Source organism: Ruegeria sp. YKSD179, assembly GCF_059612885.1.
On sequence record NZ_JBXWRL010000004.1, the window covers coordinates 1 to 57,671 of the forward strand.

Sequence of the window (57,671 nt, forward strand, 5' to 3'; positions counted from 1 at the left end):
ATGGGAACGGCCCTGGCGCGCTCCGAGTCTGAGACCGATGTCAGCCGCAAGGCCGCCGCTTATGGGATCGAGGCGCATGTGGTCGATGGCATGGACATTGTCGCAGTCGAAGTGGCCGCAACACAGGCGCTGCAGGAAATCCGCGAAACGGGAAAGCCAGTCTTTCTTGAATGCAGAACTTACCGTTTCCGGGCGCATTCGATGTTTGATGCCCAACTTTACCGACCAAAGGACGAAGTTGAGGAATGGCGTAAAAAGGGGCCAATTCTGCGCTTCCAGTCATGGCTCTTAGAAAATAGGCTGATCCACGAAGAAGACATCCGGGAGTTCGAAAAGCAAGCCGATGCCGAAATCGACGAAGCCGTCGCCTTTTCCGAGGCCGGAACCTGGGAGCCTGTGTCGTCGTTAACTAAGGACGTAATGGCGCCATCCGCAACAACTGTTGAGGCCTCTTCCCCTACCGGTGAGCTGGTCGAGACGACCTATCGCGAAGCCGTTAGGGCCGCGATTTCCGACGCCATGACTCGCGATCCCCGTGTCTTCCTCATGGGCGAGGACGTCGGTGCATATGGCGGATGCTATGCCGTCTCCAAAGGTCTGATGGACAAATTCGGCGCGGACAGGTTGCGTGACACGCCGCTTTCCGAGTCAGGCTTCACCGGGGCTGGGATCGGCGCTGCATGTGCCGGGATGCGCCCCATCGTTGAACTGATGACCGTCAACTTCAGCCTTTTGGCACTCGACCAGATTTTGAACACTGCAGCCACCCTCCGGCACATGTCCGGAGGGCAGTTCGGCGTACCGGTGGTCATCCGTATGGCGACCGGGGCGGGCAAGCAACTCGCGGCCCAGCATTCCCATAGCCTTGAAGGTTGGTACGCTCATATTCCGGGACTTAAGGTCCTCGCGCCTGCGACGCTGGAAGATGCGCGCGGCATGCTTTGGACCGCTCTGCAGGATCCCGATCCAGTCCTGATCTTCGAAAACGTTATGCTCTACAATCTGAGCGGTCAAATCGACTCGGGCGCAGGCCCTGTCGACATTTCCCGCGCAGCTATTCGCAGGCCGGGCAAAGACCTGACGCTGATTACCTATGGCGGGTCGCTCCACAAGACATTAGAGGCGGCAAATTCGCTTTCCTCAGAAGGGATTGGCGCTGAAGTCATCGACCTGCGCTCGCTACGTCCGCTTGACGACGAAACAATCATGGGATCGGTTGCCCGGACGCGCCGCGCCGTCATTGTTGACGAAGGATGGCGCAGCGGCTCGCTGGCAGCTGAAATCTCGGCCCGGATCACCGAACAGGTCTTTTGGACGCTCGATGCCCCAGTTGGAAGGGTGTGTTCGGAAGAAGTTCCGATCCCTTACCCGAAACATCTGGAAGACGCCTCGATACCGCAGGTTCCGGCGATTGTCGCGGCGGCCAAAAGTGTGATGGGGCAAAGCTGACATGAGTATCTTTCGGATGCCCTCGCTCGGTGCGGACATGGAGGCCGGTACGTTGGTCGAGTGGTTGATTCAGCCAGGGGACGAGGTGCACCGGGGGGATGTCGTCGCCGTGGTAGAGACACAGAAAGGCGCCATAGAAATCGAGAGCTTTGAAGCCGGGGGCGTCTCAGAATTACTGGCGCAAGTCGGTCAAACCGTTCCCGTGGGAGAGCCGCTAGCCCGTATAGGAGAGGACGCGCCGGAAGTGCCAGCGGTTTTGCCAGACCCGGCCGACACTGCGCCTCCAGACATTCCATCGCTTGGCCCTGATGTGCAAAAGGTCTCGGCCACGCCGCCCAGACCGACGGCAGTTGTGGCAGCCAGCCCGGCGGCCCGCGTTGCAGCACGACATGCTGGCCTGAAGCTGTCTGAACTCCGAGGCAGCGGCCCGGATGGGGCAGTTGTTTTGGCCGATATCGAGATCTTCGCGAAAAACGCGGCCAGTTCCAAACAAGCCACGGACGGCCTATCCGAAATGCGCAAGGCGGTTGCCGCAGCGATGACGCGCGCAAAACAGGAAATTCCACATTTCTACGTCTCGCACACGATCGAAACTCAGGGCCTGTCTGAATGGCTGGCCGCACGCAACAAGGACCGGCCCCCGGCAGAACGGATATTTCTCGGCGCGGCCATCGTGAAGGCCGCCGCCCTCGCAGCGCAGGCCGTCAAATCGCTGAACGGTCATATTGTGAATGGAGAATTTGTCCCCTCTAGCGAGATCAATACAGGAGTCGCCATCGCACTCCGTGGCGGCGGGCTGGTCGCCCCAGCGCTCTTCAACGCAGACCGTATGTCCCTTGAGGAGGTCATGGAAGGGATGCGTGATCTGGTGACCCGTGCTCGTTCTGGACGATTGCGTAGTTCAGAACTGACCAGCGGAACGCTCACTATTTCCAGCCTTGGTGAGAGTGGTGCCGACAGCATGACGGGAGTGATTTTCCCTCCTCAGGTCGCCCTCTTGGCGGTCGGTGCTCCACAAATCCGCCCTTGGGTGGATGGGGAGAAAGTTGCCCCCCGTGAGGTCACGAACTTTGTGCTCTCTGCAGACCACCGCGTTTGCGACGGCAGGCAGGCCTCAAAATTCCTTACAGTGTTGGCCGATAAGCTTTCGAGACCGGAGGAACTATGAACGACAGTGAGATTAGACAGGCTTTTCTGGAGGAAATCCACAAAATCGCACCGGACATAGAACCGGCGGATGTGTCTGATGATGACCATCTGCAAGATGATCTGGAACTCGACTCGATGGATATTCTGAACCTTGTGACGGCCCTGCACGCGCGCTTAGGCGTGTCGATACCTGAGACCGACTATGCCCAGATCGAAACGCTGACCAAGGCGCTTAAGTACTTCGCTTCTAGACACGGGCCATGATTCAAAAAGCCAATTACGTTGAAGCAAAGCGGCAATCGTCGACACGGCAAATTCTGATGTGGGCTGCGTATTCACTTCTCTCTGAATTTAGTGCTTTTCAAAGGTAAATGTCGAGGCAATGAGCGATGTGATTATTCCTCCCACGTAGCGAAGGGGTCTTGTCAGAAGAACTTGGCTTGAGCGGGGCAGGGCGGTTGCGTAGGTTTTGCCCATGACCAAACCTGCCTCTTTCAAGTATTTCAAAACCAGTCCCGAGATCATCCGCCTGGCGGTGATGCTTTATGTCCGATTTCCGCTTTCGCCTCGAAATGTCGAAGACTTACTTCACGAACGCGGGATCGATGTCAGCCATGAAACTGTCCGCTACTGGTGGAATAGGTTCGGTCCGATGTTTGCTTCTGAGATCCGAAGAAAGTGTGTTCAGCAGCTGCGCGCGTTCTCGAAATGGAAGTGGCACGTCGACGAGGTTTTCGTGAAGGTAAATGGCAAGCGACATAATCTGTGGCGGGCTGTTGATCACGAAGGCGAGGTGCTGGAAGCCGTTGTCACCAAACGCCGAAACAAAGCTGCAGCACTGAAATTCCTCAGGAAATTAATGAAGCGGCACGGCAAAGCTGAAGAAGTAGTCACAGATCGCTTCGCATCCTACAAGGCGGTGCTCAGAGAAATGGGTGCGTTGGAAAAGCAAATGACGGGCAGATGGATCAACAACCGCGTAGAGAATTCGCACCTGCCGTTCCGACGACGCGAGCGTGCCATGCAGCGTTTCAGGCGCATGCGAAGTTTGCAGAAATTCGCCGCCGTCCATTCCTCCATCTACAACCATTTCAACCAGGAAAGATCGCTCACCAGCCGAGACACCTTCAAGCTGACACGCAGCGCCGCTCTTGCCGAGTGGCGCGAACTTGACGCGGGATAAAGGACAGTATCACTGGCCTACCAGAGACTGGTTCGAGTTGTCCGGACGCCACTAGGTTAAGGTCGGATCAAAAGAACTAACTTAATTTGGCGACTTCGTGCCCTTCTAATATAATCGCAAGCGCCCAGTATTTTTTAATTTCTTCTTCTGCGGCTTTTGCAGCTAATTCTTCGTCGGGAATGCGCTCGACCCGGAAACCGAATTGTTCGAACCCGCAATTATCAACCCTGCTCAGGATAATTGGGACCACATTTCTTTCTATCGCGGCGGCGCTGAGACGTCTTGCGATTTCACATACGGCTTCTGGCTTTTTGCGGATTCGGATCCCTATATTTGTATGGTTTTCTGCATCACGTTCCCAAAGGGTAGTGGACGGAAGCAGGTCCATATCAGGGAATAGAAGTTCTCCACGCGTCTTGCTCTCTCGGCTAGGAGCGATCACGTCGTCAAGATCTACTGGCCGCTCTGGCGTAGTGTTGCTCAGAATTTTGTACCAACGGTTCTCTGTCATCATTTCTGTCATGTTGTTGCAAGCAATTCAGCGGCGGTTGAGGCGCCCGGTTCGGGCAGTTCAATATTCATTAGCGCAGACCGAAACGTTTCCGCGATTCCGTGATCCAGGAATTCCAACACTGCGCGCTCGAGTTTCATGAATTCACTTTCAGTAATCGTTGCGCAAAGTGCGCGGTCGGACAATGCCCTTGCGCGGCGTTCCTGATCATCCAAATACGGCGCAGACTGTGGGATCAGAATTGACGGAATCTTGTGGTACAGAAACTCATGGACCGAATTATACCCGGCCGCAGATATGACTAGATCCGCGGCCATACACAGCCTGATAGCCTCTTGGGTATAAACCAATTTGGTGTTCTTCCATCCGAATGCTGATGCCTGAACCGTACTTCCGGGCCACGTTACCACGAGATGCAGGCAATCTTCGCGGTTCTCCAGCATCCCCGAAATCGCTTGCAATTGAGCGGACCGATCCGAGGCGACGCCCCCACCCAACATACTGACGACCATTTGCTTAAAGTCACGCCCGAACCTTTCAGCCAGCCGCGCCCGAAGGAGATCCGAGTCTTTCTTTGTTTGGACTATCTGACGAAAAACCGGTCCGACATAGTGAACCTGGTCGCCATAACTGTAAGCATCGTTGAGCTCATCAAATGCTTCAGAGGGTACAATGACCCGGTCGAAGATATCTTTACGGCGCAGCATCGTGTGTCTTGATCGACCTTGCGGCCACAGGCCGCGCCTTATCCAAACCGCCGACAATCTGTTTTCTTGAATTACGCGATGAACCGAGTCAAATACGTAACCTCCGTCAAAGACCAATTTGTCGCCTTTTTGTAAAACACCGCTCAGACGGCGATAGTTCAGGATGTCATTAGCGTTGGAACTGTCCAAGACGTCAGAACGCGCCACCAACGGGACACAGTCGAAGCCTTCGCGCCGGGCAATCGGAACGCAGCTTGGGAATACCGCAAATACAGGTGAGATGTCTGAGGGTAATGCGTTGGCAATAACCGTACACCGTTGCGCATGTCCTAACCCCACACCGTTCGTTGGCAGGAACAAGGTTCTTTGAGTGGTCCGCGAGGGTTGCTGCGGTTTGGCAACTAGGCCTGCTGCAGATTCCAGCTTGGAAATGTCCATGGAACGCAGCCATTGGGATTTCTGCGCTTGTTCTGCGATGAACGAAGTGTTTGGCAGAACCTTGTCAGTCAGGTATCCACCCAGAGCAAAAAGCGATGTTGGTCCTTGTAGTGTTGGGGCGCCGGACGACATAAGAACTTGGTCTTCCGTACAGTCAATCACCAAGCCGCCTGCAGCGATTAATTCAACTGCAAATTCCGCCATCCTGTCTCCGGCAATACCATTTCCGAACATCGCAAGAATGTCGGTTGTTCCCGCCAGAGCAAGCGGCGAAAGATCAGTGTATAGAGTTCTGGAAAGATCGCTGAATTGCGTTTCCTTAAAAAACTCGTTCTGCGCGCCGCTGACGACAAGCTTCAGATTATAGTCACTCTGATTGCTCATCCTGAAAAGACAGGACAAGATTTCTGGGTTGTCCAACTCCATAGAACCCAGGATTGCTGTTACTTCCGTCACTTCACCAATAGGACGCTTAACTGGCCGGAGTTCAGCGACCAATGGGCTTACAGCCGAGTTCAGCATGGGCCTGGGCTGGGTGTCGGTCAGGTCAATCATTTTGGCTTCGCGCCCTAGCGCAAATGCCAGTCGCGCTTTCGAACCAATATAGCTTTGATGGGTCTGAAACCGGCCGGTTGCGATAACCGGAATATCCGGGTCTAGCGCTTTTTGTCTCAATGATGCGAGCAGTTGATCTTCGACTTCCTCGGCACCGAGTACGAAGACGGAGTCGGGTCTATGATCTCCGGGGTCGACGAGAAGCCTGGCCGCCTCATAAAGCCTGCCGCGGCCCGCATCATCTGGTAGATAGTCAGCATCCACGCAGGCATTGAACCCGCGATTTTTTAGTTTCTGGGCAAATATCAACTGAGCATCAAAGGATCGGATCGAGCGTGTGCCAGCCTCAACAAAAATCAAGTTTGCACCCCTTTTTCAGCAGTCAGAATACTCGCCAGTTGCACCCTGAAACTTTGGGCTGAGTAGCGTTCAAGCGTTGCCTGCGACGCAACAACCTGGGCACGATATTTCTGCGGGGATGAAACAAAGTCAGATATGATCTCATCCACTTGGGCAGGTTGACACGGGATTACAGCTTTACCAAAGGTTTTTCCGGTCTTCGGATCTGTCAGCACCACCTTGCCGGCTGCCAGAGCTTCGACAATCACCCGCCCAAAGCTCTCGCGCCAAGTTGGAGCGGTAAAATAAACAAAAAAATCTATCTTCTCGAAAAAGCTTTCGACGCTAATGGCATCGAACGGCAATAGCGTCCAGTGCGGTCGCGAGATACCATCATCCACCATCGCATTTGCGCCTAAAATTACATTCGATTTGGCGTGTTTCGGAAAACATAGATCAAGGTCGGCGAGTGGCGGAAACTTCTCAAAACCGGGTCGCGAATGCCTTCCGCGACGATCCTCAGGCTGATCGCAGGGTTCGTTAAGATCAGCAGCAAAAATATTGAACCAGTCAGTTTCCAAGACGCGCCAATGGTGTGTATCACGGAAATCCGAAAGCCAATTCGTCACGGTTTCGCGGTTATACTGCGAAATCGGTGCGAGGGTCTTTCTAAGCGCTAGAGTCGACTGGTCTATCTGGTCGAGGCAGTTCGACACGTCGAAACCTTCTTCGCCACCCGGACGCAAGAAATTCTCATGCGTTACGAGGATTAACTCCCGCGCGAAGATTTCTGCATCCAAAGATGTTTGAAACTTCAAAAAAGATGGATTGTGCAGAATTACAAAATCGGCGGCGATCCGAGGAGCGTCCCAAATAACAGGCATGTTCAAGTCATCTATCACCTGTCGCAGGATTGGGGCGATATGCTTATGGTCACCGAACATCTTAGACGTTCTCGCATGCACGACCACGTCTGCGAATTCGGCGGCAATGGGCAGCTCTGCGGCAACAGCTGCTGATGTGCCTCCTGAAAACCGGGGTTCAATTACATAGGCAATCTTGAGTTTGCCCATACATTGAATGACATCAAACACGGGCATACAAATCAGTGCTGAAGCGAACTATCAGTTCGCGTGGCCTCTGTGCCTTCTGAAGCAGCGGGGGTGTAACCGTAATCCTCTACCGCGCCGCGAGTGGCTTCTTCACTAAAATTACGAAGTTCATTGGACAACTCATCATCGCCCTGAAGCAGTTCGGGATTGCTCTGCAAATATTCCAAAAGCCCTTGGGTGTTATTGTTTGACAAGAAGTCATCAAGGGCCAGCAATTGTTCCACCGTTATCTCGGCCCGTACGCCGTGATACGTCATCAAAAACGAAAGAGCGGTCACTATGGCAACTAGCTTACTGTTAGGCATCTAAAAAACCTGGTCGATGATTATATACACTACTTTACTTGTTTCACACTCTTTCAGACAAAAACCTGTGCTCAGTCACTGGTCCGTCGCTGTTCTAAGTTTACTTAGCACCCGTTTTTTGAGCAGATCGACTGGATTTGTTTGAGGAGCTTTGCTGCTTACCTTTTTCTCGGCTGGTTTCGCGGCGCTATCACCGGCTAACCACAACTCGATTATACCATTTGGCGTCTTGGAACCGGAATCTGTGAAATCCCGCAACAAGGCACCGGCATCCTTTGCAAGCGCCGCTGCCTTTGCTGCGTCTTGTGGGTGATAGAAACGAACGTTGGATTTATTGATCTCAAAATCGACGCTGTTTGATGCCCTCAAATCATGGCCTGTTGTTTCCAGATTTGTAACGACAGTTTCTACCATATCCTCGGTCAGGCTGCTGGGCGCAAACAATACAAAGCGCGCGCTCTCTTTGCCTGCGGCCGATCCAACAGGCTCCGGAGCCGCGACTGGCTCTGTAGAAGTTGTTATTGCTTCAGACGGAATTGAACTAGGTTGCAATTGGTTTGGTGCCAAACCTTCCGAATTTGGCGGCAAGTCGTTTGTTTCGGTCTCTGAGGGCGATGAAATCGTGGTTAGCCGGACACTCTTCTTCTCAATTGGATTAGGCACTTTAGGTGGTTTGTCGAAATCCAGAACAGCCAATTTTACTGGCTCTGGGGAATTCGGCATAGCCGGGAAAATATCTGATACATCCGGTTTCGATCGAAATGTCAGTGCCTGAGCCTGTAGCGATTGATAGTCTTCACCAAAAGATAGCGCGACGGGCAGAAACGACTGATCAGGCGGATTAGAGGGGGCAGTAGCAGCGGCGGGAATGTCAATTCCTTGAACTACAGCCGCAATCTGATTCAATAAAACGGGTAATGATCCTTGGGCGGTTTGTGGATCAGTGCTTTTCACAAAGCCTGGAATGGAGTCGGTTTGATATGCTCTGTCAGAGTTCATGGTTAACGCTCGAGGTTGTTCAAGCGCCACAAGGTTTCTTAAAACATCCGGCGCGACCCGTAATTGGCCCGGCGCAATTGGCACTCTGTCCACTGACATTTCCGGCAAGCGGGGCGCAGCCACAATTTTGATGGGCGTGTCCGTTGTCTCGCTAAAAACAGATTCTGGTTCGGGCACGAGGGGCGGTGCTTCGATTGCGTCTGGCGAACTGTAGGCAAGATTCTGAACCTTGGTGGGAAATCCGCTTGTCGGAGTTTCCAATTCCCACTCAATTCTGTCTAATCGTGCCGTAGGTTCAACTAATTCAGCGCTTGGATTTACGGAGCTGGCGTTTTCGGAGGCCGTCGTTGATTTCCACTTGGGCAGGACAAAAAAGGCAAAGGACGTTGCCGTCACTATCGCGGCACATCCAAGAGCAACTGCAACTAGACCACTTTTGATGGATCGTCTTCGCGCGAACGAACTGTCGGGAAGCGTGTCGGAGTTTTTCTCTGCCGGGAATTCGTCAAAGAGGCTTGCAACTCTACTCAACGCAATCTTTTCTTGCAGATCGTTTTTCGCACTTTCCAAGTTGGCCTGAGTGCCACTGGGTGGCGAGGCGATCTCACCGCTAAAGTTTTCTATCGCTGTTTTGCGCTTAGGAACGTGGGACGCTGGAGCAGATGAATTATGGTCCTGCCGTTCGGAATTAGTGTTCCTTTTTATTCGCCTTTGCGCGCCGGAAATTGCGTGCGCTAGTACATCGACACCATCCTTAGTCTTAACACGGCCGAATGATGCCGACTCACTTCGACCGGAGTTATCTATTTCTGCCGCGCGTTGCGAGAGTATTTTTTCCCGCTTCTCGCGTGCCTCGTCGACTCTTTCCAAAAAGCTCTTTGAACTGCTTCTTTGAATCTTTTTAGTTGAATCTTCTCCTTCACTTTGTTCCGGTTCAGAATCTAGATTTCCGTCATTTGTCCGGTTGCGGGATGTTAGATTTACTTCACGTTGTTTCCGTGCGAGTTCAAGCAGTTGCTGCCGTTCTTCGGATTGCGAAAAATCATTCATATGCGGCAGGTCTTGGCCACCTTTGTCGGCAACCTTAGGAGGCGTTATGGCGCCGCTGACCTTTGACAAGAATAACCCCCCGAACCTGTAACCGCACCGCATTCAATGCCCACAAAAAAAGAGCAACGGTACCTAAACTCGTCTCCAATAATCTAGCTAAAACCGAACTAATTATAAAAATTTCCCACTTAAAAACAAGTAAGGAGCACTGACCCTTGCGAATGAGTATTCGATGTGTTCTTGAGTCGATTTTGGGTGTCCCTAATATCAGTTGATCAAAGCACCGCAGCGTCAGGCACATTCGTGGCCACAGGTCCGCAACGTCAAAAAATGTCAAGTTTGCGCCAGCGCAGCGCTTGCCGTATTGGGCTAGTGAATGTGTCAAGTGCCAAAAAAGAACCCGCGTCTTTAAAGATTTGTTTTACTTCAAAGTGATTTGCATCAAGATCGAAGCCGCAGGGGGTATTTTATGGACCGCGGCGTATGACCCGATAAAGTAAGATTATTCAAACTACAGAACGTATCGCGCAAAATTCGGTGTGCTCCAATAGTTTGCGAGATCAGAGAGAAGATGTAGTTTATGCTCCAATTGACTTTGAGAGGGCTGTAACAATTACTGATCACGTGTTCATACGGGTTTTGCTTTGCCTTTGTTTTACGTCGCTAATCTCTGCCTGTTCGCGTCCGCCTGAGTTGGTTGGCATAGAAAATCCGGAAATCGACGCCGTGGCACAAATTGGTGTCAAAAAGCAAAAAATCTTTATAGCAACGACTCGTAAGGCTACAAACGTCACTGGGGTCTTCTATTCCGGTGAGAGAGCGCCGGAAATTGGCCTCGCCTCGGTGGATGTGACAATTCCACCAACACACGAAATCGGTAAACTTGAACGGCCAAAAAAACTGCCGCCTGATCCAAATACAGAATTTTCTATAGTCGACCCGATCGTTTATTCGAGTGATGCAGCATTTGTATCCGCGATAAACAGAGAGTTGAACTCGCGCCCACAGTCGCAACGCACCATTCTGTTCTTTGTACATGGTTACAACAACACCACTACAGATTCACTGTTAAGGCTTGCCCAGTTTGTGGAGGACTCGGAGTTTGACGGCGTGCCCGTATTAATGTCATGGGCGTCCGCCGCAAAGACGACTGGATATGTATATGATTTAAACAGCGCCTTGGTAGCGCGGCAAAAACTTCCAGAGATCGCGGGCATACTTCAAAAAACAAACGCGCGCAGCGTGGATGTTGTCGCGCATTCTATGGGTTCTCTTTTGACAATGGAAGGCATAGTCAATTCAGTTCAGACAGGCCGCGCACGAGGCATTACCAGAGTTGACAATATTATGCTCGCCTCCCCTGACATTGATATCGATCTATTTAGATCTCAAATGGAGATTATCCCCCAATCGATCACAGAAAGAATATTCATTCTAACGTCTGAAGATGACGGTGCTCTCAAAACCTCGCGTCGCGTAGCGGGAGGAATTCCCAGGGTGGGCGCATCGGATGCGCAGGAACTGGAAGAGGAATTCGGAGTTCTCGTCATAGACCTGTCCGAAATTGAAAACTCCGATTCCGGGAGTCACAGCAAATTCACAGGATCTCCGGAGGTCGTTCAATTGATCGGACTTGGATTAAATTCCGCTAGCAGATTTGGGACCAGCGCCGCCCCTCCGATCGAGCGTATTTTGGCGAACTCGCCTATTAGAGTGTTTGATTGAAAACAGGTTGTTGAACCATTGCAAGCGTTCCAGTTCGCTAGCAACGAGTCCAGCGGACTACGTTAAGCCTTTCCGCCGCTATTTCGATGCACAACCGAGATAAAGCTTAGTAGCAAAATCTGGGTTCGCCGAAGTGGCCGATGCATTGCGTCTTGTCAGATGAGCCGAACAATCTGATGTAAGCGCTGAAAAAATAACCACATTTGTTGACTTACGCCTTTTCAACACCTCATCAGAAAACGGGTTACGACCCTTTTTTGTATAGTCGACAATCGCTTCTGATGATGCGAATTCGGAAAACCTGCGGGAAACAAGCAACGAAACGTTCCGGTTTAGCTCAAAAAATTCTGCGGTTACTCTTACGGACTTGCACACAGCAACTCATGATCTGAGAGCGGTGACTTTGTCCAGAAACCTAAAGCAACCGTCCAGAACACAAAGGAACCGACAAGGGCAGTACCCCTAAATTCAGCTTATCCGAAGAAATCGATGAGCTGGCGCCTGACCTGACTTTCCTGACTGCCGCTCCTTGCAATCCAAAGCCAAAGGAAACGGCAATGAACTTTTTCGCAAATTTCGACGCAGAAATTCTGGCACGCATCCAATTTGCCTTTACTGTGTCGTTCCACATCATCTTCCCGGCCTTTTCCATTGGCCTGGCAAGTTACCTGGCCGTTCTCAATGCCCTCTGGCTTTGGCGCAAGGACCAAACTTACCTTAACCTTTTCAACTATTGGAAAAAGATATTTGCCGTCGGTTTTACGATGGGTGTCGTGTCAGGCATCGTGATGTCTTACCAATTCGGCACGAACTGGAGCACATTCTCGGACACTGCAGGCCCTGTAATTGGGCCCTTGATGGCCTACGAGGTCATGACGGCCTTTTTCCTTGAGGCTGGTTTCCTCGGCATAATGCTCTTCGGTCGCGAACGCGTCGGTCCCGGCTTGCACATGATGGCCACAGCGATGGTTGCCCTTGGCACTCTGATATCGGCCACGTGGATCCTGTCGGTCAATTCCTGGATGCAAACCCCGGCCGGGTTCGACATCAACGAACTGGGGCAGTTCGTTCCCGTCGACTGGTGGTCGATTGTTTTCAATCCGTCTTTCCCTTACCGCCTGATACACATGGTTCTTGCTGCCTATCTCACGACCGCCTTCGTGGTGGCTGGGGTTGCAGCCTGGCACTTGCTGTGCCGCAATCGAACGGCCGAGGTAACCCGTATGTTCTCGATGGCGATGTGGATGGCCGTTTTGGTCACTCCTCTGCAGATCGTTGCGGGTGACCTTCATGGTTTGAACACGCTGGAGTATCAACCTCAGAAAGTGATGGCGATGGAGGGTCACTTCGATAGCCACCCCGAAGGAGCGCCACTGATCCTTTTTGGCATTCCAAACGAGGATGAAAAGCGCGTTGACTATGCCGTAGCAATTCCGAAACTATCGTCGCTGATCCTGAAACATGACCTGAACGCGCCGATTGATGGGCTGGACACTATTCCCGACGAGGAAGAACCCCCGATCGCGATCGTCTTTTATAGCTTCCGCGTCATGCTTGCTATTGGTTTTGCTATGCTAGGAGTCGGCTTGTGGTCGCTTGTTCAGCGGGTTCGGGGCCGCCTCAACGAAGATCGCTGGTTGCACCGGGCATCCATCATGTTGGCGCCCAGCGGGTTTGTGGCAGTTCTGGCCGGTTGGATCACTACAGAAGTGGGGCGCCAGCCGTACACGGTGTACGGGCTGATGCGGACATCGGAATCCCTTTCACAAGTGGATGCACCTGCTGTTGCAGCGTCTCTGGTTGCCTTCATCGTCATGTATTTCACCGTGTTTGGAGCAGGCACGTTCTATATGCTGCGTCTCATGGGCAAAGCGCCCAAATCAGGTCTTCAGAAAACCCAAAAATCCCTTGAATTCTCTTCCATGGCGGAGGCGGTGTAATGCTTGAGCTTTCGACAATCTGGGCTGGCATCATTGCCTTTGCCGTTCTGACCTATGTAATCCTGGACGGTTTCGATCTTGGAATTGGGATTCTCTTTCCATTCGCGAAAACCGACAAAGATCGCGATGTCATGATGAACTCGGTCACTCCAGTATGGGACGGAAACGAGACCTGGCTGGTCATGGGAGGCGGAGGCTTGTTCGCTGTTTTCCCGCTGGCCTATTCCGTGGTGATGCCTGCGATCTACATGCCCGTCGTCACCATGCTTCTCGCGCTTGTCTTCCGCGGTGTTGCCTTCGAATACCGATGGAGAACAGTGCGCGGGCGCTGGCTGTGGGATGTCGCGTTTCACGGTGGTTCAACCGTGGCCGCCATGTGCCAAGGCATCGCGCTCGGCGCGTTGGTTCAAGGTATCCCGGTCGCAGATCGAATGTACGCCGGAGGATGGTGGGATTGGCTCACGCCATTCTCTCTACTGACGGGTGTGGCTCTTGTAATCGGGTACGGTTTGCTGGGCGCGACATGGCTCAACATGAAGACTACCGGCGGTATTCAGCGTCTGATGCGTTCATATGTCCGTCCACTGATGTTCATGACTCTGGGATTGATCGGCCTCGTCAGTCTCTTGACCCCCTTTCAAGACCCGATCTATCTGGTCAGATGGTTTTCGTGGCCGGGTGTCTTTTTCTCTGCGTTTGTACCGGCTGTTGTTGTTCTCATTGCGTGGATGCTTGATCGGGGCCTGAAGATGCAGCGCGACTATCAGCCGTTTTTCTGCGCCATTGCCTTGTTCATCGTGTGTTTCATAGGCATAGGGATCAGCTTCTATCCCTATATGCTACCTCCAAGCCTAACGATTGCCGAATCCGCCGCGCCGGACAGCAGCTTGGCTTTCGCTCTGGTCGGAGCCGTCGTTCTGCTGCCTGTGATCTTGGCTTATACCGCTTACACATATTGGGTCTTCCGAGGGAAGATTGATCCAGAGGAGAGTTATCATTGAAAACACTAAATCGAGTTTTATGGTTCGGTGCGATCTGGCTATGCAGCGTTTTGTGCTTAGCTGCTGTAGCTTACACAATCAGGTTGTTTATTATGTGAAAATCTTGGGGCGGAAATGCTTGTTGGTTAATGTGAACAGCCGCTAACGCCAAGCGCTGAGATCGTCTGCATTGAAACCATTGTGCCTAAAGCTAAACCTTGGACAGTCCGAGAATATTTTTCCAAAGTTAGTTTCTTGTGGTTTTAACAAGAACTATTCGTTTTTTCCGACCCCGGGAAATTCTGACCCAGTTGCCTCAAAATTCGCCATGACATACCCCGCGTGTTACCGCGGAAATTTACGATAAATCCCTTTGCAGCAACATCAAGCGGGAGATGGAATGTTTATGACAGCTCAGTCCGAAAAACGGTTGCTCTCGCCGTGTGCAGCGAAAAACAGCAAAGAGCCCAACGTTGACGCCGAGGTGAAGTTGTCGCGCTACGTCGCTACGAACGACAGCTTGGAGCCTAAAAGCTGACACAAAACCAGTGCGTTCTATTCCTCCGACAATACCATCGCAAAGACTGAAGATTTGTTCTGAGCGTCACAGCTCTTTGCGAGTTAAAATATCAGCCAAGCACGAACAATGATCTCTAGTACATCGAATTGCTTCGCTTGGCAGGTGGATTTCTTCACCCAGATTTCCAAGCACACCGCCGACGCCACAGACACCCCGATGGACTATGCCATTCCCTTTAACCCGCAGGGATTCGAGCCCGATGTTGCACTTGTAACCTTTCCAGCGGTTGACACCCCTGAGAATAAATTCATTTGCTCGCAACGTTTCGTTTTTACCCGACCGCGTCGTCGTGCGCATGACGGATCGCGGTGTTTCACCAGTCGGCTTGCGCGTTGTCGGCAATCCTTTCGAGAGCACACGCAACTGGTCATCTGTGTAGTCGTAGAGATCTGACCCGAATTCTTGTCGCAACGGTTTTAGAGAGATGGTTGCCGCCGGCAGTGCTGCGCGCAACGCTCGCGCCGCATCCAGGGTTTCATTAAAACTTTGGGGATGCATCGTGACATTGATCTGGACGCTAATCCGGTCAACCATCATTTTCGCAACGCTGATAAAATGATCTAACTCGGCAAATTCAGAGTGATAAGTGAGAATAATGTTGTTCAAACACCCGTTTATCTTTTCCCAAAATCGAAGTGTTCGCGACGCATTACTGATCAGGCTGACTTTGAAATCGTGCTCTGACGCTCGGCGCAGCAAATCCATGATGCGGGGATGCATGGTGGGTTCTCCACCCGTGAATTGGAGCCAGACAACCTTGCCTCGCTCATCCACATAGTGCCGTTGCAACTGATGATACAAACTCAGAATGTCTTCAGTATTTTGCCACTTGATCGATCCGTCATGCAATGACTTTGGGCAATAGCTGCACGCATAGCTGCAGGAATTACCTAGCATCCAGTCAACAAGAACCACCTTTCCATACGCGGGGTCGGAATGATCGATCAGTGTAAACACGTCGTGTTCTTCTTGAATATCTTCCATTCAAATCCAAACAGTTTGCATTAAGGTTACTCAGACATCCTTGTAAAAGGCGTGGAAAGCATTTATGCGGCACTTACCAACCATTACAACCTACCTTGAAATTGGTTCCCGGACAAAGAGTTTACAGGGTTCGCATTTGAATTCATTGATAGTCGTTTACCATTTGCAAAATCTCGCCCCAATGAGTGCTAAGCGAGCCAGATACGCTGCGATCCGACTAACGTCAGCTCAGTCCGCAAAGCGGTCAGCCAAACGATATTGCTCGCTCTGAGAGCGGTTCGTCTGTTGTCTCTGAGTTGAAGAAATCTTTGCAGGAAAACGGCTTATGCAAGATGTGTAAAACTACGCACCGGCGCCACATATTTCCGGCAAACAAGGCAGTAGTACTGAAATTTCTAAAAAATTGTTGAAACGCCATGGTTGTGCGGATGGGATCGCCCCCAACCATTTAGCATCCTGCATGGCTGCGCTCAGCTAATTCGGTGCTAAAGAAGAGCAAAAGAAGGGCAGGGGGTTCAACAATCGAGTTGAAAATTCGCGCCTCCCTTTTCGACGACGAGAACGGACAATGCAGTGTTTAAGGCGGATGCGAAGTTTGCAGAAGTTCGCGTCCGAGCATTCCTTTGTTTGCAACCACGTCCGCCAGCAAAGATCGCCGACCAGCCGAGACACCTTAAAGCTTTTCCGTTCCGTCGCTCTTTCCTTTTGGCGCAGCACAAAGGATTGCTTCGATCGCCTAGCTGAGACTGGTTCGAATTCGTTGGAAAGCGCGGAAAAAATGTCGAAAATTTCAGGTTCAAAAGGAACGCACGCCAAAATTCTGAATCGTTAACATTCCAATTAAACCGGTCGTAGTTTGAAAAGAGCTTCTTCAATATCTGGGATCGACGGCTGATAACTTCTTTCTTCGGCAAATACTTTCAGTTCCTCAAGAATTTCAGGAAGTTCCGATTTTGAGCTGCCCCTTTCAACTTCTACTAAGGCGCGCGTTCTATCAATGTTAAAATTTGTCCACTCTAAGGGCTCGTTTGCGGTATAATCCTCCAACGCTTCCGCGTAATGCAAAGCTCTGTCCAATTCACCGGCGGCTCGGCATGCGTCCATCGCGTCAATGTAGAACATCAAATAATTGTGGCTAACCGCTCCTGCGGCCAGCACATTTTCCGCCTGAGTTAACGCCCACTTGCGGTCGGTTGCAGATTGCGCGGCTAAAGCGCCTGTGCCCAACGCGACCGCGCCAAAAAACGCGGCCCCAACTTCTTCGCAAATTGCGTGGGCCGTCTTGATCAATTCGAATGCTCCCGCGGAATCGCCTTCGACAAAAAACTTGCAATCTGCGTAGCTTTTTAATGCGAACGGGATGAAGCGTCTGGCTCCGATGGTGTTAGCAAGTTCTTCCAGATTTTTCGCGTGTTGCCGTAGGGCATCGTAGTCACCCCTACGTCGCGAAGTCTCCAAAAGCACGGCGTGGCTGGTTAACTGGGCTCTGAAATCTTTAATCTCAGTGGCTTTGGTAATTGCGTCATGCGCACACATATCAGCACCGTCCGGGTCACCTAAAAAGTGCATGGCAAGGCCGGTCATAGGCAAGTTTGCAACCTCAATGCGGCGAAGGGACTTTGATCTTGCGATTTCAAGGCAGCTCGAGAATTGATTGAAAGCTGACCGTATTCGACCGCCGACGTAATTAGCATCCCCCAGTCCACCCAAAGCTTTTGCCTCGGCCTCCAGTGAATTTGCTTGACGAGCATAACCAAGCGACGCCTCATGCTCGGCCATGCAATCACCGATACGGCCCAGCGGAAAGAAAAGATTCCCTCGTTGATAATGAACTTCGGCCAACACGATTTCCATATTGTTCGCCTGGGCTACTGATTGAGCTTTTTCGAGTTGAATGAATGCGTCATCTGCCCGCTCAATAATCCGCATTGCAGCCGCTAACCCCATATGAACGCGACACCTATCTTTGTCGTTGTCGGCGAAGTCCAGTGCGGTTTCGAATGCCTGAATCGACTCAGCATTTTGTCCAAGATCCTGAAGCAAATCGCCACGTAAACAGTTCAGCTCAAATCGCGGTGATACAGTTGAGTTGATTTCCAAGGCGCGCTCCACGGCGCTCAATGCGGCATTGAGGCGAAGTCTTTCTTGTTGTTTCTTTGCTGCATTTAAATATGCACCGGGAGCTTCTGGATCGCCTGCATAGTCGAGGTGTTGCGCGTGAAGAAATTGGTCCGAATTGCGAAAGTAGTCGGCCGCCTTAGTGTGAAAGTCTTTTCGTTGAGTGCGTAAAAGGGTTTCGTAGATTCCGTCACGGATGAGAGCGTGAGCAAATTTGAACTCTTTCCCGGTTCTGCGAAGTAGAGCCTGACCAATCAACATATCCGGTCGAAACGTGTTGCCGCTTATTGCTTCCACGGCGGCATCCGTGAACTGCTGCCCCAAAACTGATGCAGACTGAAGCATTTGCCTTTCATTGAAGGGCAAAGCGTCAAGACGTGCTTGAACGATTGTCTGGATTGATCCCGGTAACTCCCCATCGCCCACTTCGTCGACGTTATAAAGTAGCTGTTCCAATAAAAGCGGATTGCCGCCGGATTTTTCTACACACGTCATAGCCAATTGGCTGTCTATGTTTGCAAAACACTTCGCAAGCTCTCCAGCTTCGTCCGGATTTATTGGTTCGAGTGTCAGAGACGAGATCTCTGCATCTGAGCATTCTTTGCGCCAATCCGAACGAAAAGGATCACCAGAAAGGCGAGTCGTCAAAACCAGCACAACTTTTTCCTCTGCGGTTAGACGCGCAAGAATGGCGGCGCTGTCTAACAAAATAGGATTGGCCCAATGCAGGTCTTCCACCCTAAGCAACACCGGCTTGTCCTGAGCCGAGGCGCGAACCAATTCGGCTAGCGTTCGTTGCTTTCCCGCATTTCGCAACTTGTTATCCATCGCATCGTAGAAACCCTGAAGATCCGGCGATTGGTCAAGGTCAAGAAGATCATTGAGGAATGCGCGGTGGTGTTCGCCAAGTTTTCCAGATGCGATTGCTTGATTGGCGATCTTTGATCTTTGGAGGTCGCTTGCATCTTGCTCGATGGACAAAAGGCTGCGGGTAAGAGCGCGAACCGTATCCCGGCCGGTCATTGTCCCGAAATCCAGCACAACACCAGTGTGCGTCTCAAAACGCATCTCGCGTGCCAGTCTATCGAATTCGTCCAGCAGTCGGGACTTGCCGATCCCAGCTTCTCCTCTGACGATGCATACAGCACCGTGCTCTTCCTTCAAGCAACGATCCAGAATTCTCTTGAAATTTTCGCATTCAACCTTGCGGCCAACAAACGGAAGCCTGTCGGTTTCAGCTAGATCAGCAATTCTGTCCAGCTGCCAAACTGTGACTGGTTCGGGTAGTCCGTCTATTAGTTTTTCGCCCAGACTTTTGCCAATAAATGATTTACCGAGTGCTCGTTGAATTGACTCGGATACATAAGTTTCTCCGGCTGAGGCAAGATCAGTCAGCCTTGACGCCAGATTCACGCTGTCGCCAGTAACCGTATATTCACTATGTTCCGACCCGCCTGTGGCACTTGCCACGACTTGTCCTGATGCGACACCGATATGAACTTTGAGCGGAGGATCCAATTTCTCAACAACATAATGGATTTCGACAGCGGCGCGGAGCGTGCGTTCGTGATCATTAGTGTGCGCGAATGGGGCGCCAAAAACCGCCATAACTGCGTCGCCTATGTGTTTGTCGACTATCCCTCCATAATCAGCGATGACTTCTCCCACGGCGACAAAAAAACGATTTAGCAGCGCATGTGTCTCTTCCGGATCCATTGTAGCCGACAGGGTGGTGAACCCTGAAAGGTCGGCGAACAAAACCGAGACTTGCCGTCGCGTTGTTTCGGGCAATATCGCAACATTTTTAACTTGATTTGGCTCGTCATGTTGCTGCGGTACGACGTTGGAGATTGCTCCCAGAATTTTGCGTCGATGACCAACGGAACGCACACCAATTTCACGAAGATCCTCGCTGGTTAGGTTGGGTAAAACCAGAAGATCAATATCGTTTTCCTCGAATGCTTCGGCATAGCGTCCAAGTTTTAAGTCTTCGAGCCATTCAGAGACAGAGTCCGACATTAGCCTTCCTCCCAGACTGACATTGCCTTCCGCTAATCATACCAAAAAATGATCGAAATTTCTCCTATGACTAGATATGAGACGAATGTGTACTTACCAATCAGAGCCCTTCATTGCGATCTCAACTGATCATCATTCTGTATGGCAAGGGGCTAACTTAATCGTTTACACAACATTTATTATAATCTTTTTGGTTTCCAGCTTTCGAATTAGAACCTGCAGATGGTGCTTTTGAAGCATGTATTTTTTTCGCAATCAGAACGATTTTATCTGCGGCGCGAACGCTTGTGTTTGAGTTGGCGGATGCTTGCCAAAAGCCCAAATTGTGGATTTTTATTTAATGAACTAGCGTGGACATTGCAGACCCTATCGATCCGGGAAAAACGACATGAATTGTCCTTCGCGCTCCATTTTAGAGGCAATTGGAAATACGCCGCTGGTAAAACTTGACCGACTGACAAAACACTATGGATGCGACGGTACGATCCTTGCAAAACTGGATCATCTTAACCCAGGATTTTCCAAAAAGGACCGCGCAGCCTTTGGTGTGATTGAAGCTGCTGAGCGCGATGGAGCGCTGGCGCCTGGGCAAACCGTTGTAGAGTTAACAAGTGGAAATATGGGAACGGGCCTCGCGATAGTCTGCGGCGTCAAAGGCTATCCATTTGTCGCGGTAATGTCGAAAGGCAATTCACCCGAACGGGCGAAAATGATGGCAGCCCTTGGCGCCGAGGTCGTGTTGGTCGACCAATTACCCGGAAGTCGACTTGGTGAGGTTTCCGGCGCCGATCTTGCCGAGGTAGATCGCGTTGCGACCGAGCTGACCTTAGAACGCAACGCGTTTCGGGCTGATCAGTTCCGCCGTGAAGGAAATCCTAGCTCACATGAGCATACGACTGGCCCCGAGCTTTGGAAGCAGTCGGGAGGTAGCATTGATGCGTTTTGTGATTTCGTCGGTTCAGGTGGAACTCTGGCAGGTGCTTCAAAATATCTGCGTGGACAAAACCCAAAGATCCGTTGCTATCCGATCGAGCCTACTGGCGCAGCTGTTATCGCGGGTCAAACCGTAACCAAGCCGGATCATCCCATTCAAGGCGGTGGGTATGCCATGGCTGATCTCGACTTCTTGCGTGGCATGAGTTGGGACGGGTTTTTGCAGATCGACGGTGAAACAGCCCGTCAAACCACCCGAGACCTTGCGCGATATGAGGGCATCTTTGCTGGATTTTCAGCCGGGGCAAACGTTGCCGGAGCAATCGAACTTTTGCGAGGCGCTCATAAAGGTCAAACCATTGCGGTTATCATTTGCGACTCAGGTTTAAAGTACCTCTCAACAGATCTTTTTGGGTGAGGAGAGGAGATTTTCGTATGTCAGCCCGCAGGCGGTTAAGTTCTCAAATGACAGTTTTGGGAATTCCCTTTCAAGCCCGGTTCCCGATTATCGCCGGACTAAACTGATCTAAAGTGGGTCAGGGGTAAATGAATGCAGGAGCGTGCGCAAGTTTCGCCCAATTAATTACCCCGAACACGATCCTCGTGTTAACCTTCCCGTTAATCAAGCTTTAAGGGAACATCAAAACAGATTTGCCACCCGTGAGCCTTCAGGACCCGGGTGGCAACTAAGCAAAACCTATTTGGTTTCTGTGCGAGTTGATCAGTCAAGATGTGAATACATTCAGCAGTACTAGTTAGTTGAACATAACTTTTTCCTGTCCCAATTTTCTGATGGGATTTATCCTTTGTATTCCCTGACTACTTTAACGATCGCGGTCTTCCCTGAATTCGTCCCGGCGTTCTTCGGCGCGGTCTTGCGCGTCTTCAAAGTTGTCTTTCTTGATTGCTCCGCCAACAGCACCGACCGCCGCGCCAGCAGCAGCCCCGCCGACGATGCTCTCGCCTGCAATTCCCGCTAAAGTTGAGCCGACAACCGCACCCTTGATGGCTTGATCGGCGACATAGTCGGCCTGTGCCGTTGCGGCTATGGTAAACAGCATTGCCGCGGAGATCGGAGCGATAAAGGATAATCTTTTAGAGGTAGTCATTGTTTCATCCTTGTTCTGGCAAGCAACCGTTGTGGTTGCCCTGTGCCATTGAACTAGGTGATCAAAAGACCCGTTTTCTTTTGGCGACGGGACAAGGTTTTGTTGATCCTGGACATCCATGAAATGTACTTGAATAGGTTTCTGGACTCGGTGAAAGCGTGCTAACTATTGCTTTCCTAAAACTGCGCAAAGGCTAGCGACCGGACTTTCTGAACTTTGCCGGTGTCTCTCCGGTCCACCGCTTAAAAGCGACCGAAAAGGCGGCCTGATCTGCGAAGCCAAGCATAAAAGCAACGCGTGCAACTCCCTCGCCGCTGCGGAGCATCCGTTTAGAAAGATCGCAAAGCACGCCTTCCAACAATAGTTTGAAACTTGTCCCTTCGGCCGACAGATGTCTAGTCATAGTGCGCCGTGTCAGGCCTAATTCCCCGGCTATTTCGTCTCCATTTGGAATCGGCCCGGGAAGGCGTTGGCCAAGCACGTCTATTATGCGGTCCGAAAGGCTGCGGACTGTATTGGGCTGTGCTTTCAACTGTTCTTCGCCGTGCCTGCGCAGATGACCTAACAGGGTAGGGTCCGCAGTCGGGATCGGGAAAATCATACCGTTAGGCGGTAAGCTCAGTGCGTACCCGGCGTTAAACCCTTCTACATGGCAACCTGCCAGCTCGGCCAACATCCGACAATGATCGATGTCGTCGGTCTCCAACTCAATAAAGATCGGAGTAAGACCGCCAGAGGTGATCTGCTGAACGCGTTTAAAAAGGCCGAACAGTAACATCTCGCGGTGGCGGGGATATTGATGCGATGGGATTACGTTGCTTTCCAGCGTGATTTTTGGCGCTTCAGGTGTACCAACAAAGTCCAGCCGCAAATCAGGGTCTTGCATCGCATAAAATCGCTGCGTCATTTTCAGCGCGTCTTCAATAGTTTCTGCAGCTCGTACGATATAAGCAAGAAGCGTTCCTGGACCTCGCGCCGAAAGACCAACACGGGCGGCGAATGTCTTGTCTTCAAGCACACGGCAGGCCGTTTCGAGTATGCCCGCTTCGTGCAGCAACTCGACAGTTGCATCGGGTCCATCGATGACCTCGGGAGAAGCGCCTGCCATTGCCAGAACTTCAGCAAACGGAATTTGCGCGTTTGGTTCCAGCGCATAAAGACGCCCGACATTTTGCAGTCTGTATGCGCTGACGCGTGGCACCTTTTTTGTCCTCCCCAACCGGCAGGCGAAGCCCAAATCTTCTGCAATTGTCCAGAAGCCAACAACAAATGTCCAGAAGCCTAAGGATCGCGAACGAAGCGGAGGTTAGATCCCGGTCATCAGAGAGGAAAAGGCAATGTTCAATTTCGCAAGGTACTACCGGGTTTTTAAGGCAATCCAAGGGCCGGTCAAAAAAGCGTGGTCCAATGAAAATACTGACGGACCACAAAGTCTGGTACGCGGCGAGAAAACTTCAAAAGGGCGCCCTTGGGATCCCCCCTATGCCCCAACACAGCAACCGTCCAATCCTTCGCAAAAACTAACCTGATTCTGAAATTCCAAACAACCGAAACGCTTCACTCGCAGGCTGCCTGCGTTAGTAAAAGGACTTGAAACATGAAACCACCCTCGTTGCTGATGGCGCCTGTGTTCGGCATCATCTCGACCCCTGCGTTCGCCGCGGGCGGTGACCCCCGCTGGTGGGTCGCGCCTGATCAGACAGACAATTACGCTTGGGTCGGTCTAATAGTCTTCTTTCTTGCAATCCTTTTGGTCGTTCATCTTTATGCGCGCTTTGATCGATATACCGAACACAAGGCAACCGGTACTCCGCTGCGCACAACAATCCCGATGATGCTGACCGTTGCTTTGGCTTATGAGCTGATGCCAGCGCTAAGTCATTTCAGCATTCTATTGCCAGCCGCTTTGCTTCTGACAGCGATCGCCCGTGACTTCATGCTTTGGTGGCGCCCATTTAATGAGGAGACGGTAAAATGATCGAACTGCTCGTCACATCTTTCCCTTTTGTAATCCGCGTAATTTTCCTGAAATGGCGCGGGATGCCCATAACTCTTTACAACGTACATCGGGCTGTCTTCATGTGGTTCGTCCTCGCGCTGATCGTTTTCTTTGCGGTCTTCTACTATTACCCCAAATCCTACACTGGCCTCGTGCCATTCCGCACGGTCCCAGTCGTCGCCGAAAACGGAGGAACGGTCACAAAAGTCTTCGTCAATGGTGGTGATCATGTAAGACCGGGTGATCCGCTTTTCGCCGTCGAGAACACGTCGGAAAAAGCCGCGGTCGAGTTCGCCAAGCGCAAAGTCGAGGAAATCGAAAGCGCCAAGCTAGCCGCTGATCTTCAGGTGGAAACCGCTGAAGCCGTGCTGGATGCTGCTATGACGGCAATGGGACAGGCCGAGCTTGTGCTGATGGATCACCGGGCGCTTCAAGCCAAAGGCTCGTCTGCGTTTCAAGTGAGCCAGCTGGAGAGGGCGCAAGCAATGCTAGACACCCGAGAGGCTGAAGTTGAAGCCGCTGAAACCCAATTGGGAGTAGCTCAAGTCCAAGCGACCGCGGTTTTACCGGCTCAGCTTGCCTCAGCACGGGCATCTCTCAAACAGGCCGAGGTGGAACTGGCAAAAACATTGACACTTAGCTCGGTCGACGGCGTAGTTGAGCAAGTGACCCTTAGTGTTGGATCGCGCGCAGCCCAAGCAGCGATGAGCCCCGCCATGCTTATCGTTCCGGAGAGAAAAGATGTTGAACGTGGCCGAATTGTTGCCGGTTTCTCTCAGGTCTCTCGTACCGAACTGTACGAAGGCATGGCTGCAGAAGTTGCATGCGAAAGCAACTTCAATATTTCGATGCGCAACACCGTCTTGCCTGCGCGGATCGTCCGTATTCAAGAACCCATCTCTTCTGGCCAACTCGCCCCCAGCGGACGTCTGATCGAGCCCGGCGAAAAGGCAAAACGTGGTCAAATCGTCGTACATCTCGATCTCGTGCATCCTGAACACCGCGACCTTTTGGTGCCGGGCAGCGGCTGCATCGTTCAATCCTACAAAACGAATTTGGATGGTGATTTGGAAGGTACAACTGTCGCCCATGCGATTCAGGCAATGGGCATTATCAAAGCTGTCGGCTTACGGATCAAAGCTTGGTTTGGTTTGACTTCAGGAATCGGATTAATAGGTGGCGGACACGCTTGATCTATTTAGTTCACTTAGATCTGTGCCCCGCGGTCCCCGGCTTTTACCGGGGGCCGCTACGGGTTTTTTCTGGGCTCAGATCAATATAAATTAGGTCGGGTTCTCAATGTCTACCTGGCCGAATTGGAATTATTGAGTGAGCGCGTAGAGCTTGGCACGAGTGCGGAATGAAACCGCTAAATAGAAACGTTGGCTAATCCTGTATAGATCGCGCGAAGCCTGAACTTTCTACTGTGAAGACTTCGGTCTGCTTGTCCAGAAATCTACAAGCTGTTCCGCTATTTCAATATGGCGATGAGCGTAAATTGCTACATCGAGTGCAACCCGGCCAAAGCCATTGCTCAACGCGATCAGTTCACCGCTCTCGATTTCTCTGTGTACCATACTGAATGGAAGCCAGCCCACACCAAGACCTCCTAGGATCATTTCTTTTGCACCGCTAGAAAATGCGGTCTGGCACACTGGGTTGCTGCTGAAGTTTGCCGTCCCAAATTGACACTGCGATTTGTTCAGAACCTCTCCGAAATAGCTGTTTTCGGGATACACTATGGCGGGCGTATCCAGTGGGACGTCATGATTATCCCTCACGGCATAACGCAATACGCCTCCAACAACCGGGATGAGGTAATCATGCCCCCAAAGCTCACGGCGCACTCCGGACCCAAATTGCATCGAGCCTACACTGCTCGCCTCGTAGCATAACAAGATGTCTGTATCGCCGCGCAAAAAGAGTGACACACAATCGCTCAGGTTCGCCGCCCGAACGCGAAACCGGATTCCTTTAAAGGTTGAGCGTGCACGCAAAGCCATGTCCGGGAATGTCGAATAAATTGAAGCGTGCGGCGCAGCTATTCCAACCACAGATTCGGCGGGATCATGTTGCGAAATTTTTGTTCGTAACTCATTTAGGTGCGCGATCAGAGAACGAATTTCTTCTTCGTTGGTGGAGAGGGCGGGGCTGATCTCGATCCGATTGGCCTTTCGGTCCAAGACTTCGACGCCCAACCATTCCTCAAAACTGCGAATTCGCCTTGAAAAGGCAGGTTGTGTAATGTTCCGCCGGTCCGCAGCGCGGGTCATATTCCGCTCTTCTAAAAGTGTTAGTACGTCTTCAAACCACGACATATCCATTTTCTGACTCCCTTGGCTCAAACAAATAGTATGGGCAGGCCAAGAAATTAACACTGTTTTTCCACGATATACTTTGAAAAGGTTTGGCTGCACATTAAGAGGGGGGCTGCTCTGTGGCAGACATTGAACAAACCATCGATCGCGAAACGGCGGTCGGGACTGGAATGGCCTTGAGCCTGTGCAAAGAGTTATCTGTCACGTTAGCAAAATTCCCGCGAATTTTGCTGGGGCATCTTCCTACTCCTCTGGAACCTATGGACCGGCTCAGTGAGGTACTCGGTGGCCCGCGTCTATGGGTCAAGCGCGACGATTGTACTGGCCTTTCCTCAGGCGGAAACAAGACCCGCAAGCTGGAGTTTTTAATGGCAGATGCTGTCCAAAAAGGGGCAGACACCATCATCACTCAGGGCGCCACACAATCCAATCACGCCCGCCAGACCGCTGCGGCGGCTGCGAAATTGGGTATGGAATGCCATATTCTGTTGGAGGATCGCACAGGCTCCAATGACCGGAATTACATTCTGAACGGTAACGTGTTGTTGGATCGCCTGCACGGTGGCACGGTGTCTAAGCGCGTTGGTGGCGCCGATATGAATTCCGAAATGGAGAGCCTTGCCGCGCAGCTGCGAGATATTGGAAGGTCGCCTTATGTAATCCCAGGAGGGGGGTCGAACCCGATTGGAGCACTGGGGTACGCGAATTGCGCGCGTGAATTAACTGAACAAGCTGTCACAGCAGGATTGAAAGTCGATGCGCTTGTTCATGCGACAGGAAGCTCCGGCACCCAAGCGGGGCTTGTCGCTGGCCTTGCTGCGCTTCGTAGTGATATTCACCTGCTAGGAATAGGCGTGCGAGCGCCAAAAGAAAAACAGGAAGCCATGGTTTACGATCTGGCAGTTCGAACGGCAAAATTGATGGGTGCGGGTGATCAGATCGATCGCGAAGCTGTTCGGGCCAACTGTGAATATGTCGGTGCCGGCTATGGTCTTCCCACACCTGGTATGATTGAGGCACTAAAACTATTAGCGCGTACAGAGGGGTTGTTGTTTGACCCGGTGTATTCAGGAAAAGGTTTGGATGGCCTGATCGACCAGATCCGAAAGGGCTATTTCGATGGAATGGAAAATGTCGTCTTTCTTCATACCGGCGGTAGTGCGGCGTTGTTCGGCTATCCGGACACATTTGATCTAGCCGGATACACGACCTGAAATTTAACAAAGACAAAAAACTACACAACAAGGAGACCTGCCCATGTCAATAAAAAACACACTAATTAGCGCTGCGGTACTCGGCCTTATCAGTGCACCCGCTTTCGCAGAAGACGTAAAAATTGGCGTGCCATCTTGGACCGGCGCGCAAGCTATTGCCCATGTCCTGGGCGAAATCGTTTCTTCGCGCATTGGGGGAACGGTCGAGTACGTGCCAGGTAACAACGCCACGATCTTCCAAGCCATGGACCAAGGCAAAGGTGATATAGACGTGCACCCAGATGTCTGGCTGCCCAATCAGGAAAGCTTTACCAAGAAATACGTTGATGAGGCCGGTACAGTCACCTTGTCCTCCAACCCCTACGAAGGAAACCAAGGCTTTTGCGTTTCCAAAGACTTCGGCGAGAAGATGAATATTACCGATATTGCTGATCTGGGCCGTCCGGATGTGGCAGCGGCCATGGACAGCGATAGCAACGGTAAGGGTGAGATGTGGATTGGCGCACCAGGTTGGGCGTCCGCCAATGTTAATGAAGTCAAGGTGCGCGACTATGGCCTACTGGACTTCATTGAACCCATCCGCGCAGAAGAGGCCGTGAAAACCGCGCGCATCAAAGACAGCATCGCAAAGGGCGAAGGATATGCCTTCTATTGTTACAAGCCCCATGCAGTATGGTTCATGTTCGATGTCGAGATGCTGACCGAGCCGACATTTGATCCGGCAAAATACGTTATGGTGCAGCCCTCTGACGATCCTGATTGGTACAACAAATCAATGGTGGCGACCAAGGACGCTTTGAAACAAGTTCAGATCGCGTGGTCTAACTCACTGGTAGATCGCTCGCCGGCTATTGCCGAGTTTTTTGACAACTTTGCTTTGACGGCAGACGACGTCAGCTCGCTGGCATTCGAGATCAGTGCAAACGGTAAAGATCCTGCCGATGTCGCCAAGTCGTGGGTGGAGGCGAATTCCGACCGCGTAGACAAGATGCTTGGCCTGTAAAGTACCACAGCGAGATACTCGCCCCCGACCTTGTCGGGGAATAAATTAACAGGACGTCGAGATCCGAGGTCAATCTTGGGTCTCGAAACTATAAGTTGCGAGTCGGGACGACGCCATGAACGCCGAAACAGTTATTGAAATCTCGAACGTTTGGAAGATTTTCGGCGGCAAGCCCGAGGCAGCCTTACAAGCGATCCGCGATCGAGGACTTACGAAGGCGGAAGTCCTGAGCGAGTTCAATGCCGTTGTGGGTGTCGCCGATGTATCTCTCTCTGTTAAGCGGGGTGAGATTTTCTGCGTTATGGGCCTTTCGGGTTCAGGAAAATCCACGCTTGTACGTCACTTCAATCGTTTGTTGGAGCCCACTGCGGGTAAGATCGAGATTGAAGGCATCGATGTAATGGCGCTTGGGCAAAAGGAGCTGCAACAGTTCCGCAATCAGAAGATTGGCATGGTCTTCCAGAATTTCGCGCTCATGCCGCATCGATCAGTGCTCGACAATGTAGCGATGCCACTGGAAATCCGGCGCGTGGCAAAGAACGAACGTATGCGTCAGGCGGCGGCTATTCTTGACATCGTCGAGCTTGGGGCGTGGGGTTCGAAATTCGCGCACGAACTATCGGGCGGTATGCAACAGCGGGTTGGATTGGCGCGGGCCTTGGCAGCGAATCCTGATGTGCTTTTAATGGATGAGCCATTCTCAGCACTCGATCCCCTTATCCGCCGCCAATTGCAAGATGAATTTATTCGTTTATCGAAGATCCTTAAGAAAACCACCGTTTTCATTACGCACGACCTTGATGAGGCCGTTCGGATCGGAGATCGAATAGCGATCATGCGCGACGGCAAGGTGGTTCAAGTGGGAACCGCTGAAGATATCGTGATGCATCCTGCCGATGACTACGTTGCGGACTTTGTTGCGGGGATTTCGCGGCTCAAAGTTGTTCATGCTCATGCAGTGATGCAGCCTTTAGAGGCTCATGTCGCTGCCCACGGGCCAATCCCGGCAGACCTTCCGCGTGTCAACGAAAGCGAAACGCTTAGCAATCTGATCAATCTCGCAATTGAAGGCGATAGTGCCATTCTTGTTGAGGACGGCGGTACTGATGTGGGCGTGATCACTCGGGCTGATCTGCTCCGCACCGTGATAGAAGGAACCGAAGTCTCATGAAGGAAGACACCACAAACCCACTAGAGGATACGACCTCGGCAGCTGCAAAGGCTTATGCCGAAGAGCGGCGGGAAAATATCCGCACCTTCGTAAGGACTTCACCAGAATATTACATCCGGAATTTTGATAAGATTGGCACCTCGGCCCGCTTTACACCCACCTTCAATGTGTTTGCTGGCCTATTTGGACCCATCTGGTTCGGAGCACGCGGCCTTTGGTCCTGGGCGTTACCGTTTTTAATCCTTGAAGCGCTGGCCTTTGTGCAAATAGCGCGAGGTCTGTTCGGTGATCTAGGGGCAGATGCCATGGCACGCATCACCTCCATCGAAGGTACGCTTGAATTGCGGCGCCAACAACTCGCTGCGGCTATTGAAAACAATTCCGATCGGGTGGATGCGTTTCGCCGTACTGTCGAGTCGCTTGAGGCCAATATCGAAGGGTTCAGGGCCGAGGCCGAAGCCGCTGCGGCCCAAGGGCCAACAATTGCGCTGACTGGTCTTGTGATTTTGCTTGTCGTTAAGCTGGTGCAAGCTGTGACGGCCAATACAGCGCTTGAAGCACGTTTTTCGGACTGGCTCAGCGACCGAACAATCCGCTCGGGAATGCCCGTTCAGCAGATAGTTTTTTCAGCCGTCTTCATGGGGTTAATCGTTGCCGCTGCCGTTGTGCACTACAGCTTTCCGGATCGATTTACGCTGCTGACCAATTTTCCGACCGACCCGGATATACGCCTTGTATCGATCGACGGCGTAGAAGCATTTTTTAACTGGGCCGTTCTAAACGGTGAGGCGTTGTTTGATGGAATTACTTATGTAATCCGACTTGTGCTTGACGCTTTGGAAACCATTTTCGTCAGTACACCCTGGATCGTAATTGCAGCGCTGATCATCTTGCTCACATGGCTGACAGCTGGCGTTCGGATGGCGATCTACTCCGGTGCTTTTCTCGCTTACATGGGCTTGCTTGGCTTCTGGGAGAAAGCCATGACAACACTGGCGCTCCTTGGAACTGCGGCTTGCCTTTCTATTGTTATCGGCATTCCGCTTGGTATGTTCGCCGCCCGCCGTCCACGATTTTACGCGTTTATTCAGCCCATCATGGACTTCATGCAGACAATGCCGGCCTTCGTGTTCATGATTCCTGTTATCGCGTTCTTTGGCACAGGAAAACCGGCCGCGGTCGTCACGACGATGATCTTTGGAGGAACGCCGGTTGTTCGTCTCACCGTCCTGGGGCTGCGCGGAGTACCCGAAAGTGTGCGCGAGGCGGCAATTAGCTTTGGAGCTAACAAATGGTATCTGCTAACCAAGGTTGATTTGCCTCTTGCAAGCCCCTCCATCCGGGCAGGTATAAATCAAACCATCATGCTTTCGCTTGCTATGGTCGTGGTTGCTTCGCTCATTGGAGCCAAGGGGCTTGGCGAAGATGTGTTGGAAGCGTTGCAATACGCCAATGTGGGACAAGGTATTCTGGCGGGTTTCTCTATCTTGTTCTGCGCTATGATCCTTGACCGGATCGTACAGGGTCAGCGTAAGTGAACGCGCTTGTCCTTATTCATGGGTTCATGGGCGGTGGCGCGCAATGGGAAGGGTATATAGATGGCTTGGCCGGGCAGTTCGATCTTATTACGACAGATCTGCCGGGTTTCGGCGCAAGGTCTCATCTATCGCCGATCGACAGCATCGATGGATATGCAGATTGGGTTATCGATCATCTAAGAAAAGCGGGTGTCGTTAGGTATCACCTCCTTGGTCATTCCATGGGCGGTATGATTGCCCAGGAAGTTGCCCTTAAAGACAATGATCGAATTGATCGCCTTGTGCTTTACGCTACTGGTGCAATCGGCGTTTTGCCTGGGCGGTTTGAGACAATAGAAGAAAGTAAAAGGCGGGCGCAAGAAGAGGGTTCTGCTGCTACCGCACGACGTATCGCGGCGACCTGGTTTGTTAAAAGAGAAGCGGCAGAAGGTTTCGAGCGTTGCGCGACGATTGCAGCGCAATCAAAATTGCCTGCAATAAATGCTGGGCTTGACGCTATGCAGTCTTGGTCGGGCAAACAAAACTTAAGCCAGATTGAAAAAGAAACTCTGGTCCTATGGGGTGATCGAGATCGAACTTACCCATGGACGCAAATCCAAAAGCTTTGGACAGATATCCCAAATTCTTCACTTGCCGTCGTGCCGGATTGCGCTCATGCCGTCCACGCTGAGAAGCCTGAATTATTCGGGCGTCTGATTGCTGATTTCTTGGCTCGTTGATACTTCAAACCCAACGACCGGTTCATGAATCCGGGTCCGGTAAGTTTGTTGCAAAGGCAAGGGAAGAAGTTGCGACATTGTGAGAACGGTTAGACTCGGCATATCCACCAGAATTTGGAAAAGGACATAGGCCGGGCGTCTCTCGAACAGAGAATGAACGAAGCAGTATTTTGATCCTTCGGCAAAAAATTCTTGCCGCGCAATTGGGAACACAGGCAGGGTGGTTCAGCGACTTTTGGTGAGGCTTTTTTAACGGATGGCAGCACAATCCGAAAACCAAGCAGTCTTCCTTTCTGGGGGACTGATGAGGCACGTAGTAAGAATGTCTCTGACCACCAGCATTGGGTTAATGGCAATCTTTGCCGTTGATTTCGTCGATATGGTCTTCATTTCGATGCTGGGTAACGACGCGCTGGCCGCGGCGGTTGGCTATGCTGGCACTTTGTTGTTTTTCACCAATGCTGTGAATATCGGTCTTTCTATTTCCGCCGGGGCTTTGGTTGCTCGGGAACTTGGGGCAGGTCGCCCGGATGATGCCCGAAAGTTTGGATCAAGCGTTGGTGTTTTGGGTGTATTAATTGGGGTTCTTGTATCCCTGATTGTTCTGATTAACGTTGAATTCTTGCTGTCTTTACTCGGCGCAAAGGGCGAGGTGCTGAGATTAGCGTCTAGATACGTGTCAATAATCCTTCCCACAATGTGGGTCATGTCGGCGGCAATGACTGCCATGGCAGTTTTGCGCGCGCATGGGGATGCAAGAAGATCGATGATGGCGACTATTTACGGGGGTGTTGTAAATGCCGTGCTGGACCCAGTTCTAATTTTCGCTGTGGGTTTGGGATTGGACGGGGCCGCGATCGCCTCTGTTTTGGCGCGGATCACAATGTTGGTTGCGGCATTGCTGCCTGCGCTGCGCGTTCATAATGGGTTTGCGAGGCCTTCGATCCGGCAAGTCACGCGGGACTTTAGTGCTGTTCGAATGATTGCAGTACCAGCAATCCTCACAAATATTGCTACTCCGATTGGAAATGCGATCGTGGTGCGTGAGATCGCTGAATACGGTACCGACGCGGTCGCAGGAATGGCGGTCATAGGACGTTTGATGCCCGTTGCGTTTTCGGTAATTTTCGCGCTGTCCGGTGCGATAGGGCCAATCATCGGTCAGAACTTTGGTGCAGGACAGTACGATAGAGTCAGATCGGCTTTCATTGCTGGTGTAAAGTTTACCGCGACGTACGTGTTGATTATGGCGGCTGTTTTGTTCGTATTGCGTTCACCAATTGCTGATTTGTTTGATGCCCAGGGCGAAACACGTGCGCTAATCTATCTTTTTTGTGGGCCGCTGGCGCTGGCGGCGTTCTTCAATGGCGTAATCTTTGTTACAAATGCCAGCTTTAATAACTTGGGCTATCCGATCTACTCAACTTGGATAAACTGGGGACGGCACACTGTCGGAACGTGGGTCTTCGTAATTATTGGTTCGAAAATAGCCGGTGCGCCGGGCGTGTTGCTTGGGCAGGCTTTTGGTGGTGTTTTATTCGCCGTGATCGGTTGGGTGATGGTCAATCGAGTTATTTCGCACTTGTCGAGGCCCGGCCCAACTGACCCGTTCGCCGATCAAAGGCGCATACATTCACTATTTGGGCGCCGAGGGTGGTAGTTAACGCAACGGCTTAATCTGTCGGAGTCGGCTCAAATCGAGACAGGAATTCCTCTGGCGTTGGTGTTAGACTTTGGTTAAGTCAAGGAAAATGCTACACCAATTGAACGTATGCATTCGATTTTTTGCCACAGCCACGGTGATCCTTTCATTGGTTTCGCTGGGGGTAGCTCATAAATCTGCTAACGAAGAATCTTCTCCCGACTTGGCAGCTTTCATGGCAGCAGGCGGATCGCTGTCAGACCTCTGTGGATTGCCAATCGGCGACGGTCCTTTAACTTTGGTAGACTGCGACGCCTGCCGAATAGCCGACAGCTGTGTGGTCCTTCGTGGCAGCAGCAACGCAGCAATAGCCACCCTTGGATATACCCGAACTTTTACTTTTGTCGCAAAACGGATTGCCCGAACTGCGCCACTCGACGCCACTCGGCTGACCCGAGCACCTCCAAGCGTCTGAATTCATCCATTCAGACAATTACCCCGCCGCCGCCGTGGTGTCGGGCCAAAAGGCTTGGAGGAGCCATCAATGCAGACTGAACCTAATTCTGCGCAGCCCAATGGCGGCGCCAATAAACTCTATTTCGCGGCTTGGCGTTGGCATTTTTATGCTGGCTTGTTCGTGATCCCATTTTTGATGACCCATGCGATCACTGGCATGATGATGCTGTGGATATCTTGGATCGATGGTCGCGATGGAGAACGTACGCAAGTTGCTCCACAAATCACACCAGCGGCCATTTCAGCACTAGCTGAGGCGGCAACCGCCGCCGTGCCGGAAGGTGTTCTTAAGCAGTATGTGGCCCCGCGTCGTGAAGACCTGGCAGCCCTGTTTCGCGTTGACTCAAATGGCGATGCAACCATGGTCGCGGTTGATCCTTATACAGCAAAGGTAATTGAGACTTTTCCTCGTCGAAGTGGTTGGTACGATTTTTTCGACAATATCCATAGTGATCTAAAATTGGGTACAGTCGGAGATCGCATTCTCGAAACCGCGGCCTCGATTTCACTCGTGTTAATAGCGACTGGAATATTTATGTGGTGGCCCCGCGGAACCAGCTTGCGAAGTGTTCTGGTCCCAAGTCTCACACGCGGTCGTGCATTGTGGAAATCTTTGCATGGCGCAGTGGGAATTTGGATTTCGCTTGTGCTGTTTTTCTTCCTTGTTTCGGGACTATCTTGGGCGGGTATCTGGGGTGGCAAAATAGTTCAGGCCTGGAGCCAATTTCCTGCAGAGAAATGGGAAAACATTCCCTTATCGGATGAAACCCATGCCAGCATGAACCATGAGCGACGCGAAGTACCTTGGGCCTTGGAGAAAACACCTATGCCAGCATCAGGGGGTAGTTCCGGCCTCGTGGGAATTTTGGGACCTGTCACAATGGACTTTGTAGACCGGTTCGCGCGCGAAATCGGGTTTGATGCGCGGTATCAGTTGAACTTGCCGCAGGGTGAAAACGGGGTTTGGACACTAAGCCGCGACTCTATGAGTACTGATAGTAATTCCCCAACTACAGATAGAACCGTGCACATTGATCAGTACACAGGCAAAATTCTGGTCGATGTGCGATACGAAGATTATTCCTTGGCGGGTAAGGCCATGGCTGTTGGTATCGCACTGCACATGGGCACACTAGGTTTATGGAGCGTTTTGGCGAACACGATTTTCTGCCTGTGTGTTTTGTTCATGTGCGTCACTTCCATCGTGTTGTGGGTAAAGCGTCGTCCGGTAAACGCAAGACGACTTGCTGCGCCCCCAATGCCCAGCGAATTGCATGTTTGGCAAGGTGCAGTAACGGTGGGCCTGGCACTTTCCTTGGCTTTTCCGATGGCGGGTGTCGCCATTTTGACGGTACTTTTGTTTGATGCCTTTGTGTTGACCTATTTGCCAAGAGTACGTCGCTGTTTAACTTAAAGTTATAGGCGCAGCGTTTTCGCGTGCTGCGCCTTTCAACTGCCAGTGGCCTTGTTTTGATAGGCGGATATCAAACTTTCACCAGTATCGAAGAACGACTCGGCACCTATCAAATCGCTGACACCAAATTTGTCGAGCTGGGCTTTGACATCAGGTTCCAGCATCAGGAAAACAAGCTGTATTTTGTTCCTTTTCAAGAACTTGAAAATTGATTTCAATGTATAGCCAGCAGTGAAGTCAACTGTATCTATTGCAGACGCGTCTATGCAGAACCAATTAATCTTGTTCGAAGTTGATTGCACGATGCTTGTAACTTCTTCCGTCAGGCGCTGAGTGTTGGCATAGTACATCCCGTGAGAAAATCGGTAGATAACAAGACCCGGTAAAATCTGATTGGGCTCAGCCAGAGATTTGGTGTGCCACCCTATTTTCTTTCCCTGCACAATCACTGAATTCTTGGGCCGATAACCATGTCTTGTATGATCAATTAAGGACAGTACCATCGCGAAAATGATGCCTTGCTCGACGCCGACGATCACCACCACGCCGGTTGTCGATACGGCAATCCAAAACTCGGATCGCGCCTGTTTATAGATTTTCACCAATCCACGAAGGTCGATCAGGTTAACACCGATTAAAAATACAATAGCAGACAGGGCGGCGTTTGGCAGGTAAGCAAGTGGCGCAGTCAGAAATAGGATGACGACCAGAACAATAAGTACCGTCGTTAACTGTGCGATCTGGCTTTTTCCCCCAACACTAGCGACCATTTCAGTCTTTGTTGGACTGCCGTTGACAACGAATGTACCGGAAAAAGCCGCCCCAAGGTTAGCTGCGCTCAATCCGATTAGATCGTTGTTTTCGCTGAACTTGTCATCGTAACGCGCGGCGTAGGCACGCGATGTAGCTGCACTTTGCGCAAGAATGACCACGAAAATTGCCAAAGCTGTCGGCAATAACTGCTTAATCAGCGCCCAGCTCCAATTCACCTCTGGGATCGCAAGGGCAGGCAGACCACTGGGAACGGGACCAAGTACAGCAATTCCCGAAGCATCGAAATCCAAGAACCAGCTTAAACAGATAACCCCGACTACGGCTATCAAAGGGCCAGGTACTTTACGGGATAGTTGCCTTCCAACTAACACGACCAAAAGCACCGCAATAGAAATCGCCACTGTTGGCCAGTAAAATTGATCAAAGTTCTGAACGAAACTCCACAGTTTGTGCAGTGTTCCATGTTCTGATGCTTCAATCCCCATCATTGGTGGGATTTCGGTCGATGCCACTTGGATTCCTACTCCTGTCAAAAATCCGACCAGCACTGTTCGGGAAAGAAAGTCGGCCAAAAACCCAAGGCCAATAATTCGAGCTGTGATCAAAAGAACACCTGCCAATAGTGCCAGCAGCGATGCCAGCGCCAGATATTCGGACGAGCCAGCAACAGCCATTCCCGCCAGTGCGGAAGCCGTAATCGCCGCAGTTGCGGAATCCGCACCGACAACCAAATGCCTCGACGACCCAAAGATCGAAAACAACGCCATCGGTATCAGGATTGTATAGAGGCCGGTAATTACCGGTGTCCCAACTATCTTCGTGTAGCCCATGACTTCGGGGATCGCGAGGCTCGCAAATGTGATTCCAGCAAGAATTTCAGTCGGCAGAGCAGGGCGATCAAATGGTAGAACACCTTGCAGAACGGGCAGCCGAAATCGATTTAGATCAGATCCCCGTTTTCTCATGTGTTCACCCTTACTGCTTGATATCCAGATTAGCCGATTCAGATGATAGAAAAATCTTTGGCAATGAGCGAATTGAGTTTCCCATTCGATACTGAGTCAATGGTGAGCCCATTTAACAGTGTGCGAGCAACGGGTCTTTTAACTTAAGCTACGGCTGAAACCCGTCCGGAACTCCAAATGGCGGTTCTTCGACACTGGTACCAGTCAATGCGTACAAAAAGGCCACTAAATTGCCGATTTCTTCGTCTGACAAGGTTACTGGACGAATGTCGACTGTCGATCGAACACGCTGCATTTCTAACTTGTCTTGCCAAATTATGAAATCTGCGCCTTGCAACCAAGGCACGGGCGGCAGGTTAGCGTCGTATTCAGCCCAATTTTCAAAGCTGACTGCTGGATCGAGATGGTGCCTGACGACGCTCTCCAAGTCGGGGAAGGCACCGTTGTGACCGTAAGGTGCGGTTAAAGCTACATTGCGAAGCATCGGTGTGCGAAAGCGATAGGCATCTTCCAACCTGTTGCTTTCCCCCATGCGACCAACATCGCGGGCGTATGGATCCCATTGCCGCGTCCTACCCGGACCGAAAGGTGGAATGCTTAACGCATGAAACTTTTGGTCCGACATTAAGGGGCCGGAGTGGCAGGTTGCGCACTTGGCTTTACTATAAAACAGGTCCATCCCTTTTTTCTGCTTTGGCGACAAAGCTATGGTGTCACCGGAAAGGTACTGATCAAAGGGGCTGTCGGTGCTGCGCCATTCGAGCGCCATAAAAGCAGCAAGTGCGTTCACAACCTGAACAATCGTTATTTCATTGGGTGTGTCTACATCATCAAACGCTTCAACGATGGCTTGCCCGTAAAGCGGATCCGTTCGAACGCGTTTTGCAATGATAGGCCAGCCTTTGTCGATTCTGTCATGAACAGCACCTGTAACTTCGTTTTCAGCAACATTTCCGGCCATTTCAAACTGTGCAGTCAGAGGAAACAAAGCCTGTGCTGCGAGCAGCGAATTCAGTCCTTCCGGCAGCCATTCTTGCGCAGGTGAGTTGAAGCCGTTTCCGTAAACATCAGAATGGCTGAGGCGTCCGTCATGAAACAGAGTATGAATTTCCTTTGCGCCAAGGTTCCATAAACCAGGCGAGTTTCGCGGTATGCGTTTGCGAATTTTATGCCGGCCTTTTCCAGGTGTGCGTTCCGGTCCAAGTCCTTCGCCGCCCTCTCCGATGCCAAGAGATAACCCGTCGGAAGTGCCAAAGTCGGGGTGATGGCAATGGGCGCAGGAGATATTTTGATTTCCAGATAAAACCGGATCGTAAAAAAGCTGATGACCGACGGCAGCCTGTTTCATATCAAAGGGGATGAAATCTTCATCTGTCAGCGGCCGAGGTAGCTCTTGTGACGTTGCTGGTACAGCGAACAGGAAAGCAAAACACAAATGCGTCAGTACATTTTTGCCTTTTGTCTTATTGCAACGCCGACGCTGGCTGAACTTGAGGGCGCGCGTGACTTGATGGAAGCCGGAGAGTTTGAAGCCGCCCGAGACGAACTGATGCCAGCTGCGCGCTCGGGTAATGCCGAAGCGGAAGAATTGATTGGCGTGATGTATGGTTTGGGGCTTGGAGTGGAACAGGACTATGAACGAGCTTTTGAATGGTATTTGCGGGCTTCTATGAAAGGACATCCGGGTGCGCAATCGGGCATCGGCTGGTATTACGAGTTGGGGCTCGGTATGCCCGCGCCAGATCTTGTACGCGCCTACATGTGGTACACGCTCAGCGCTATCGGTGGCGATCCCGACGCAGCGATCAGCCTTGAAGAAATAGTCAAGAAAATGACGCCAGAGCAGATCGAACGAGCTCATATTCTAGTAAACGACTACAAAGGGTGGATGTACCCGTTTCGATAGCGGGGCCGGACTGTAACAGCCCGACCCCGGTAGGTCAGTTCAGGTCTGCATCGCGCGATGCGTTGACCTCCGCCTCGGCTGCAGCCACAGCCTCGGTCAGAGCTGAAAACACCTCATCTCCGCGGCCCACGTTAGACTGGAACCATTCGTAGACGGGCGTAGCCGCCTCTTTGAAGGCTGCTTTCTGCTCAGGGGTCGGAACGTACAGATCACCTCCGCCAGCTACGAAATCCTCGTATGCTTGAATGGATTTACGTTTTGGCGATGCAAAAGTAGCCTGCTGCAACGCATAAAATCCATCAACTACGACGCGTCGCATGTCTTCTGGAAGTTCCTGGAACTTCGCGTTGTTCATCCACCAGAGAGCGCCCATATAGGCATGACCATCAAGCGTGACGTATTGAAGCCCTGCATCAGGGAACTTCATTCCCATGATGTCAGTAATACCGTTCTTGGAACCTTCGACGACACCTGTTTGAAAGCTGGTGAACAGCTCTGGCCACGGGATAGGTGTTGGTGAAGCGCCCAAAGCCTTTACAAGCTCCTGCGGAAGGTCCGCTACCACGGTGCGGATCTTCAGACCTTCCATATCTGCTGGCTCTGCGATCCGGCGCTGAGTGTTGGCAAAGTTGCGCCAGCCGCCAGTATTTCCGATTGTCATCAAGCGGATCGCGCCGCCGGAGTCTTCCAATGCCATATCGCGCATTTTGCGGGTGAAATCACCAGATAGAACGTGTTCGGCAATCCGGTCATCGGCCATCAGATAGGGCAAGTCCAGAACCTGAACGTACGGGAAAATACCGGATGCACCACCAGACGTCGAAATGTATATATCGATTGTTCCGTCAGCGACACCTTGCAGACATTCCGCGCCATTCGAACAAAGCTGAGTACCAATGAAGAGTTCGACTTCGATCGCACCGTTCGAGGCGGCCTCAACATAGTTTTTGAAAACGATCAATCCGTCATAGTCTTCATCGTTTTCATTTGAATTCGCCGTCGCGCGCAGTGTGTAATCTGCAGCCGCAGCTGCAATGGCGGATGCTGCAACCAGCGAAGTGGCCACCGCGGCCGATTTAATGAATCTTCTGAGCATGCGTTTCCTCCCTGTGATACTCAGTTAGTTAGCAAATCCCGTTATTCTCGGGATCGTCATTGAGATTGCCGGAACATAAGTAATCAAAAAGATCACTATGATTTCAACAGCCAGAAACGGCAGAATGGCCTTTGCGATGGTTTCGACTTTTTCGCGCGAAACAGCGGCAGCGACGAAAAGGACTAAACCCATGGGTGGCGTAGCCAGACCGACGGTCAAGTTAACGCTCATGATAATGGCAAAGTGGATAGGGTCTACACCGAGACTGGTAAAAATTGGTGCCAAGATCGGGCCGAGAATAATAATCGCTGGACCAGCGTCCAAAAACATACCCACGATGAACAACAATAGGTTGATCAGGAACAGCAGAATAAGCGGGTTTTCCGACAGGCTGAGGATAAGCTGGGCCAATTGTTCTGGTGCATGGCTTAGGCTCACTACGGTTTTGAAAGCCATCGCCGCACCAACAAGCAACAATACAACAGCGGAAGTCAGACCCGCATTGCTAAGGATTTCGGGGACTTCTTTGAGCGTCAGGGTGCGTAAAACGAAAAAACCGATCAAAAATGCATAACCAACGGCAACAGCGGCGGCCTCCGTCGGGGTAAATATGCCGCCCAAGATACCGCCAAGAATGATTACTGGAGTCAACAAAGGGAAAAACGCTTTAAGGCTTGCCTGACGACGCTCGCCCCATGTGTATTTGCGGCTTGCAACTGGGAAGTCATAACGGTCGGCCATTACCTTGATCATCAGCATCAAACCGACACCCACCATTACGCCAGGTACGATTCCTGCTAAGAAAAGGGCGGCAACACTTTCGCCCATGACATACGCGTAGATGATCATGATGCCCGAAGGCGGAATAATCGGTCCGATTACTGAGCTGGCCGCTGTAATTGCAGCAGCAAAACGGCGGGTATACCCCTGTTTTTCCATAGCGGGAATCAGCATTGATCCCAGCGCCGAGGTATCTGCGACGGCCGACCCAGAAAGACCTGCAAAAAGAATGGAACTGAGAACGTTTACATGCGCCAGTCCACCACGTAGATGCCCCATCAGTGCTTGACTGAATTCAACGAGGCGTATGGTGATCCCACCTCGATTCATAAGCTCTCCGGCGAGCATAAAGAAAGGGATCGCCATAAGGGGGAAGCTGTCCATACCGTTGTAAACATTTCGATACAGCAGCGTGATGTCGTTGGTTTGGCCGTTTAACCACAACAAAATTCCCGGCGCAGCCAGAAGGGCAAAAAAGACCGGCAGACCGATCATCAAAAAGACCAAGAATGTCGGAAGGAACCAGATAAGCATTTATTCAGCTCCTACTGGGGCGTCGGCGATTTCAGGCAACATGTCACCGCCACCCAACAGTGTGATTACCGCCCGCAGGATAAGTTCAATGTTGACTGCGATCAGAAGGATAACACCAACCAACAGTGAGGCCATCATCCAGCTGCGTGGAATTCGGTACCATTCGTCAAATCCAATTGACGTCGGAAGATACAGTGCTGCGGTCGCGAATTTGCCACCAAAACCGGTGACTTCGGACCATCCTATATTTACGGCAACCAGCAAGACTACCAGGGAAACGACAAGCAAGAAGATGTTCAGCAATTGTCCGAAAACTCGAGGCAGCATTTGCGGAACCATGTCGATCGCTACAAATCCGCCACGACGGAACGCAGTTGGCGCCATCAGACCTGTCATCCACAGCATGCAAAATCGCGCAGCTTCATCCGGCCAGGGCAGGGCGTTACCTAGAACGTATCGAAAAAACACCTGAATCAGAATTGCTATGACCATAACGGCCATCGCAACGACCCCAACCGCACGGCCCAATCGCAGCGCGGTTTCATTTACATACGCGATCGGTGCAAGGACCGATGTTAATCCGCTCATGCGGATCCTCCCTTATTTGGTCACAGGTTAAACCCCGCAACACTTACCGCGCTTATTGGTGCGCGAATTGGCCGAGTTTCCCGGCGTAGAAGGTCAGGGCGTTTCCGTCCGCCATGCTGGCCCTAAGAACCTTCCCTATTACAATAACGTGGTCACCCGCGTCGTGATACGCATGCCGTTCGCATTCGAATCTTGCCAGACAACCTGTCAGTAAAGGTGTGCCATTTTCACAGCGATTGTGTTCAATCGCTTTCAATGCAAACGCATCTTTAGAGCAGCCATAGCACAGCTCTGCCTGTTTCGACGATAAAACGTGAACGCTGAAGTGTTGCGCTTTACGAAAATACCGAAACCTTCGTGAGTTTCTGTCTCCCGCCCACATGATTAAAGCCGGGTCCAATGATAGTGAGGAAAAGCTATTGGCCGTGATGCAAATCGGCCCGTCATCGCTGTCGCAGGTGACAACGGTTACTCCGGTTGCAAATCGACCAAATGCGTCCCGTAGGGTTCGGGTATCATCCTTCCGGGGAACAAAAGTGTGCGCCATGTTCGGGGTGATTGCGTTCATCATGGTACCTCATGGCCCAGCGCCGCCTCATACAGGCGGAACCAGGTTTCCCGATCCAGATCGACCTTAAGCGCGTCAGATATGCGCTTTATCCGATCCAGATTGTTGGTGCCGAGAACCGGCAGTATCTTTGCAGGATGGGCAAGCAAAAACGCAACCGCTACAGCAGCGCGGTCTACGTCGAACTCTTTCGCAATCTCGTCGGCAACGACCCCGACCGGCGGGTTGCCGGACATTAGCATGCCTCCACCCAGCGGCGACCAAGCCATGACAGGATGGCTATTTTGTTGATGAAATGCCAAATCCCCATTGGTGAACGGAGCGATTTCGCCCAAAGAAATCTCGATCTGGTTTGTGACCAGTTGCGATTTCATTGCGGATTGCAATAGGTTCCAATCCCAAGGCCGAAAATTCGACACACCAACTGCGCCGACCTTGCCACTGTTCACAACTTCGTCCAAAGCCGCCCCGGTTTCGTTGTGGTCCATAAAGGGGTCGGGGCGATGAATCAAAAGAAGATCGATATGGTCGGTGGCCATTTCCGAAAGAGAATTATCCACCGACTTCAGAATATGCTGCCTTGACGTGTCATAGTATTTGACTTTGACATCTGAATACCGCCCGCACGGAGCAACGATATCGCACTTGGTCACAATCTCCATTTGCTGACGTAGGCGAGGGTTGGCGCGTAAAGCGTTCCCCAAAACGGCCTCGGCACCATAATCGCCATAAATATCCGCTTGGTCGAAAGTCGTGATGCCTTGATCCAGACAGGACTGAATCTTGGCTTCGACGTGAGAGGCAGAGGTGTCATTATCATCACCCAGCCGCCACATGCCGTAGACAAGACGGCTCATCTCAAGCGTTTCGGATAATTTAACGCGTTGCATTAGCGACGGACTCCATTGCCTAACGGGGTAGCAGGGGTTTCAGTAGGAACTCTTCCATAAGCTTCTGGAAGAGAGCAGGTTTTGAGGTTTGGCATAACGCGGGTGCCAAAATGCCGCGCCTCATCCAAATGAGGATACCCCGAAAAGATAAAGGCGCGGATCCCCATCTTTTGGTATTCCTCGATCTTTGTCATCACCTGATCGGTGGATCCTACCAGAGCAGCACCGCAGCCTGAGCGTGCCCGGCCAACGCCAGTCCACAGGCCAGGTTCAATATAGCCATATTGGTCCGCCAGATCACGGTTTTTGGATTGATGTGAGACGCCCAGCGAAGTCGCATCCAATGCCCGCTCACGAATGGCGCGGCCATATTCGTCGTCAAGTTTCGACACGATAAATTCGGCGTATTCCTGAGCCTCTGCTTCTGAATCGCGAACAATCATGTGAACACGCAGGCCGTAATCCAGTGTGCGACCGCACTCATCGGCCACGGCATGAACCGCTTTCATCCGCTCAGCCAATTGATCTTTGGTCTCTGGCCACATCAGGTACACATCGCAATGTTCACCGCACAACTGCAAAGCAGGAGGCGAATAGCCGCCAAAGTACAGCAGTGGCCCATCGATTTGGTAGGGGCGTGCTGGATCAGTGGTCAGTCCGGAAAAATTATAAACCTCGCCCTGATGATTGATCTCGTCTCGCGTCCAGGCCTGCTTAAGTATTTCGACTACCTCGCGTGACCGCTGATAGCGATAGGCGCTTTCAGCCTTTTCGCCCGGAAAGTCAGAGGAGATAATGTTGACGGTCAATCGTCCTTTGAGCATGTGATCAAGTGTTGCAACCGTTCGCGCAAGCATTATCGGCTGCATCTCACCACAACGTACAGCCGCTAAAAGGTTGATCCGATCAGTTATGGGCGCGCAGCCCGCAACAAAACTCAACGTGTCTTGGCCGACTTGATAGGATGACGGGCACAGAATATTTCGGAAGCCTTGAGCTTCTGCCTCTTTCACAATGCTCGAGCAATGTTCCCAACTTGACCGCAAATTACCGTCGGGTACGCCGAGAAATTGATAGTCATCTGAACATAGCGCAGCAAACCATGATACCTCAGCCGCATCCAGATCAGGGGATGTGATTGGGACGATTGTCATTTGGTTGGGCTCCGAGATGTTTTTTGCATTTACTCTTGCGTAGCAATCACTTTGATGTAGATCAATAGTGTATCAATTTTTCCTGCGACCGAGTGAAGCGCCCCTCGTGACACAAGCTGACAGAAATCCGAATGCCCTTCCGATTTATATCCAGATCGCAGAACTGCTGATCAGGGATATAACTGCTGGGCGTTTGATAAAAGGAGAGCGTCTACCGCCGGAACGCGATATGGCTGCGGATATGAATGTATCGGTAGGTACATTGCGAAAATCGCTGGCCGAGCTTGAAAAAAAAGGCATGTTGGAGCGTATTCAGGGCTCCGGAAACTATGTATGCGAGACCGGAACACATAACAGCGTCTACGCGATGTTCCGCTTGGAGCTGCCCGAGGGCGGAGGGTTGCCAAGTGCCGATATTCTTTCCGTCGATCATCTTGTAAAGCCTGCCGATCTAGGAGATTTCGGGGAATCGGACCGTGGCTCACGAGTACGCAGGATTCGCTATCTCAATGACACAATTATTGCTCTCGAGGAGATCTGGCTGGACGAATCAGTTGGACTCATTGATGAGCAGCTGCTGTCAGACTCGCTCTACCGTTACTATCAACACCAACTTGGGTTCTGGATTGCCCGGGCTGAGGATCGAGTGACGATTGGATCGCTGCCTGATTGGACGCCAGCCGAATTCACAAAGCCTGCTGGACACATTGTGGGTTACATCGAACGGTTCAGTTGGTCTGAAAAGGCCGAACCTGTCGAGTTCTCAAAAACTTGGTTTGACCCAGATCGAGCAGCATACGTGCAACGTCTTAAGTAAATAGAATGAGGGATATCGCATGACCCGGACCATAAATTACGGGCTGATCGGATGCGGAATGATGGGGCAAGAGCACCTACACAATATAGCATTGCTTGAGGGTACGCGCGTGTCGGCCATATATGAGCCTGACACTGACATGGCTGATATTGCGCGGCGGATTTCGCCGGGCTCAAGGTTGGTGGCATCGATAACCGATTTGTTGTCAGTAGAGGATTTGGATTGCCTTGTGATAGCAAGCCCAAACCACTTGCACGTTCACCAGATTGTTGAAATCGCCAAAGTCCGCCCTTTACCGTTGCTGGTTGAGAAACCTTTGTTCACAAACCCTGCGGACGCTGATCGATTGCTGGAGATCGAAAAAACATATCCGCATCCGATTTGGGTAGCGATGGAGTATCGGTACATGCCGCCCATTTCAGCCCTAATCGCCGAAGCCAAGGATGCTTTGGGCGGGATCAAAATGCTATCGATCCGAGAACACCGCTTTCCGTTTTTGGACAAAATCGCCAACTGGAACCGATTCAACCGCAATACGGGGGGTACATTTGTCGAAAAATGTTGCCATTTCTTCGACCTCATGCGGCTAATTCTAAATTCTGACCCCGTTCGAATTTATGCCAGCGGAGGGCAGGCAGTTAATCATTTAGATGAAGAGTATGACGGTGAAACGCCCGATATTTTAGACCACGGTTACGTAATCGTCGATTTTTCCTCGGGTGCCCGCGCTATGCTTGAATTATGCATGTTCGCGGAAGGATCTGAATACCAAGAGGAAATCGCCGCTGTAAGCGCCCAAGGAAAGATTGAGGCGTTGGTTCCCGGTCCGGCTAGATTTTGGCCCGATCATCTTGGTGTGCCGCCAGTTCCAAAACTTGTCGTCAGCCCGCGAAAGCCAAAGGGACCAATTTCCAAGGATATACCTGTGGATCCGCGCCTCTTGGCTGCGGGGGATCACAATGGCTCAACTTATTTTCAGCATCAGGGCTTTCTTGAGTTGGTGCGCGGGCACCGGACCGTTCCGGATGTTACTTTGAACGATGGTATCTGGGCAGTTCAAATGGGAATTGCCGCGCAAGAAGCACTTCAAGAAGGCAAAGCCATACATTTCAATCGTTAAGAGCTACTGACGTGTTTTAGAACGGTCGACAACGGTAAATTCGTTCAGTGTTTCGACGCTTGTCTGCGGTCGCCTGCAACAGCAAAGGCCTAGTGTTCGTAAAACCGTTAACAAAACTGTCAAGTTGATATAACCTCAAGTTGTTATTGAAACTTGTGAACCGGTTAGCGTTGTGAGTCAGTCGATCTATGAAAAATACGGCGGGTTCAAAGCCATAAGCCGTATAGTGATAACTTTCTACGAAATGGCCCTGGACTCCGAAGAGATTGGGTTTCATTTCGAAAATATTGATTTGCCAAGACTAATCGACCACCAAACGAAGTTTGTATCTTCGCTGGTAGGAGGACCAGCGTCGTTCAGCGATGACCGGATCGAGGCGGTACACCGACATCTCAATATCTCGCACGCGCATTTCGACGAAATGTCTGCGTTGTTCAGAGAAGCCCTAGAAATGCATGGTATGGCCGAAGAGGATGTTAATCTTGCCATAGACGCAATTGAGGAAAAGCGCTCCATCATCGTTACGCGGAACGCCGCATGAGTATACTAGCCATAAATGAGCAGTTGCTGCGAGCTATTGGAGTGGGCGTCGCTGTTGTTCGCGCCTCGGACCTAAGTTTTGTTTTTCACAATGGCCCCTTTGCAGAGTGGTTTGGCTCGCCGGAACCAGGCCAGTCTCTGCTGGACGTGCTACCGGGTCTTGACCCCAAGGAATTGGACGATGTCAAACAATCCGGGCTTCGTTACTCTGTCGAGTTGCAGATCAAACCGCGACGCCGAACGTTGATTTTTGCAACCGCGGTCTCATTGGCAAACGGTCTGGAAGAACAAGTGCTTGTCGTAGAATGTCAAAATATCACGAGGATACGTGAGTTGGAGAGCATGATTGACAGCTATTCAACTATGGTCGAGCGCAATACTCGTGAACTGGAGCGTGAAAAGGAAAGGGTTGAGCGCCTTCTGCTGAATTTGATGCCCCGCGCCGTTTACGAAGAGTTCAAGACATTTGGCGTAGTTACGCCACAGTTGTTCGATCAGGTTTCGGTCGTAATGCTGGACTTCGTTGGGTTCACGGATTTTGCTGCCAAAACCGATCCCACTGTCACGCTAAGCGAATTGAACGATATATTCACTGCATTCGACCGTATCGTTGAGCAGTTCGGCTGCGAAAGGATAAAGACCATCGGCGACGCCTATCTGGCAGTGTCGGGAATGCCTGATGAAACACCAGATCACGCCACGGCAGTCGCCCACTGTGCGGTCAGATTTCTGCGGTACTTAGAACGGCGAAATGAAAGCCATCCGCACAAGTGGCAGGCCCGTATCGGGTTGGGTATGGGCGCCGCCGTAGGCTCGGTCGTAGGAATTCAGAAATACGTTTATGACGTTTTTGGCCCTGCAGTGAACATAGCTTCCAGATTGCAAGTATTCGCAAACCCGATGAACATCGTTGCGCCCGCAGAAATGAAATACGCATTGATTGATGAGTTTCAAATAACAGATTTGGGCCCTGTAAATATAAAAGGTATGGGGCAGATGGATTTGATTAATGTCACGTCTCGTCTATCAACACCAAAACCCAGCCGGGCATTCTGAGATTTTTAGTCATCAGGGGCGACCAGACCCAATCCCCGAAGATAAATACCAATTCCAGATTCCAGCAAATCTTCTGGGGGAAAGGGCGATGTTGCTCCTGTGTTTCGGGCGTAAAGTTCAACCACTCCGTGGCTCATCGCCCAAATGTGTGCGCTAAACATAGAGGCGGGGGGGCGCTTTTCCGGCGGGATATGCTGCGATAGATCCTCGGCGGCTTTTTCTAATACGCTCTTTGCTCGGTTGGCGGCCAAAGCCAATTCCGGCGTACGGTTCAGTGATATGCCGCTTTCGAACATCGCGATATAGTGTCCTGGATGCTTTCGAGCGAACGCCAGATAGGCGCGTCCGGTTGCCTCAAAAGCTGCTAAAGCCGATGGCTGACCCTTGTCATAAGCAAACTGCATAAGGTCCGCGAACATCTCGAAGCCTTGTCGTGCAGCCTCGGCAATCAAATCTTCTCGCCCGTGGAAATGCCGATAAACCGCAGCAGGGGTCACGCCGGCAGTCTTCGCAGCCTCAGATAAGGTGAACCCGGTCGGTCCTTTTTCCTCAATCAGAGAGAGAGCAGCCTCGATCAAAGCCTGTTTGAGGTTTCCGTGGTGATAGCCGCGTTTCGTCATCCCTGCCTCAGGCGAGTTTTCATTTATTATAATCAGAGGAAAACGAATAGAGTATCAAGACCGCTTCGTCCAACCGAGAGTGGGCAGTCGACGCGCCGCTGTTAAAGGCACTAAGACTTCAGCTGAATAATGAACTTTGTGAAATCCCCAAAGAAATTGAATTTTATGAAAGATTTAGTGGCCAATCTACAACGCAACGCCAAAAGCCAGTATGATCAACGATTATGTAAACGGCAATAATCGCTGACTAAGAGCGTTCAGGACCAACCTGGCGGCTATGCGAAGGTTTTTCGCTGTGTGATACCAGAACGGCACTTGGATTAGGGGCAAAGTGCAAATCGCAATGATCAAAGATTTATTTATGAAAACAAAACGTAATCGGATTTAGCTAATCAGCGAGCAATCATATTGGCAGGCAGAATTCAATCAATTATTCCCTTGAATCGATGCTACTTGGAACGTTCGCAACTGAGTATGGAAATGCAAATCGCTGTAATCAAAGCGGCAATCTGAATAAACAATGACAACCGCTTACTAGGTCAAAAAAAGATCGATTAGGCTCCGAAAAGCTTCAATGACTTGTTCAAGTGTCTGTCGAATTCGCGAAAGTTCAAAAAGCCACTTTTTAGAAACAATAGGCAATCTGCGGGCAGGTTGGGGCAAGGATTGGAAGTTTATCTGCGCACATTAGGTGTTTCATGCTTCCCAAATCTCCGGTCCACCACAGATTTTGGGGTCCGGAGAGCCAACGACGGCAGGATCTTTTTCATCGTAGTCCAGCGCCTGCAAAACCGTGCGGATAGCTGCAAGTCTGGCACGCTTTTTGTCGTCGGAACGTACAATGGTCCACGGGCAGAATTTACTGTGACTTCGAGTCAGGGTTTCCGATATCGATTCGGTATATTCCTCCCACTTGCTTAAACCTTCAATGTCAATTGGGCTCAGTTTCCATTGCTTTAAAGGGTCGGTTTCGCGCGCTAAAAAACGGTTTAACTGCTCGGCCCGGCCGACGTTTAGCCAAAACTTAAATAGAACAATACCGTCTGTTATTAACCCAGTTTCCAAAGGCAAAACCTGCCGAAAAAACCGTTCTCGTTGCTGTGAAGTACAGAAGCCGAAGACGTTTTCTACAACCCCGCGATTGTACCAGCTGCGATCAAAAAACACGATTTCCCCGCCTGAGGGCAGATGGGGAATATACCGTTGAAAGTACCATTGAGTACGTTCGGCATCCGAAGGTTTTCCGAGCGCCACGTTTCGCGCCCCTCGTGGGTTGAGATTTTCCCGGAACCTTTTGATTGTTCCGCCTTTCCCTGCTGCATCGCGACCTTCAAATATTATTGCGACACGTTGTTCGGTTTCTTTGACCCACGACTGCATTTTGACCAACTCGATCTGCAGTGCCTCCATCTGCTGATCGTAATCCTTGGTCTTCATTTTGTCTTCGTAGGGGTAGGTGGGGTTAACGATTTCGCCTTTCTTCGACGCTTCAATGGCTTTCCGAATGTCTTTTGGGGCGTCGTCGCGAAAGTACTTTTCGATAGCGCCTTTTTTGGCACGGGTCATGGGCCACCTCGCAATAATATCCATACTCCACTATGGATTAGGGAGCGTTCTAACGCAAACCTGCCCGGTCTGCCGCTCTATCTATAGCCGCTGCAACTTCAGGGGCTGCAACGACTTGAGGCATGTGACCAATTCCCTCTAATTCAATTAACTCTGCCCCGGGTATCTGTTCGATCAGGCGGTCGGAATGCCAGCCTAGCCCAACAGTAGCGTCCGCAGTGCCGTGGACAATTTCAGTTGGCACATTGATCTCTTTGTAGCGGGGTTGAAGTTCTGTCACCTCAGCCAGCAAGTTTGCGCGTTGTTTGGCATTTGCGTGCATAGACGCACGTCGCGAAGTTAGACCCGGGCCGAAATGATCTGCATAACCATCTGGTGCAATTTGAGGGGCAAAAACCTTGTCCAATGCCTGAGCCACATACCAATCAGGCACGAAAGCTGTAATCAGCGGGAGGACTAATGTGCGACCTGCAGCCGTCGCTCCGATAGTGTTGAAAGCATCCAGCGGCGTCTCCCACGGAATGGCCGCTGGCGCTATCAATACAAGCCCGGAGAGATTGTTGGGACGTGTGACCGCCCACGCCAAGGCCACTGATCCACCATAACTTTGCCCCGCGACTATTGGCTTCTCTGCCCCAAGTAATTCCGCAGCCTTTTGAAGGATTTTCGCTTGTTCAACAATGGTTTCCCCGTCGGGATTAAAGCTTTCAGAGTACCCCAATCCGGGACGATCAAAAACAATTACTCGATAAGAACCGGCCAGTATCGGCGCAAGCGCAAACGTCATGTCACGGGTGTTTCCACTGGAACCGTGGATCAACACGACATCAGGACCTTTACCTGAGACGACGGCGTGGATCGCAATTCCATCAACGTCCAGAATTTGCCCTTCCGGTGGATAGGTTGCTTCGGCAATCGCTTCGCGTGAGGCAGATCGCCAAACAACAGCCCCAGCCACTAACGAAAGGGCAAGGCACAAGGTTATCAGAAACTTAGCGACCAATCTTTTCCAAATCAAAAGGTGTGGACTGGTATATTTCGTTGATCCAATTACCGTACAACAAGTGTGCGTGACTTCGCCACCGATTTTGTGGAGTCTGGTGCGTGTCGTCATTCGGATAATAGTTAATCGGAACGTTTATTGGCGTACCGTTGGCGATGTCCCGGTCATATTCTTGCTTGAGCGTATCGCTGTCATATTCAAAATGGTTGAAAATATAGAGCGCGCGATGCGCTGTATCCTCAACCAAGCAAGGACCCACCTCGTCGCTTCCCAGTAGGGTTCTTAGACCTTTGGCAGCGTCGATTTCGTCTTGCTTCATTTCCGTCCAACGGCTCACTGGAATCACACAATCATCAGAAAAGCCTCGTAAAAACGGCGAAGCAGGGTCCAGGTTGCGGTGCCGAAAGCAGCCAAAGGCTTTGTCGTTCAGCAAATGTTTTTTGACATCGTGAAAATGATTAATCATCGCCATGCCGCCCCAACACACGCCAAAGGTCGAGTGAACATTTGACTGCGTCCATTCGAATACTTCGCCCAGTTCATTCCAATACGTCACATCTTGAAATTCAAGGTGTTCTATGGGGGCGCCAGTGATGATCAGGCCGTCAAACTTTTGGCTCTTTACGTCCTGAAAAGGTTGATAGAACTCCGCCATGTGTTCGGCTGCAGTGGTCTTTGTTTGGTGTTCAGTCATCCGGATCAAAGACAATTCGATCTGCAAGGGTGTGGCTCCAATTAGACGAGCGAATTGGTTCTCGGTTTGAATTTTTTTGGGCATAAGGTTCAGTAACCCAATGCGAAGTGGGCGAATATCCTGTCGCGCTGCGAGATCCTCGGACATGACCATTACGCCCTCTTTGGTGAGGACATCGAAAGCGGGCAAGTCTGATGGTATCTTTATAGGCATGAGATAACGCTATTTGTGCTCAATACGAAATCTGAAACTTAGGCTCAGGAGTTGATGTTCTCAAGGGTGCGTTCAATCAACTCGTCGAAGTCGCTCCCATCGCGAATTTTGTTCACGTCGTCTGCAGTAACCGTGATGCCCCAGTTTGCAGCCATAGCCTCGTATCTAGGCTGCCGATGAGCCAAAGCTTGTGCATAGGTCCAGCGAATAAACTCATTTGGGTTCACGTTATTATCTCTGAGATCGTATTGCTGAAGGTATTCCGCCCAAACCCGGGCTAGGAACTCGGCTTGATAAGACATTGGTTTTGGCGCCTTGTCGAACCGTTTGATTAACTCAGCGGTGTGTGCCTCGTCGCCCTGAATCCAAATCATCAATGTGTGTCGCGAAAGTTCGGATAAAATTTGGTCATTCGGGTCGTTTGGGTCCACCCATTCGCAAATCGAACCACCGGTATCGCAAATGAAATTTGGGTATTGATACAGTCGCTTCGCGCGATCGATGAAGTATTCAGTATCCAGCAAAGCGTGTATTTCAGCCAGACGGAATTGTTCTTGCCGCCGACGATACTCGTCGATTTCGAGGCCACCAAGATCGGGATTGCCAGGTTTTCCCAGATATGTCGACACCGGGGTCAGATTGTTGAATGAAATGTTGGATCCAATAAAAATGGAGTCTGATAAAAGCAGTTCCCGTAGAAACGGGACCTTCATCGCCTCGGCCTTGGCGTTGTCAGTTATATATTCTCCCATGTAGCGGGTTCCGATACGGTAGTCGATCGAGTAGTGAAACCAATCACCTTCATCCCTTAGGATGTTCGAAACATAAGTTTTTCCCAATCCGGACATGCCGAAAAACAGCACTTTCTTTCGCGCTGCATTACGCCATTCCCTCGCTGAGTTGTAAATCATGTGTCGTCATCCGTTGTTTAGACCTAGCTAAATCGGGCAGGGGATGGCGTCAATCTCGTCTGCCGGATCGGTTCAAAATTAACAAGCCAACGGCCAGTACCGCGAAACCAATATAGGCGCTTGTCGGCATGCGTTCATCGCGAACAATGGTGCCAAGTATTATTGCTATTGGCGGGATGATAAGCGTCACAAGCATCAGGTTTCCGCTGCCTGCCATCGCAAGGAGGCGATAATATAAAAGATACGCACCAGCCGTCGCCACTATAGAATAGTAGGCAATTGCTGCCCATGTTTGCCACGGCAAAATCATCGAGGGCATTCCATCCACGGCCAATGTAACCGGAAACATGATCAGAGCAGAGGCTGTCAACATCCCCGCCGCCGCAACTTGCGGTTCCAGATAGCCAAGGTTTAGGCGTGCCCAGACGGAGGCCAATGCATAACAGAGTGTTCCGGCGAGAATAGCGAACTGCCCTAGGTTGTTGGCACTCAGTGAATCAAAGTTTCGCAAGCCTACAGCGATCGAGACACCAAAAAAGCCAATACTTATTCCGAAAATACGGGATTTACTTAAACGCTCGTCAGAAAAGAACAAAGCAGCCAGCAACACGCCAAAGATCGCAGTGGCAGCGTTCAGGATCGAGGTCAAACCGGTTTCGACGTACAGCTGTCCCCACGACATAAGCGAAAATGGCAAGACATTGTTTAAAAGTCCCATGACGAAAAATGCCCCCCACAAGCGCGGGTCGCGAGGGACGGGCAGGCGCTTGAACACAATATACGCCCATAAAACCAAGGTTGCCCAAAATACCCGATGAAACACTGAAGTCATCACTGGGATCGTGTCCAACGCAATACGAATTGCTAGAAACGAAGCACCCCAAATCAAACCTAGGAGAGCTAGTTCTGACCACGCGCGTGGCGAAAGGGACATTTGATTGGTCATAACCTTGTTTGACACGCTAGAACCGATCAAGCGATCCGTTTCTTGCGGCAAAATTCAAGCCCCGCCGATCCGGCGAGGCTTACAAACTTTTCAGGGCTTCAGATTAATTCAAGGCATAGGTTACTTGCAGTCCGACACTCCACGCGCTGTTGCCTTCGAAAGTAGCCCGGTTGCCGGGGCCTGTGCCGTTTGCAGTTGCATCTCCAATATCTGTGTAGCGAACGCCACCCGAGATTTTTGCATTTTCGATGGAGTATGTGCCACCCAAACCGATGCTCCAGAACCCATCAGTCGGACCGAGGTTCGAAACCGAGTTCCCCTGAGACGACTCGTATCCAAGAGTTACCGCACCCGAGAATTCATTGGTAAACTGATAACCCAGTCCCAGAGAGTAGGTCCAAGTAGCATCTTCGTAATCTACCAAATTAATTCCGGTCAGACTTGTGTAAACTGGCGGCGCATAGACAGTCTGCGGCCAGTCAACCCACCGAATAGAGCCGAAAAGCAGAGTCTTTGGAGCAACGCCAGTCTGGAAGTCCAAATTTACCGACTGCGGTGTCACGACCTCTGAAGAAGTGTCCGCACTGATCCTGCTGGCTGCAGGACCAAGCGGAGTAAGGCCAATTACGTCTCGCGCTTCAGTTTGAGACAGATCATGGGTAATCTTCGAGTTATACGTCAAGGCGACCCGCGCCGCGATTTCAGGTTTCTCCCAAGCAACTCCAAGAACGTAGCCGAAATCAATTTCCGCGTCGGTTTCAGTTCGATATCCGCCTTGGGGGGGCGTAACACCTGCGCCGGCAATGGGTACAGAAACACTTGCCTTCAAGCGCTGTGCTCGGACACCACCGATAACGCTGAAGCCACCGTCAAATTTGTATCTTAACAAAGCTGTTATTGCGTCGGTATCAGCTTCTGCCCGTAGGACATCGGTTGTCGCTCCTGGAATTCCAACCAAACCCAAAACATTCTGAGATAAGGGGTAGTCTGACGAATAGTCGATATCCGCGCCAAATGGCTGGTCGTAGATCAGAGCAAAATCCAGTTCTTCGGTCAGGGCAGTTTTATACGCCAAATGCGGCGACCAAAAACTATTGGACACGTTGCCAGAGTCGATCGTTTGACCAAATGTTGGGCTGGCTGGGATCAGATCTTGCATCGATCCAGATACGTCTGGTTTGGTGTAGCCTAGACGAAGCTGCACAGCTGACCCTTCCTCAAAAAGGATGTTCACACCCTGACCGCTTCGATCAAGACCGCCGGCCTGTACAGTGGTCGCGCCAACACATACCGCGCACGCTTGAAACAGCGTCTTCTTCATTATTCTCTCCCTTGCACTGTCTGCTCGCCTACGATGTGCACCTTTTTGCGCACACCCGGCTTTGTTACCGGGATGTTATTTTCTTAAACCCTAATTAGTCGTCAACTGATGACCGAACGTTACTTTGTTGGAGTACCACTCCGAACTGTTGCCGTTTGGCTACGATTTTCGGAGTGAACATTCAAAAAGATGCCTGCGAATATGACCATGGCCCCTAAAAGCGTCCAATAGTCCAAAGGTTCCCTATACAGAATCATCCCTGCGATCGCGATCGTAGGCAGGCGAGCAAAATCAAACGGCACAACGACCGTCGCAGGGGCAATCGCGAGAGCATTTGTGATACAATAATGTGCAAGCAAACCGGCCAGGCCAACTAAAAGCAAAAATGGCGCAGTACCAGCGTTGGGCATGGTGATCTGACCATCAATTCCAGCTGCCAATAACCCCAGTCCGGCTTGCATCACCGTCAGCCAGAACATGATGCACCCTATACTTGCGAAACGGGTTAAATACTTCGTGGAAATAGTTGTAAGAGCAAAGAAAATAGCAGACATCGCCGCAGCGATCATACCAACATTTATGGGTACAGCACCGGGGCGCGTAACAATCAGAATCCCGGTAAACCCGATGAGTGCGGAGATCACTCGCAATGTTGTCAGCCTCTCTTTCAACAGAAGCGGAGAAAGAAGAATGACCCAAATCGGTTGCGTGAACTCCAGCGCAAATACCTGCGCCAATGGGACTACGCTCACTGCGTAAAACCAAAGGTTCTGACCGGTGAAGTGCACTACGTTTCGAATGCCATGCAGCCCAATTCGATGGGTCGAAACCTGGTGCCATTTACGGGTCAATGTCAGGATTGCCGCCACCACGCAGATGCCAACAAGGCTGCGGTAGAACATTATTTCAAACGTATCATGCGTAGTGCTCAACTCGCGACCTGCAACGGCCATCGACGAGAAGGAAGCGATGGCGCCCGTCATCCATAGAGCAGCCTTACCGACCTGCACCTTTTCGTTCATAAAGCTTCTCGCGAACTTAGTTCTTTAACAATCGGAAACTATTAAGGTTTCTCCGGAGCGTCAAATAACAAGCGAAGGTAAATTTCCAAATACTTCACTCCCACTCAATTGTGCCGGGAGGTTTAGAAGTAATGTCATACGTGCAACGATTGATGCCCTTAACTTCATTGATGATGCGAGTTGCAGTCTCGCCAAGAAATTCATGGCTAAAAGGATAATAATCGGCGGTCATCCCATCAACTGACGTTACGGCACGAAGCGCGCACGCGTAATCGTATGTCCGTCCATCACCCATTACCCCAACGGTTCGCACAGGCAGAATCGCCACAAAAGCTTGCCAGATATCGTCATATAGCCCGTGTTTGCGAATCTGCTCGATAAAAACAGCGTCCGCTTCACGAAGGATATCCAATTTTTCGCGCGTAATCTCACCGGGGCAACGGATCGCAAGGCCCGGACCCGGAAAAGGGTGACGACCGATAAAGCTGGGCGGCAATCCCAACTCACGCCCCAAAGCCCTCACTTCGTCCTTGAATAGTTCGCGAAGAGGTTCGACCAACTTCAGACCCATTTTTTCTGGAAGGCCCCCGACATTGTGGTGCGACTTTATAGTAACCGAGGGCCCGCCAGAGAAGGATACAGATTCGATCACGTCAGGATAAAGCGTGCCTTGGGCAAGGAACTCAGCACCTTCTATGGTATCTGCATGTTTCTGAAATACGTCGATAAATAGCTTGCCGATGATTTTACGTTTGGTTTCTGGGTCGCTTTGGCCGTCCAGCTCACCAAGGAAAAGCTCACTTTCATCGGCGTGGATCAGTTGAATGTTATAATTGTCCCGAAACATTCCGACGACCTCGGTAGCTTC

Annotated in this window: 51 protein-coding genes and 1 pseudogene (1 of these 52 running past the window's edge); 25 read left to right on the top strand and 27 right to left on the bottom strand. The window is 51.2% G+C overall.

What is annotated here, in order from left to right; translation table 11 throughout:
• The 4 genes from AC2FNE_RS03130 to AC2FNE_RS03145 all read left to right on the top strand — a co-directional run.
• On the top strand, positions 1–1,449 hold a 1,449-nt coding region (locus AC2FNE_RS03130), incomplete at its 5' end, for a pyruvate dehydrogenase complex E1 component subunit beta (RefSeq protein ID WP_496804763.1).
• Position 1,450: 1 nt separating this feature from the next.
• Positions 1,451–2,617, top strand: a complete 1,167-nt coding sequence (locus AC2FNE_RS03135) for a dihydrolipoamide acetyltransferase family protein (RefSeq protein WP_496804764.1) — start codon at positions 1,451–1,453, stop codon at positions 2,615–2,617.
• A complete protein-coding gene (locus tag AC2FNE_RS03140) occupies positions 2,614–2,862 on the top strand; it encodes an acyl carrier protein (protein WP_170609027.1) in 249 nt (82 codons plus the stop codon). The genes AC2FNE_RS03135 and AC2FNE_RS03140 overlap by 4 nt, the downstream gene beginning before the upstream one ends.
• Positions 2,863–3,073: 211 nt before the next feature.
• On the top strand, positions 3,074–3,781 hold the full coding sequence (locus AC2FNE_RS03145; protein ID WP_496804765.1) for an IS6 family transposase: 708 nt from the start codon (positions 3,074–3,076) through the stop codon (positions 3,779–3,781).
• Between the two features lie 76 nt (positions 3,782–3,857).
• Here the strand turns inward: AC2FNE_RS03145 and AC2FNE_RS03150 are convergent, their stop codons facing one another.
• The 5 genes from AC2FNE_RS03150 to AC2FNE_RS03170 all read right to left on the bottom strand — a co-directional run bounded on the left by AC2FNE_RS03150 (position 3,858) and on the right by AC2FNE_RS03170 (position 9,866).
• The gene (locus AC2FNE_RS03150; protein WP_496804766.1) at positions 3,858–4,292 is read right to left on the bottom strand and encodes a hypothetical protein; all 435 of its coding nucleotides are present in this window, start codon (positions 4,290–4,292) and stop codon (positions 3,858–3,860) included.
• A gap of 8 nt (positions 4,293–4,300) precedes the next feature.
• The gene (locus AC2FNE_RS03155; protein ID WP_496804767.1) at positions 4,301–6,352 is read right to left on the bottom strand and encodes a glycosyltransferase; all 2,052 of its coding nucleotides are present in this window, start codon (positions 6,350–6,352) and stop codon (positions 4,301–4,303) included.
• On the bottom strand, positions 6,349–7,431 hold the full coding sequence (locus tag AC2FNE_RS03160) for a glycosyltransferase (protein ID WP_496804768.1): 1,083 nt from the start codon (positions 7,429–7,431) through the stop codon (positions 6,349–6,351). Before AC2FNE_RS03160 ends, AC2FNE_RS03155 begins: the two co-directional genes overlap by 4 nt.
• 5 nt (positions 7,432–7,436) lie before the next feature.
• Positions 7,437–7,748: a hypothetical protein gene (locus tag AC2FNE_RS03165; RefSeq protein ID WP_496804769.1), complete on the bottom strand. Its 312-nt coding sequence runs from the start codon at positions 7,746–7,748 to the stop codon at positions 7,437–7,439.
• Between the two features lie 75 nt (positions 7,749–7,823).
• Positions 7,824–9,866: a hypothetical protein gene (locus AC2FNE_RS03170; protein WP_496804770.1), complete on the bottom strand. Its 2,043-nt coding sequence runs from the start codon at positions 9,864–9,866 to the stop codon at positions 7,824–7,826.
• A 657-nt stretch (positions 9,867–10,523) separates the two neighbouring features.
• Here AC2FNE_RS03170 and AC2FNE_RS03175 point away from each other — a divergent pair.
• The 4 genes from AC2FNE_RS03175 (at position 10,524) to AC2FNE_RS03190 (ending at position 14,561) form a co-directional block, all read left to right on the top strand.
• A complete protein-coding gene (locus AC2FNE_RS03175; protein ID WP_496804771.1) occupies positions 10,524–11,522 on the top strand; it encodes an alpha/beta hydrolase in 999 nt (332 codons plus the stop codon).
• A gap of 557 nt (positions 11,523–12,079) precedes the next feature.
• Positions 12,080–13,462, top strand: a complete 1,383-nt coding sequence (locus AC2FNE_RS03180; protein WP_496804772.1) for a cytochrome ubiquinol oxidase subunit I — start codon at positions 12,080–12,082, stop codon at positions 13,460–13,462.
• Complete coding sequence (cydB, locus tag AC2FNE_RS03185; RefSeq protein WP_170606660.1) at positions 13,462–14,463, top strand: cytochrome d ubiquinol oxidase subunit II; 1,002 nt, start codon at positions 13,462–13,464, stop codon at positions 14,461–14,463. Before AC2FNE_RS03180 ends, cydB begins: the two co-directional genes overlap by 1 nt.
• On the top strand, positions 14,460–14,561 hold the full coding sequence (locus tag AC2FNE_RS03190) for a DUF2474 family protein (RefSeq protein WP_170606662.1): 102 nt from the start codon (positions 14,460–14,462) through the stop codon (positions 14,559–14,561). The genes cydB and AC2FNE_RS03190 overlap by 4 nt, the downstream gene beginning before the upstream one ends.
• Before the next feature lie 485 nt (positions 14,562–15,046).
• Here AC2FNE_RS03190 and AC2FNE_RS03195 read toward each other — a convergent pair whose 3' ends face one another.
• Positions 15,047–16,006, bottom strand: coding sequence for a radical SAM protein (locus AC2FNE_RS03195; protein WP_496804773.1), 960 nt, complete (start codon positions 16,004–16,006; stop codon positions 15,047–15,049).
• A gap of 371 nt (positions 16,007–16,377) precedes the next feature.
• Between AC2FNE_RS03195 and AC2FNE_RS03200 the strand changes: the two are divergent.
• A pseudogene (locus tag AC2FNE_RS03200) lies at positions 16,378–16,718 on the top strand (DDE-type integrase/transposase/recombinase); the annotation flags it as partial.
• 128 nt (positions 16,719–16,846) lie between these two features.
• On the opposite strand, the gene AC2FNE_RS03205 reads toward AC2FNE_RS03200, so the two are convergent.
• Positions 16,847–20,143, bottom strand: a complete 3,297-nt coding sequence (locus AC2FNE_RS03205; protein ID WP_496804774.1) for an adenylate/guanylate cyclase domain-containing protein — start codon at positions 20,141–20,143, stop codon at positions 16,847–16,849.
• A 388-nt stretch (positions 20,144–20,531) separates the two neighbouring features.
• Here AC2FNE_RS03205 and AC2FNE_RS03210 point away from each other — a divergent pair, with 388 nt between their 5' ends.
• Positions 20,532–21,494: a PLP-dependent cysteine synthase family protein gene (locus tag AC2FNE_RS03210; protein ID WP_496804775.1), complete on the top strand. Its 963-nt coding sequence runs from the start codon at positions 20,532–20,534 to the stop codon at positions 21,492–21,494.
• A 406-nt stretch (positions 21,495–21,900) separates the two neighbouring features.
• On the opposite strand, the gene AC2FNE_RS03215 is transcribed toward AC2FNE_RS03210, so the two are convergent.
• Both AC2FNE_RS03215 and AC2FNE_RS03220 read right to left on the bottom strand, forming a co-directional pair.
• On the bottom strand, positions 21,901–22,185 hold the full coding sequence (locus AC2FNE_RS03215; protein ID WP_496804776.1) for a hypothetical protein: 285 nt from the start codon (positions 22,183–22,185) through the stop codon (positions 21,901–21,903).
• A gap of 193 nt (positions 22,186–22,378) precedes the next feature.
• Positions 22,379–23,386, bottom strand: a complete 1,008-nt coding sequence (locus AC2FNE_RS03220) for a helix-turn-helix domain-containing protein (RefSeq protein ID WP_496804777.1) — start codon at positions 23,384–23,386, stop codon at positions 22,379–22,381.
• A gap of 396 nt (positions 23,387–23,782) precedes the next feature.
• Between AC2FNE_RS03220 and AC2FNE_RS03225 the strand changes: the two genes are divergently transcribed.
• The gene (locus AC2FNE_RS03225; protein WP_496804778.1) at positions 23,783–24,163 is read left to right on the top strand and encodes a hypothetical protein; all 381 of its coding nucleotides are present in this window, start codon (positions 23,783–23,785) and stop codon (positions 24,161–24,163) included.
• Positions 24,160–25,377 carry an HlyD family secretion protein gene (locus AC2FNE_RS03230; protein ID WP_496804779.1) on the top strand — a complete coding sequence of 406 codons (1,218 nt, stop codon included), beginning with the start codon at positions 24,160–24,162 and terminating at the stop codon, positions 25,375–25,377. The genes AC2FNE_RS03225 and AC2FNE_RS03230 overlap by 4 nt, the downstream gene beginning before the upstream one ends.
• Before the next feature lie 228 nt (positions 25,378–25,605).
• On the opposite strand, the gene AC2FNE_RS03235 is transcribed toward AC2FNE_RS03230, so the two are convergent.
• Complete coding sequence (locus AC2FNE_RS03235) at positions 25,606–26,508, bottom strand: LysR substrate-binding domain-containing protein (protein ID WP_170606675.1); 903 nt, start codon at positions 26,506–26,508, stop codon at positions 25,606–25,608.
• Positions 26,509–26,672: 164 nt separating this feature from the next.
• Here AC2FNE_RS03235 and cuyA point away from each other — a divergent pair, with 164 nt between their 5' ends.
• The 8 genes from cuyA to AC2FNE_RS03275 all read left to right on the top strand — a co-directional run bounded on the left by cuyA (position 26,673) and on the right by AC2FNE_RS03275 (position 35,719).
• On the top strand, positions 26,673–27,716 hold the full coding sequence (gene cuyA / locus AC2FNE_RS03240) for a D-cysteate sulfo-lyase (protein ID WP_496804833.1): 1,044 nt from the start codon (positions 26,673–26,675) through the stop codon (positions 27,714–27,716).
• Positions 27,717–27,759: 43 nt separating this feature from the next.
• On the top strand, positions 27,760–28,719 hold the full coding sequence (locus tag AC2FNE_RS03245; protein WP_170480190.1) for an ABC transporter substrate-binding protein: 960 nt from the start codon (positions 27,760–27,762) through the stop codon (positions 28,717–28,719).
• 115 nt (positions 28,720–28,834) lie between these two features.
• Positions 28,835–29,890 (top strand): quaternary amine ABC transporter ATP-binding protein, encoded by a 1,056-nt coding sequence (locus AC2FNE_RS03250; RefSeq protein ID WP_170606677.1) that lies wholly within the window; start codon positions 28,835–28,837, stop codon positions 29,888–29,890.
• A complete protein-coding gene (locus AC2FNE_RS03255) occupies positions 29,887–31,428 on the top strand; it encodes an ABC transporter permease (RefSeq protein WP_170480194.1) in 1,542 nt (513 codons plus the stop codon). The genes AC2FNE_RS03250 and AC2FNE_RS03255 overlap by 4 nt, the downstream gene beginning before the upstream one ends.
• Positions 31,425–32,147, top strand: coding sequence for an alpha/beta fold hydrolase (locus tag AC2FNE_RS03260; protein WP_496804780.1), 723 nt, complete (start codon positions 31,425–31,427; stop codon positions 32,145–32,147). Before AC2FNE_RS03255 ends, AC2FNE_RS03260 begins: the two co-directional genes overlap by 4 nt.
• Before the next feature lie 304 nt (positions 32,148–32,451).
• Positions 32,452–33,807, top strand: a complete 1,356-nt coding sequence (locus AC2FNE_RS03265; protein ID WP_170606682.1) for an MATE family efflux transporter — start codon at positions 32,452–32,454, stop codon at positions 33,805–33,807.
• Positions 33,808–33,898: 91 nt separating this feature from the next.
• Positions 33,899–34,264, top strand: a complete 366-nt coding sequence (locus AC2FNE_RS03270) for a hypothetical protein (protein WP_496804781.1) — start codon at positions 33,899–33,901, stop codon at positions 34,262–34,264.
• A 69-nt stretch (positions 34,265–34,333) separates the two neighbouring features.
• The gene (locus AC2FNE_RS03275; RefSeq protein ID WP_496804782.1) at positions 34,334–35,719 is read left to right on the top strand and encodes a PepSY-associated TM helix domain-containing protein; all 1,386 of its coding nucleotides are present in this window, start codon (positions 34,334–34,336) and stop codon (positions 35,717–35,719) included.
• Positions 35,720–35,754: 35 nt separating this feature from the next.
• Here the strand turns inward: AC2FNE_RS03275 and AC2FNE_RS03280 are convergent, their stop codons facing one another.
• A complete protein-coding gene (locus tag AC2FNE_RS03280; protein WP_496804783.1) occupies positions 35,755–37,458 on the bottom strand; it encodes a SulP family inorganic anion transporter in 1,704 nt (567 codons plus the stop codon).
• A gap of 148 nt (positions 37,459–37,606) precedes the next feature.
• Complete coding sequence (locus tag AC2FNE_RS03285; protein ID WP_496804784.1) at positions 37,607–38,806, bottom strand: cytochrome-c peroxidase; 1,200 nt, start codon at positions 38,804–38,806, stop codon at positions 37,607–37,609.
• 87 nt (positions 38,807–38,893) lie between these two features.
• Here AC2FNE_RS03285 and AC2FNE_RS03290 point away from each other — a divergent pair, with 87 nt between their 5' ends.
• Positions 38,894–39,364 carry a tetratricopeptide repeat protein gene (locus AC2FNE_RS03290; RefSeq protein ID WP_170480204.1) on the top strand — a complete coding sequence of 157 codons (471 nt, stop codon included), beginning with the start codon at positions 38,894–38,896 and terminating at the stop codon, positions 39,362–39,364.
• 34 nt (positions 39,365–39,398) lie between these two features.
• On the opposite strand, the gene AC2FNE_RS03295 is transcribed toward AC2FNE_RS03290, so the two are convergent.
• From AC2FNE_RS03295 to AC2FNE_RS03320, 6 genes are read right to left on the bottom strand one after another with little or no spacing between them, the layout of a single operon-like run.
• Complete coding sequence (locus AC2FNE_RS03295; protein ID WP_170480206.1) at positions 39,399–40,460, bottom strand: TRAP transporter substrate-binding protein; 1,062 nt, start codon at positions 40,458–40,460, stop codon at positions 39,399–39,401.
• Between the two features lie 24 nt (positions 40,461–40,484).
• Positions 40,485–41,774 (bottom strand): TRAP transporter large permease, encoded by a 1,290-nt coding sequence (locus AC2FNE_RS03300; RefSeq protein WP_170606692.1) that lies wholly within the window; start codon positions 41,772–41,774, stop codon positions 40,485–40,487.
• The gene (locus AC2FNE_RS03305) at positions 41,775–42,362 is read right to left on the bottom strand and encodes a TRAP transporter small permease (protein WP_170606694.1); all 588 of its coding nucleotides are present in this window, start codon (positions 42,360–42,362) and stop codon (positions 41,775–41,777) included. It abuts the gene before it with no gap.
• 52 nt (positions 42,363–42,414) lie between these two features.
• Positions 42,415–42,933, bottom strand: a complete 519-nt coding sequence (locus AC2FNE_RS03310; protein WP_496804785.1) for a flavin reductase family protein — start codon at positions 42,931–42,933, stop codon at positions 42,415–42,417.
• Complete coding sequence (locus AC2FNE_RS03315; protein WP_170606698.1) at positions 42,930–43,820, bottom strand: aldo/keto reductase; 891 nt, start codon at positions 43,818–43,820, stop codon at positions 42,930–42,932. Before AC2FNE_RS03315 ends, AC2FNE_RS03310 begins: the two co-directional genes overlap by 4 nt.
• Positions 43,820–44,974, bottom strand: a complete 1,155-nt coding sequence (locus AC2FNE_RS03320; RefSeq protein ID WP_170606700.1) for an LLM class flavin-dependent oxidoreductase — start codon at positions 44,972–44,974, stop codon at positions 43,820–43,822. The genes AC2FNE_RS03315 and AC2FNE_RS03320 overlap by 1 nt, the downstream gene beginning before the upstream one ends.
• A gap of 106 nt (positions 44,975–45,080) precedes the next feature.
• On the opposite strand from AC2FNE_RS03320, the gene AC2FNE_RS03325 reads away from it, so the two are divergent.
• The 4 genes from AC2FNE_RS03325 to AC2FNE_RS03340 all read left to right on the top strand — a co-directional run bounded on the left by AC2FNE_RS03325 (position 45,081) and on the right by AC2FNE_RS03340 (position 48,507).
• A complete protein-coding gene (locus tag AC2FNE_RS03325; RefSeq protein ID WP_170606702.1) occupies positions 45,081–45,791 on the top strand; it encodes a GntR family transcriptional regulator in 711 nt (236 codons plus the stop codon).
• 19 nt (positions 45,792–45,810) lie between these two features.
• Entirely contained in the window at positions 45,811–46,911 is a 1,101-nt protein-coding gene (locus tag AC2FNE_RS03330; protein WP_170480218.1) for a Gfo/Idh/MocA family protein, read from the top strand.
• 172 nt (positions 46,912–47,083) lie between these two features.
• On the top strand, positions 47,084–47,452 hold the full coding sequence (locus tag AC2FNE_RS03335; RefSeq protein ID WP_170480220.1) for a group I truncated hemoglobin: 369 nt from the start codon (positions 47,084–47,086) through the stop codon (positions 47,450–47,452).
• The gene (locus AC2FNE_RS03340; protein ID WP_170480222.1) at positions 47,449–48,507 is read left to right on the top strand and encodes an adenylate/guanylate cyclase domain-containing protein; all 1,059 of its coding nucleotides are present in this window, start codon (positions 47,449–47,451) and stop codon (positions 48,505–48,507) included. The genes AC2FNE_RS03335 and AC2FNE_RS03340 overlap by 4 nt, the downstream gene beginning before the upstream one ends.
• A 5-nt stretch (positions 48,508–48,512) precedes the next feature.
• Here the strand turns inward: AC2FNE_RS03340 and AC2FNE_RS03345 are convergent, their stop codons facing one another.
• From AC2FNE_RS03345 to guaA, 9 genes are all read right to left on the bottom strand, one after another.
• Positions 48,513–49,127 carry a TetR/AcrR family transcriptional regulator gene (locus AC2FNE_RS03345; protein ID WP_170606703.1) on the bottom strand — a complete coding sequence of 205 codons (615 nt, stop codon included), beginning with the start codon at positions 49,125–49,127 and terminating at the stop codon, positions 48,513–48,515.
• A gap of 696 nt (positions 49,128–49,823) precedes the next feature.
• Complete coding sequence (gene ppk2 / locus AC2FNE_RS03350; RefSeq protein ID WP_170480226.1) at positions 49,824–50,693, bottom strand: polyphosphate kinase 2; 870 nt, start codon at positions 50,691–50,693, stop codon at positions 49,824–49,826.
• A 49-nt stretch (positions 50,694–50,742) separates the two neighbouring features.
• Entirely contained in the window at positions 50,743–51,696 is a 954-nt protein-coding gene (locus AC2FNE_RS03355) for an alpha/beta fold hydrolase (protein ID WP_496804786.1), read from the bottom strand.
• Positions 51,686–52,603, bottom strand: a complete 918-nt coding sequence (metA, locus tag AC2FNE_RS03360) for a homoserine O-acetyltransferase MetA (protein ID WP_170606705.1) — start codon at positions 52,601–52,603, stop codon at positions 51,686–51,688. The genes AC2FNE_RS03355 and metA overlap by 11 nt, the downstream gene beginning before the upstream one ends.
• A gap of 44 nt (positions 52,604–52,647) precedes the next feature.
• Positions 52,648–53,514, bottom strand: coding sequence for an ATPase (locus AC2FNE_RS03365; RefSeq protein ID WP_496804787.1), 867 nt, complete (start codon positions 53,512–53,514; stop codon positions 52,648–52,650).
• A 49-nt stretch (positions 53,515–53,563) separates the two neighbouring features.
• The gene (locus AC2FNE_RS03370; protein WP_496804788.1) at positions 53,564–54,448 is read right to left on the bottom strand and encodes a DMT family transporter; all 885 of its coding nucleotides are present in this window, start codon (positions 54,446–54,448) and stop codon (positions 53,564–53,566) included.
• 115 nt (positions 54,449–54,563) lie between these two features.
• Positions 54,564–55,781 (bottom strand): OmpP1/FadL family transporter, encoded by a 1,218-nt coding sequence (locus tag AC2FNE_RS03375; protein WP_170606709.1) that lies wholly within the window; start codon positions 55,779–55,781, stop codon positions 54,564–54,566.
• A gap of 119 nt (positions 55,782–55,900) precedes the next feature.
• A complete protein-coding gene (locus AC2FNE_RS03380; protein WP_496804789.1) occupies positions 55,901–56,803 on the bottom strand; it encodes a DMT family transporter in 903 nt (300 codons plus the stop codon).
• Between the two features lie 94 nt (positions 56,804–56,897).
• Positions 56,898–57,671: the 3' end of a glutamine-hydrolyzing GMP synthase gene (gene guaA, locus AC2FNE_RS03385; protein ID WP_170606712.1), read on the bottom strand. Its footprint extends 786 nt past the window's final position; only the last 774 of its 1,560 coding nucleotides appear in the window; its start codon lies off the right edge, out of view — the gene reads right to left on this strand; it ends in the stop codon at positions 56,898–56,900.

Excerpts from the sequence above, each read along its gene's own strand:
- AC2FNE_RS03225 (WP_496804778.1), top strand. The coding sequence starts at position 23,783 with ATGAAACCACCCTCGTTGCTGATGGCGCCTGTGTTCGGCATCATCTCG.
- AC2FNE_RS03300 (WP_170606692.1), bottom strand. The coding sequence starts at position 41,774 with ATGCTTATCTGGTTCCTTCCGACATTCTTGGTCTTTTTGATGATCGGT.
- AC2FNE_RS03205 (WP_496804774.1), bottom strand. The coding sequence starts at position 20,143 with ATGTCGGACTCTGTCTCTGAATGGCTCGAAGACTTAAAACTTGGACGC.
- AC2FNE_RS03295 (WP_170480206.1), bottom strand. The coding sequence starts at position 40,460 with ATGCTCAGAAGATTCATTAAATCGGCCGCGGTGGCCACTTCGCTGGTT.
- AC2FNE_RS03230 (WP_496804779.1), top strand. The coding sequence starts at position 24,160 with ATGATCGAACTGCTCGTCACATCTTTCCCTTTTGTAATCCGCGTAATT.
- AC2FNE_RS03210 (WP_496804775.1), top strand. The coding sequence starts at position 20,532 with ATGAATTGTCCTTCGCGCTCCATTTTAGAGGCAATTGGAAATACGCCG.
- AC2FNE_RS03290 (WP_170480204.1), top strand. The coding sequence starts at position 38,894 with ATGCGTCAGTACATTTTTGCCTTTTGTCTTATTGCAACGCCGACGCTG.
- AC2FNE_RS03135 (WP_496804764.1), top strand. The coding sequence starts at position 1,451 with ATGAGTATCTTTCGGATGCCCTCGCTCGGTGCGGACATGGAGGCCGGT.
- AC2FNE_RS03285 (WP_496804784.1), bottom strand. The coding sequence starts at position 38,806 with ATGAAACAGGCTGCCGTCGGTCATCAGCTTTTTTACGATCCGGTTTTA.
- cuyA (WP_496804833.1), top strand. The coding sequence starts at position 26,673 with ATGGCCTTGAGCCTGTGCAAAGAGTTATCTGTCACGTTAGCAAAATTC.
- AC2FNE_RS03330 (WP_170480218.1), top strand. The coding sequence starts at position 45,811 with ATGACCCGGACCATAAATTACGGGCTGATCGGATGCGGAATGATGGGG.
- AC2FNE_RS03275 (WP_496804782.1), top strand. The coding sequence starts at position 34,334 with ATGCAGACTGAACCTAATTCTGCGCAGCCCAATGGCGGCGCCAATAAA.
- AC2FNE_RS03235 (WP_170606675.1), bottom strand. The coding sequence starts at position 26,508 with ATGGATATGTCGTGGTTTGAAGACGTACTAACACTTTTAGAAGAGCGG.
- AC2FNE_RS03375 (WP_170606709.1), bottom strand. The coding sequence starts at position 55,781 with ATGAAGAAGACGCTGTTTCAAGCGTGCGCGGTATGTGTTGGCGCGACC.
- AC2FNE_RS03280 (WP_496804783.1), bottom strand. The coding sequence starts at position 37,458 with ATGAGAAAACGGGGATCTGATCTAAATCGATTTCGGCTGCCCGTTCTG.
- AC2FNE_RS03140 (WP_170609027.1), top strand. The coding sequence starts at position 2,614 with ATGAACGACAGTGAGATTAGACAGGCTTTTCTGGAGGAAATCCACAAA.
- AC2FNE_RS03270 (WP_496804781.1), top strand. The coding sequence starts at position 33,899 with ATGCTACACCAATTGAACGTATGCATTCGATTTTTTGCCACAGCCACG.
- AC2FNE_RS03340 (WP_170480222.1), top strand. The coding sequence starts at position 47,449 with ATGAGTATACTAGCCATAAATGAGCAGTTGCTGCGAGCTATTGGAGTG.
- AC2FNE_RS03215 (WP_496804776.1), bottom strand. The coding sequence starts at position 22,185 with ATGACTACCTCTAAAAGATTATCCTTTATCGCTCCGATCTCCGCGGCA.
- ppk2 (WP_170480226.1), bottom strand. The coding sequence starts at position 50,693 with ATGACCCGTGCCAAAAAAGGCGCTATCGAAAAGTACTTTCGCGACGAC.
- AC2FNE_RS03250 (WP_170606677.1), top strand. The coding sequence starts at position 28,835 with ATGAACGCCGAAACAGTTATTGAAATCTCGAACGTTTGGAAGATTTTC.
- cydB (WP_170606660.1), top strand. The coding sequence starts at position 13,462 with ATGCTTGAGCTTTCGACAATCTGGGCTGGCATCATTGCCTTTGCCGTT.
- metA (WP_170606705.1), bottom strand. The coding sequence starts at position 52,603 with ATGCCTATAAAGATACCATCAGACTTGCCCGCTTTCGATGTCCTCACC.
- AC2FNE_RS03245 (WP_170480190.1), top strand. The coding sequence starts at position 27,760 with ATGTCAATAAAAAACACACTAATTAGCGCTGCGGTACTCGGCCTTATC.
- AC2FNE_RS03320 (WP_170606700.1), bottom strand. The coding sequence starts at position 44,974 with ATGACAATCGTCCCAATCACATCCCCTGATCTGGATGCGGCTGAGGTA.
- AC2FNE_RS03165 (WP_496804769.1), bottom strand. The coding sequence starts at position 7,748 with ATGCCTAACAGTAAGCTAGTTGCCATAGTGACCGCTCTTTCGTTTTTG.
- AC2FNE_RS03160 (WP_496804768.1), bottom strand. The coding sequence starts at position 7,431 with ATGCCCGTGTTTGATGTCATTCAATGTATGGGCAAACTCAAGATTGCC.
- AC2FNE_RS03370 (WP_496804788.1), bottom strand. The coding sequence starts at position 54,448 with ATGTCCCTTTCGCCACGCGCGTGGTCAGAACTAGCTCTCCTAGGTTTG.
- AC2FNE_RS03315 (WP_170606698.1), bottom strand. The coding sequence starts at position 43,820 with ATGCAACGCGTTAAATTATCCGAAACGCTTGAGATGAGCCGTCTTGTC.
- AC2FNE_RS03255 (WP_170480194.1), top strand. The coding sequence starts at position 29,887 with ATGAAGGAAGACACCACAAACCCACTAGAGGATACGACCTCGGCAGCT.
- AC2FNE_RS03195 (WP_496804773.1), bottom strand. The coding sequence starts at position 16,006 with ATGGAAGATATTCAAGAAGAACACGACGTGTTTACACTGATCGATCAT.
- AC2FNE_RS03265 (WP_170606682.1), top strand. The coding sequence starts at position 32,452 with ATGAGGCACGTAGTAAGAATGTCTCTGACCACCAGCATTGGGTTAATG.
- AC2FNE_RS03145 (WP_496804765.1), top strand. The coding sequence starts at position 3,074 with ATGACCAAACCTGCCTCTTTCAAGTATTTCAAAACCAGTCCCGAGATC.
- AC2FNE_RS03305 (WP_170606694.1), bottom strand. The coding sequence starts at position 42,362 with ATGAGCGGATTAACATCGGTCCTTGCACCGATCGCGTATGTAAATGAA.
- AC2FNE_RS03345 (WP_170606703.1), bottom strand. The coding sequence starts at position 49,127 with ATGACGAAACGCGGCTATCACCACGGAAACCTCAAACAGGCTTTGATC.
- AC2FNE_RS03365 (WP_496804787.1), bottom strand. The coding sequence starts at position 53,514 with ATGATTTACAACTCAGCGAGGGAATGGCGTAATGCAGCGCGAAAGAAA.
- AC2FNE_RS03380 (WP_496804789.1), bottom strand. The coding sequence starts at position 56,803 with ATGAACGAAAAGGTGCAGGTCGGTAAGGCTGCTCTATGGATGACGGGC.
- AC2FNE_RS03310 (WP_496804785.1), bottom strand. The coding sequence starts at position 42,933 with ATGATGAACGCAATCACCCCGAACATGGCGCACACTTTTGTTCCCCGG.
- AC2FNE_RS03180 (WP_496804772.1), top strand. The coding sequence starts at position 12,080 with ATGAACTTTTTCGCAAATTTCGACGCAGAAATTCTGGCACGCATCCAA.
- AC2FNE_RS03150 (WP_496804766.1), bottom strand. The coding sequence starts at position 4,292 with ATGACAGAGAACCGTTGGTACAAAATTCTGAGCAACACTACGCCAGAG.